This window comes from Agrobacterium sp. LAD9, from assembly GCF_003031125.1.
GTDB classification, from domain to species: domain Bacteria; phylum Pseudomonadota; class Alphaproteobacteria; order Rhizobiales; family Rhizobiaceae; genus Agrobacterium; species Agrobacterium radiobacter.
Map to the genome: position 1 here is coordinate 1 of NZ_PHGS01000034.1, position 47,371 is coordinate 47,371.

Genomic DNA, 47,371 nt, shown 5'->3' on the forward strand with positions numbered 1-47,371 from the left:
TTCCGGCACATTGCCGCCCCCGCCCTTGGGTGCTTTGCTGCCCCCCGGTTTTCCGCCGTCGCCGCCCAGCCCCGGAAACTCGCTCAAAGTCCCTATGGTCTTCAGGATCGAAAGAGCAGTGCTCGCGCCTGAAAGAAGCATCAGCGCCCCCGCAAGCTTGCGAATCGTGCCGGCAAGCATCGCAATGCCCGAGGCATACAAAAAGAGCTGGAAGCCGTAGCCGGACATTTCCGCAAGGAACTTGGCAATCGGGTTATCCTTGATCGCGTCGTTCAGCTCACGGATCGATGCGCCCCATTCCTTGGCCCTCATGAAAATGCTGCCGATGCGGTCGGCCGCATTTGGATCGACAGGGCCGATCAGCAGATCACCAAGATCGTTGACAAGTTCACGCACCCCGCCGTCATAGCCGAGGCCTTGAGCAAAGCCCCGTATCGATGCTTTTACCGTGTCCAGAATTGTCACACGGTTACCAAGCGTATCGATGATTTCGCCGATAGCGAGCGCACCTTCACGTATCGACGGCAACATGCCGTCGCCCATTTCCGAGAACACGTTCGAAATCTTGTTGCCCAAGAGATCGAGAACATTGCGCGTCGTGTTGGCGCGCTGGACATATTCGGCAAAGGCCGAACCGGAATATTTCGTCCGGTCGGCCACGGATGCGAGCGCCTGGTCGAGCAGCTTGATATTGCCGACCAGCGGCATGAAGGCGCTGGCTTCATCGCCGAAGAATTCAGACAGAAGCGCCGTCTGTTGGTGCTTCGGAGCCTTGGCAATGGCTGTGAGAACCTTGCGCAAGGTGCCCTTTGCGTCCTTCTGCATGTCCTTTGCGATGGACGGCAGATGCAGGCCGAGGGCTTTTGCCGCGTCCTTCTGTGACCTCTTGGCAAAGTCGCCTCTTGCCATAGCGCGGATAACGTTCTTCATTGCCGTGCCGGCCGTGCTGGCATCCGAGCCGGCCGCGATCATGGCGCTACCCATGGCCGCAACGTCTTCTTTCACAAAGCCGCTCATCTCACCGATGGCGCCAACGCGCAGCATGAATTCGGTAACATCCTTGGCCTTGGAGGCCATGTTGTTCGACAGGTGGTTGATGGCGTCGGCCATCTCACCAGTTTCGGCGACATTCAAGCCGAGCTGGGTTTTCAGCTTGGCGAGGCTTTCGCCGGCGTCGGCCGCCGTCATATCGAAGGCAACGCCAACACGGGCGGCCATCTCGGCGAAACTTTGTAGATCCTCAGTCGCCACGCCGGACTCGCCGGCCGCCGCAAACAGCGCTGCAATGTCGGTTGCGGCCAGAGGGATTTCGCCAGACATGCGCCGGATGCTGCGGCGCATGTTTTCAAACTGTTCGTCGCTCGCCTCGACAACCTTCTTCACATCAGCGAAAGCGCTTTCGAACTCGATGGCAGCGCCGGCCGTCGCCGAAATACCTTCGGTCGCTCCGAGGTAGCCGGCACCCAGCGCGACGGCCTGCCCGATCAGCCCGCGCATCGGCGCGAACGCCTTCATCTGCTGGCCTTGCAGCCGGTCGAGTGTGCGGAAGATTGGCGCGGATTTTGCGACCACATCTTCCAGAAGGGAGATGCGTAGGGTGCTTTGCACGACAGACATTTACTGCCTCATGATCTGGTTCAGCTCGCCGACCTTCGCGTAGTAGGCCAGCAACTTTTTCGGTGACCATCGCTCGATGGCGTCGAGCGATGTATGGGCGAAGCGCGCGACAAAAACGGCGATTAGCCGCCAGTCGTGTCCTTCTTCTTCTCGTTTCCCAAGAGGCCGCTCGTTGCGGTGACGATCTTGGAAAAGTCCTTTGCGCCGATCTTCTTGAACGCCGGCAGAGGCGTGTCAGAGATAGAGGCAAGAATGGCGGTCATCTTGGCAAGCTGGCCGGGGAACTGGTCGCCGACGATCAGATCGCCCACGGTAGGCTCGCGGAATGTCAGAACCGGATAACGGTCTTCACCGTGAGTGATAGGCTTGGAGAGAGTGACGACAACAGTTTCGTTATCGGCGGCGGTATTGGTATCGGTCATGGTGAAACCTCAAAGAAATGGCCCGCACGAAGCGGGCCTGCTGAAGAGAGAAATTTGGGGGAGGGGAGTGACGCGCCCTAGAGCAAGAGCGCGTTACGAATGTCGCCGTTCTGCGAGACGCCACCGACCTTGAATTCGAAATCATCAATCTCGTAGATTTCTTCGCCGTCGATTTCGAGCTTGTAGTAATTAACGTCCACGCCGATATCGTTTTCAGCGAGATCGCCGGGCTTCCAAGAGCCATGGTCCACTTTGTAAAGTTTGGCGCGAATAGAGATGACCGCGCTGTGTGTGGTGCCATCTTCATCAACCAGCGCACCGGTGATGAGAAACGGATTTTCCACGCCGATCTTGATGCCGTGAAGCTTCAGGATTTGCGGGTCGAGGCCAGGCATTTTGAAATTGAGTTCCTGAGCGTTGTACCCAAGATGGATTTGACGCTCTTTGATCATGCCGGCATTGCGCATGCCTTCACGCTTGGCCTCGATGACGGGTATCGTCATGTCGCCAATCTGGCCGAGCTTGCTTTCGCGATCTGCCCACAGCATGCAGTCCCGCAAAATGCCGCGAGGTAATATCTTTTCTGCCATGTCTGATTACTCCTTATGCGGCAACCGCGAGCGGGCCGGTTTCGATAAGCCCATTCACTTCATCCAGCAGAAGCCGGTAGTAGAGAATGTTGCGATGAGTGGTGATGTGGATTTGCTCCATAATGCCAACCGGCTCGAACTCGACATCGAGGAAGAGCTTGCCGTTTGCCATCAGGGTCGGATCATTCAGGACAGGGAACCAGCAGCGGCCACCAAGAATGTCCTCGTTGTTTTTGAAGACGCGAAGCGCGGCGTTACCGTCCTCAATCATCATCTTCATATTGGCCTTCGTGAATTTGCGATCCACGTAGAGGAAGTAGATATCTTCCAGCGCCTCGTTGATCATGTCGGCCGTGGCGCGGACGCTATCGAACTGCCAAAGCGGATCGTCCGTCGCCAGACGGCTACCCCAGGTGCGGAAGCCGCCACGTTCGTTGATGATGGTCGCCACCTGATTCTCGTTCAGGTAATTGGCGTCATCCGGATACGTGATCGTGCGGGCAACGCCGTCGATAGTGTTGATGATCTTGTTCGAAACCGAACCCGACACACCCTCATCACCTGCGACCACGCGCGACCGCACGCCGGCGAAAACCGGCGCGACCGGCTTTGTCACCGGAACGCCGTTCACGTTCCTGATGACCTTCGGATCAATCGGCAGGATGCGTCCATTCAGCGTGCGCCGGAAGCGCAGGGCTTCGGCATTGGTCGTGTTCGGACCATTGATATAGGCGCGGGCGCGAATTTTCGGGGTGATGACCTTCAGCGCAGAAACGAACGGATTTGCAACGTCGCCGACATTCGCAGTCGCCTGCGGCAGCACCTTTGCCGCGTCCGCACCGCCACCTTCAAAGGTGATGACAGGCGGTTCCGAAAGCTTCTTGCCGGGCAGAACAACACGGACGGCCACAACCTTATCCGCATTCACGCCCTCACCCATGACAGCTTCCAGCGTCGGCAGCTCCTTGCCCTGATCGTTACCGCCGCCCGTAGCTTTCACGATTGGCGGCTCGGTCAATTTGGAGCCTTCAGCGACAACCGAAACCGAAACGACGCCGGCTTCGACCCATGCGCCGGTATTGCCGGCCGTGATGATGACGCGCGGCTGATAGCCGGTCAGACCCTTGGCGCGAAGTGCCGAGTAAATGCCAGTTCGCGCGACCAGATCGCCGATCAGGTTCGCCTGCAGTACTGCCGGATCGGCGCTGTGCTCGACGCGGTTGAGGATGCACCACGATCCGCCTTCGCCAAAAACCGTTTTCACGTCTTCGAGCAACGTACCATCAGCGCCAAGCGCAGAAGATGCATTCAATGAGGTGACGAGCGTCGGATAATTCAACGGAAACGCAGCCGGATCTGCATCAGGTGCAGTACCGTTGATGAAGGTAATGCCTTGGCGCTGAACACGAAGAAGCGAGGGCGTTACCGCGCTTTCAACCAAGGTCACGCCATGCGCATAGGCCAAGTCAGCCATTTATAGACTCCTTTGAAAGTTTCAGATTGTGAGGAAAGGTTCCGGCTCATTCCCGGAAAAGAGGAAGCGCCCCGCCAGTGATGGCGAGACGGATTGTCAAAATGCGCGAGGTGTTACGGCCAGTAGGCTGGATTGGTCGCAAAATCCGCTGGGATCGGGACCATGTTTTTCAGCGCACTTGCCGCGAGGATATGGGCCTGCTTGTGGTTCAAGGCCGCGTAACCAAAACGCATCGCGGTTTGCGCATCCATCGCATGCGTCGAGTTGTCCGCAGCGATCCATCGAAACTCCGGCGGCGCGTTCGGATCAAGAAGGCGTTGCCAAGCAAGGTTGCCCGGCTGCGCGCCATAGATCGTGATTGCGTCGGTCGCCGCCGCTTTCGCGCCAGCAATGTTCTCGCGGTCTTCGGGGCGGGACTGATAATGCACGCCGTCGAAGATGAAGCCTGCATCGACACGGCGGTGGCGCTCGACATCGACCGCGTAAGGACTTGGCTGGCGGAACGTTGCTAGCGCGTCTGCATATACGGTCTCATAGGTGTCGATATCTTCGGGCGTCGGTTGAGCGGCGTCCAAGTTCCATTCCGCTATGAAAGCCTGTCCGGTTTGCTGGCCGCTGGATGCATCAACGGGCATGGCGACAAAGAAATCCACCATGTGTTTCGCGTTTGGATGCTGCTGCTTGATGCAGAGCGTCAGTTCATCGTGAGAAAGCATGTTTCACCTGTTTCGAAGGGCGACGCAGCGGAGATAGGAGGCATTGCCTTGCCCGACGTTTCCACGCCTGAGACCAATCACAACGTAGGGGTTTGACGCCTGTCCGATGCTGTCCGTGATGCCAGTATCGAAACCACTGAATTCAACGACGCCAGAATTGTGCTGGCACTCCGCACCCGCTTGAGCAAATCTGTCGTGAAGCCAGCCGTAGCCGAACGTCCATACAGCGCCGCCCTCAGAGAGATACATCCCCCAGCTGTTGTCCGGCTTCAGGAACCCGATATTCCCTGCGTTGTGGTGCAGTGCCCGCGTAATGTTTCCGTCCGTATCGATGAGGTTCAGTGTTGGTGCACCGCTTCGAATTGAGAGCGTCCCATCGATGATGCCGCCGATAAACTTCAGATACCGATTATCGAACAGAGCAGTGAGCGCGGACTTGATGTTGCCCCATGTCGTTCGAAACATGGTTGACGTGCCGGACCTTACACCCGCAAAGGTGTCGCCATCATCGGGTGTTGCGAGGCCATTGGCCCCAGCGACAGCCGCGCCAACCGTGGTGGTTGTCGTCATCGTCGGCAGGTTTTCAAGCGGCACCTTGCTATCCAGCCCAAGCGGCGCAACGCCTTCCGGCGCGTTTCGCTGGTCTTTGAGAAGATAGTTCCCAAGGCTGGTCTGGATATTTTGCAAGCCCTCCGCCGTCGCATAATAGGCTGGCAATTGCCCGCCGAATTTAAGCGTATCGGGTGCTTTGCCGCCGATGATGATCTGGTCAATCTGTTCCTGCGCCAGCGTAATCGATTGCTGCAGGGTTGCCAGTTTAGGGGCCACGTTGACCTGAATGTAATCGAGCGAAGCCTGAATGCCCTGCGCCATCAAGGTTTCGAACGAGGCTTCAAGTCCTTCGCGTGCAAGTAACCGCGAGTGAAGATCGGCCATCGTGCTATTCCACAATGGCCGATCAATCAGCGTTTTGGGGTACGATGGAAGCTGATAGCCGTCAGACCTCTCTGGCATAGTCCAGCACCTCGTCACCTTCCTGTTCAATGATATCGACAACGACCTTGCCGACCATTTCGATTTCATTGAGCGGCTTGTATGTGAACGCCCCGAGCTTGACGGGGCGAGCGAGCTTCACCTGATAGGATTTTTCAGCATTGATCTGGAAAGCCATGAGAACCCCTTAGAGTGCGGCAATGAAGGCGTCCTGCACGAACGGCACGGAGGCGACATTGTTTGTGGTGGCGGCTGGGCGCATGCGAGCGGCGTTTGCCGCCGCGCCGAGCGTGTAGGTGGAAAGATAGGTCCGACGCGAAGGCCGCTGCGGATCGACCGTGATTTCAGTCGTGTTCGGATTGACCACCGTATTTCCGACCATAATGGCGGGGGTGAATGTGTGGCGGTCAGGATCGAAGCTATCCAGCGTGTATTGCGTCTGGATGCTTGTCGTCGCGAAGCCAAAAGGAAAGCTCTTCGTGACGCCCCGCATGGTGTTGCGGTTGCGGGCAACGCGGGAGATCGCCTTTTGGTCAAGCTGGATCATCGGCTGCAAATCAGCCGTGCCCATCATGACCATGCGCAATTCCACCGAGGCAGGCAAGCCCACAAGCGGGTTTGTCGCCGGGTCGCCGTCATCCAGTTCGGTCCAGACATTCGAGCCGGAAGGCCGGATTTCCCAACCGAGTGTACAACCGCCCGGCACCCACCCCGCAAACAGCATATCGATCTGTGTCATGCCGTCCGCAAGGTTCAGAGCCTGCATCGGAATGACCGTACGGGGGCTTCGATAGCGGGCGGCATTGAGGCGGAAGCAGATATCCGTTTCCGTTGATCCTTGCGCAAATGCGCCGTCTGTCGTCAGGAACTGCGTTCCGCCCGTATACTTGTTCGAGCCTGAGATATGCAGCGCGTGCGCGCCGGTCGTCACCGTGACGAAGGCGTAACGCTTTCCACTTTCCAGCAGCGTGATAGGAAGCACGGCCTTGTTCCAGCCGACAACAAGATCGGCGTGGTTCAACTTGCCCTGCGCCAGCACCGCATCGAAACGGGGCATCCCGCCAGTCGTGGTTTCCACGATGAAGATATGCACATCGCCGTCAGCGCCGACACGGGCAAACGACAGGTCAAGACTTGTCACCTGCATGGGCTGAGCCACAAGGAAGGACTGGCCGTAGATGGAACCGTTAAGCCCCACCTGTTCGGTTACGTACTCCCAATAGGGTTCGCTGTAGGCTTCATTTCGAACCTGCCGAACGCCGTAAGTCTGGTGGCCGGGACCGTTGTTCACGCCGACATAGACGACTTCGAAAAGCTCGCCGTTGACGCTTAACATCTGCCCCACCCTGGCATCGCCGCCAAGGCCGGACCAACCAGCCGCATTCTCGCATGCGCCCATGGTCGGACCGTAGGTAACGCGAACCCGCGAAGCCTCTTTGCGGGTCGCCGTCACCTCGGTATGCACCAACTGCGAAATATTGAGGGTGCTATCGAGAGACGTGTTTGCAATGCGCGTCACCTCATCAAAGGCTGGCACCATGCGGCGACCGCGAAAAGCAATCTTCGGATCATCTTCCGCCTGCACTTCAAGGCGGGCCTGCGCTTCGGCAGCAAAGCCGAACCTGACGCCCTCTTCAATGCGGGCCAGCCAATCAACATGCGTCATGTCCCAACGATCAGGGATAAGACCGTCATCGAAGACATAGGCGCGCGCCTCGTCTGGAAGATCGACCTTCAGCCGGGCAGCGCCAATATCACGTTGCATCTGTCGGATGACTTCACGCCGTGGAATTTCGGTAAGCTTGCCCTGAATGTTGACGATCTGCGTTTCAATCGTCTCGGTCCGCATGAACAGGCCATCCAGATCGACCTCCAGCGCCGTGACGCGGCCCTCGACTTCAAAGAGGGTTTTCACGCGGTCACTGTTGCCCGGCTCGATGGCGTCGATGCCGGAAGAGGTCAACAGCACGAAGGCTATGCAAGCATCCGTGGAATCCACCACAGGCTTGACCGGAACGGGGTTTGCTTCGCCCGGCTGCACAATCAGGTCAACGACGCGGCGGATGGTCTTCGGCGTCGTGCGATTGACGATGACGCTGGTTTCCGGATCGTCGGATGTTTCGAACGGCCGGTTTGCCGTTTCGGTCACTTCCCTGCCGCGAAGCAGAATGGCAACCCAGCGCTGGTCAGAGGCAGCGACCGGAATGTGAAGCTGCAAGTTCATATTGGCCGGCGCTTCGTGCGCATAAACGATCTTGCCGGCAACATAGCGGCCGGCTGAGACCGTGATTTCCTGCGCCGATTTCCGGGCAACTGTGAATGCCGCCCAATGGGCTGGATAACCAATGGCATCAAGCCAAAGGCCATCCGTTGCGTCCTGTCCCTGCAAACCGATGGCTTCGAAATCCGAGTGATCGGCGATTTCGGCTTCAGAAAAAGCGGTTCTCTGCATTTTTGTTTCCCTCAATCCAGCCGCTTGCGATCCATGTAACCGCCGATGGCATGGCTTCCGTCGATGAAAATGTTGTCGTTAAAGGTGATGCCGCGCCGCCATGCGAAGGAAACCGAATAAAGCGTTTCCGGCGTCTTGGCGGTCGTCATGGCGAGCTTTGCGCGGCGGATCGGTTCAAGGTTGACCGAAGTCATTGCGGCCCGCCCGAAGGCGCTACGGCCGATCTGGAAACGGTTCTTCGGGGCGGTCAGCGTGACGCGCACCAGGTAGTGCGCAACGAATGGCTTATGCGCTACCGGCGTGCGCCCAATCACCGCCCGCCCGAATGTGAAGCGGTTCGGATGTGCGATGCGATCCACAATGACCGCATCGACAAAAGCAAGATAGCGCTTCAGTCCGGCAAGGGTGCCTTTCAGCGCCGCCAAAGGTGACGCCGGGTAGAGAGTGGACACGCCGGCGCATTGCGCGATCATTTCCCGCTTTCGCTCTTCGGTCCAATCGTCAAACCAGAGATCGACCGAATGATGCACTGCAAGCCAAGGCAGGAACCGCGCCGGCGTCCGGTACGGGTCCATCAGCACCGCGTAAGGGATCGGCAAGTCATCCGACATTGCGGCGGCAAGCGCCTTTTCGAATTCCTCTGACGATGTCGGAAGCAAAACGCCTACATCACTCATGCGCGCACCTCGACTTGAATATCAAGGCTGGTCATGACGGGCACCTTGTACGGGTCCGGCTCGATGATAACAGGGGCGAGATCGCGCACCCGGATCACACCATCGCCGAAGGCAGCGCCGGAAAGCAGGGCTTCCGGTATTTCACCGCCAATCAGGATGCGGGAGGTTGCCGCCGCGATGATGCGCTTTTCCGCTTCCGCCTTGATGATGCCAGCGCTGGCGCGTGCGGCCACAATTTCCAGCGAGAGCGAAACCGCATATTCGGTGCGGCCGGCCGCCATGACCGAAATAGCCACGGCTTCAGGCGCGCGGTCCGGATGCGTGACAGCAGCCCGGATAGTGGCCAGCTCGGCATCTGTCGGAAGCCTGCCCATCGGACCGGCTATGACAACATCCGTATCACCGCGCCGGCCGTGGACCGCTCGGCCATTCACCCGCGCACCCCAAAGCCCAAGCGACTTATCCGCAGATTGCGGCCACGCCGTCCAGGCATCGAAGAGATAGCGGCCGGCCGAACCAGCAGCCGGCAGATCGAAAGACAGGAGGTAGCGGCGAAGCAAAGCGTCGTCGCCTTCCATGATGGCGGCCGAGCTGGGCGTGGCAGGGGCGACAACCAAACGCACGATGTTGCGGCCGGCCGCGATGGCCTCAAGATTGCTGCCCTTGGCATAGGCCGCCAGCAGCGACCGGAAGGCATCATTGACACGCTGGCGATCCATAAGCCGCAGATAAGACCACGCTTCGCCGACAATGCCGGCAGGATCGGTTTCAAGGCTTTGCACGTCATAGACCGGCAGGGCCGGATTGATGGCGCGCATCTGGTTCCAGAATTCCAGAAACCGGACCTTGAACGCCGAATAGAGGGTTTCGAAATCCAGCGCCTCGATGGCGTCAGGAGCCGGCAGGCGCGAAACGTCGATGGCGGCCGGCGCGTAAACAGCAAGTGTCATGATGATCTGCCCGCTATGACGACCCGCACGCTTTCATCTTCCGCAATGGAATAATCGCCGCGATGGCCGAGAGGATAATAAACGCCGAAGATTTCCAGCGAGATCGCGCCGCCGGCGTCGGCACGGCTGACTTTTCCGAACCGCATCCGGAAACGCGGTTCCCATTTCTGGATGGCGGTTGCGGCCGAGGAATAGAGCGCCAGCACGTTGCGGCGCGTCATCTTGGCATCGACCAGGTCCGGCAGGTCCGAACCGAAATCGCGCCGCATGACGCGTGCGCCAATTGGCGTGTTGAGGATTTTGGAAATTGACTGCCGGGTATGATCCCAATCAGTCAGGGGCGCGCCGGTTACGGCGTTGACGCCGGTTGAGCTTGGCATCTTCTTTCCCCTTTTCATCGATTAGCGAGACGACATCGCCGAAGGGCGGCGCAAGCTCGCGGGCCTGATCGGCAGACAGTTGGATGGGTTCGCCGGCATCACGCCAGCGCCCGGCAATCTCGCAGCCGGTGCGAACCGTGTAGTTTTTCATGGGGGTTCCTCAGTCTATCGCGAAGACTTTTTCCGAGCCTTCGACAATCGGCCAAAAGCCGGCCGACGATCCGGTCGCGACGTGCACCTTGTCGCCGATCCGCGCGACCTGCTTACCGCCGTCGCCGCCGAGCTGCACGTTGTCGGATTGAATGACGACCTTGGCGGCGGTCACTTTCACAAGCCCGCCCGTCGCCTCGATGACGGTATCGCCGATCTTGATGTGAAACGGCGTGTCGCTGTTTTCGCGGGCGTTCTCGTCGCTATAGGTCGAGAAGTCGATCTGCGCGTCTGCGAGATCGCCGCTTTCAGAAACCACGTCCACTTGCTCGCCGACGCTGTAAAGCACATCAACCTTGACGCCACCGGCCGAAAGCGTGCGCGCCTTGATCCATGGCGTCACGTAGGGTTCCTCACCCTGCCGAGACAGCTCAACGCGGTACTTGCTCTTGTCGTCGCTGATTTCGGCAATCTTGCCCTTGCGGCGACGGTTGCGCTCGCGCCGCTCTATCTCGCCGATCCGATGACCCAACTCCTCAAGATGGTTGGCTAGCCAGTCAGCACCGTTCATGGCGCATCCCCATTCGGAAGCGTCAACAGCATGGCGTCGGCTTCACTGTAGGTCATGCCGTAACGCCGCATTGCCGCCGCCAGCTCATCATCATTGCCGGCGATCTGCGCCTTCATAAGCGCGATCTTTTTCGCCATGTCCGGCTCACGCTGCACCAGGTCGCTTTCGCATTTGGCAAAGAATTCGGCCATTGGCGAATCCGACTTGAGCGGGCGGCCGGCAACCGGCTCGGCGATGGCGGCGACCGTGATTTTCATCTGATGCGCCGCCAACCGAACGCCGTTCGTGTCGCCGCTGATGCGCGCGCGCTGGCATTTCTCAATCCGCAGGATCAGGCGACCGAAGATCGCGGCCCACTCATTATCGGGATCGACAAGGGCGTCGGCAATCTGTCGAAGCGTCATGTCGAGGTAGAATTCGAAGTTGGCATCCGCAGCCGGCAGACCAGCCATGATAACCTTTTCATCCGTCTCCGGATCGGAAATCACATGCGGCGTTGCCACGCCCGCCTCAAAGACAAGATCGATTTCGCCGCTTGCGGTCAGAGAGCGCACTTCGAGGCCGCTCACTTGTTTGCTGTCGTCGGTATAAACCGAAACGAATTGTTTTTCCTGCGGGGTTTTAAGCTCGCCGGCCGTGCTGGTTTCCAGTGCGCCAATCTCGCTATCGAGAACGTTGTCACCAACCAGCGTGCGCCCCTTCACAGCTTGAAGAGCGCAGATGCGAAGGGCAATACGGACAAGGGACATGGCACCTACCAGCGTCAGGCTTGGTTAAGCCCAACGATCAGCCGGGCGTGATTTCGGTCATCGACCGTCGAAACTTCAAAGAGAGGCGCGCCGGGGCGATCCAAGGCGCGCACATTGTCCTGTTTGCGAAGGACGATATCGGGGTGTTCGGTCCGGTCGATGTAGAGAAACGCTTTCCCGGCCGCGATCCGCGAATGCAGGGAGCGACCGGCATTGACATCGAGTGGGCCGGCCGTTTCGTCGCCGGTCCGCAAAACTGCCATGATGACGATTTGCGGCCGCTCCGGATCGGTTTTCGTGTTCTTCATGGGAGACAGCCGAATGCGCTCTGCAAACCTTTGATCCACGCCGGACACGACCGCGTCACGCGCGGCCCGAAAAGAAGAAGCAATCGGCATGACAATCCCCATGGAGAGCGCCCGGCCGCCGCGATGGCGACCGGGTTATCGTTGATGATCAGTTGGTCTTAAGCTGCACCAGGCAGTTGGGCTGCTTGCAGATGGCCAGCATGTTGGACTGCGACTTCATTTCGAGGCCGGCACCATGTTTCAGCGTCTCCGTAGAGATGAAGATCGAGCCGTCTTCTTCCTCGGAGGGCGCCTGGTTGACGGTATCGATATGGTACGCCGGCGCATCATAGGTGCGGAACATGGACTGCGTTCCGGAGGGATAGGCGGTACCGCTGTTGTCATCGACGTTCTTGACCGATGCCATCGAACCGTCGTTGGCCTTGACCGGCAGACTACCCTTGTACTCGCGGAAGAGAATGTCGCCGAATTCGAAGACGCGGCCCCAGTTGCCGCCGAGGCGCTGGCGTTCAAGCTGGGTGTGAAGGCCTGAATTCTGCGCCTGCACCCAAAACTTTTCGACCTTCGAGTGCGAAATCAATTTCGTGAAGAACTTCGTATCGACCACGGCTTCCACCGCACCGACCGTCTCACCCTTCGCATTCTCGATGATGTGGTCGCTGGCCTCTTCGCACTTGGCACGAACATCCGTCCCGGCCGTGCCGAGGGCAAAATCGATTTCCTTCTTTTCGACATCGAACGTGTCGTAAAGATTGTAGAGCGTGCGAAGCTTGCCGTCCTTGATTTCGCCGCGGAGCATGCCGAGCCGCAGAAATTCGCGGGTGATGGCGTGGTTCTTACGGATGATGACAAGCTTGCGCTCAAGTTCGGCATCGAGCGATCGCTCGGTAATCTCGCCGTTGACGACTTCGAGCATGCCGTCGATATCGCCGACAAGGATGTTCTCCAGGTGGACGAAATGGGGGATTGCGATGATGATGCCGCGTTGGTCTTCATCGCTTGAAACCTCACCAGGTGCACCGGGTTCCTGATGTGCAAGAACCACGATCTGACCTTCGCGGAAGTCGATGCGGACCATGCGCGAGCGCTTCGGTTCGCTCGGCGCGATGTCGAGCGCATTGAGCAAGCCGAAGGTATTCGGCAGTTTGTTGACCTCTTCGGAGAGTTCAACGTTTGTGTAAGGCAGCAAGATTTCAGGCATTGCCGATTGTTCCTTGTGAAGAAAAAAGCGCAGGACATCGCGTCCCGCGCGCGCAGGCTGAAAGGCCGGCTATTGTTGGAAAGGGTGGATCAGGCGCGCAGGATCAGGCCGAGGCGGTCCTCGATATCTGCGATGGCAGCGGCCTGCTGTTCGGCAGTGACGCCAGCGGGCCAGACGATGTTGGCACGGTTGAGAACCGAGAAGCGACGGGAATAAAGCAGCCCGTCAACGCGGTCCACGCCGTTTGGCGCTTCGCAATCCTTCAGGCAGACGCCGTGAACGATCTGGCTGCCGTCCGTGGCGGCCGGGTCCCATGCGATCAGCTTGCCTAGCTTGTCGCCGGCAGGCGCTTCCACAGTACCGGCGATGCGGCCGACGAGTTGGCCGAGCTTGACCAGGCGGGCGCTACCGCCAGTGCCGCCGAGCAGCGTGCCGACGCCGCGCGAGATTTCGGGATCTACTTCCTTCTTCAGCAGCGTGGACATGCCGGGGGTCTGCTGGAATTTCATGACAGGCAAAGTGCCCATGGTTCTTTCCTTTCGAAAGGAATTGGAGTTTCAGGGGTGGCGCGCGGAGCCGATCAACTCTTTTTCATCTTGGCGGCGCGGGCGTCCATGCGAGCGGACAGACCGCCCTTGGCCTGTGGCTTGCCGTTCGGATCGCGGTTCAAGTCCTGCGCATTCATCATGCGGCGCGGAGGCTGGTATTCGCCGTCGCCGGCGTCCGCTTTCGGCGCGACGGAAAGCGTTGCCTTGGCGGCCTCGACGGTGTTGCCGGCGTTGAACAGATGTTCCGCCAGCGGCTCACGGCCCTTGGCTTCATCCAGCGCCATGATGGCAGTGCGGCGTTCGAGAGCCTCTTTTACGGCGTCGTTCGCGGAGGCCGTCAGCTTTGCGACCTGTTCTTTCAGGCCATTGAGTTCCGTTTCAAGCTGCTCGGCGCGCTCTTTATCGGTCATGGTGGTTTCCTTTGGAGGGTTTGGCGTTTGGGTTTTCGGCGGATGGCTGGATGCCATCGACCATTTCTTCGTCTTCGCCAGCGCAACCAGTTTTTTGGGCGCGTGCGCAAACAGGCTGTAATCGAAGGCGGCAACAGGTTTGGACTTTTCAGTCGCGGTCGCATCGGCAAAGCCCTCAGAAACCGCTTCATCCGGTGTGAACCAGCGTTCCGCCTTCATGATTTCGCGGCAGTCTTCAGCGCTCTTTCCGGACTTTGCGGCGTAGACGCGCGCATAGGAGGTTGCCAAAGCTTCCAGCGCCTCGATTGTCTTGCTGTGTTCGCTGGAGTTACCGGATGTGAAACCGCTCGGATCGTGGATCATCATCACGGAGCCGGCCGTCATGGTGACGGTTACGCCCGCCATGGCGATCAGGGAGGCGGCCGACGCCGCAATGCCCTCTATGACAATGTTCGTGATACCGGGGCGAGCGGAAAGAAGGGCATGAATTGCAGCCCCCTCAGTCGCAACACCGCCAGGAGAATTCACATGAACATCAAGTTCGGAATCGTCCTCAATCTGCGAGAGTGCAACGATCACATCAGCGGCGGTGAAGCCATCATCATAATAATAGTCACCGACATAGCCGGTAAGCCGAAGCTTTCCGTCCTCAACAATTACTGCCATTTTGGTTTACCTCAGTAGGGCCGGAAACGACCGCTGATAGCGTGCCGCCGTATTTTGGGTTTCTCGCCGCGCGCGATCTGGCAATTGCGAAGGGCTTCGTTCAAAGCGCGCTGCACCTGGTCGAGCGAGGCGGTGGAATAGCGCATCATGTCTTCACCGAAGCGGCCTTCCGTCATCATCTCGCCGGTAAGCAACGCTTCCTCGACGCGGCGCAGTTTTACTGCGCGCGCGCACCAATCGATCTTTAGGGGATCGTCATTGTTGGCCATCAAGCGGCCTCCTGTGCTGGATCACGGTTGCCGACAGCAGCAGCCCCGAGCGGCCCGCCACCCCCGCCTTGCGAGCGGCCAAACGGATGCGGAACGCCTGCGGCTTCAAACATCTTCTTTTCGACGCCGAGCTGTTCGATCTGTTCCTCGCCATTCTTTCCGGCCTGTGCGCATTCGTCGTGGAAGGTGGATATTCCGGTTTCCAGACGAATCTTGACGGCAAGCGCCGCCTTATAATCATCGGCGGATGGTGCGGCCGGTCCGCTCCATTCAGTCTGATAGACGCTTTCGCGGTCCCGGCTGAAGGCTGCATATCCGCCCTTGAAAGGAATGATCTTGCGAAAGATCATTTCATCAAGCCAGCGCTCGAAAACACCCTGAAGGAACGGGGCAACGATCCGCGAACGCCGGCGCATGACGATTGGCCAGATGCTGGCTACGGCCATGCGGACCGACGAATAGGAGGCGTTGGAATGATCCATCGCCAGCGCCTCGTATGTTATGCCGAGGCAGCGGGCGATTTCTTTCAGGAGGCTCTGAAAGAAGGGCAGATATTGCGAACCCGGCGTTGCGGCCGTGTGCATCTCGAATTCTTCACCCGGTCCAAGATGATTTATGCGACCGGAGTCAGACATCGAAATGCCCTTGGTCTTCAGAGCATCGATACGATTGCCCCAAACATCCATCAGGTCTTGCTGCAGGCCACCAATGTATTCATCCCAATCACCATCGTAACCTTCAGGCGCTTCAATGTCGGCAAGCGTTTCAATTGCCTTGAAGGCTTCGTCACTCGGCTCCGGGCTTTTGATCGTCGCCGCGAAGATGGTTTGCATTAACGCCGTTGCCAGAGTCGCATCCGCAAGCTGGTCGGACTGCGCAATGACCTTCAGCGCCGGGGTAATAACCGAAATACCGCGCGGACTATTCAGGTTTGCGGCGCGGTCCATGACGTGGATAACGTCTGCGCCGTCAATAGTCCGATCGGACTCGATGCCGTTCTTGCGAACTCGGAACTTGTAGCCAATCGGCCGGTTGAGTTCGTCGTGGTAGACGCCCTGATCCAGCCCCTTGCTTTCGGCGGTTGTGCGCGGGCAACGATGCGACGCAAGAATGGACACCTTCAAGCCGGTCTTAAGCCCGAGGCGGCGCTGTTCATCCAAGGGCAGTTGATCGAGGATGGCAAAACCTTCACCTGACGCAAGGAAACTCAGTAACAGCGCTTCCGCCATATCGGCAATCGTCGCCTTGCCGGCGAGATCGCATTCCTTCGGGTTCCATGCATAACGCCGCCAAGCCCGCTCAACCTTGCGGCACCACGCCGAGGCCTCCTTTTTCGTATAGCCGAACGCTTCGAGCTGGGAGCGCAGGTTCAGTTTGAGTTCGTCACCGATGGTGTCGGTGATGATCTGTTGAACCGCGCCCGATATCCAGCCGCTGTTCTGCATGAAGTCGAAGGCGAGCGCCGAGGCGCGTTCTGCCGACTGGCGGACATCGAGCCGTGCATCGCGCGTAACGGCGCGGCGCATGGCAAGTGTCCCTGCCTTGTCGCCGCGCAGATACCGCGCTTCCCTCTGGCGCGCCTTCAACTGCGATGGAAGGGCCTTCAAAAGCCTATTCTTCGCTTTTGTCAGGATGCCCGGTGTCGAGATTTTCAAGAGTATGACCCCCAACGTTTGCGCTGACGCGGCTTTTTTCCGGTTGCTGGCGCTGGTTTCGTTTTTTGCTTGCTGAAGGGGCTTTCGTCGGCCAGGTCGAACAAGTCGTTGATCTGTTCCGGTTCGCCATGAAGATCACGGAGCAAATCGGCCCAGCGGTCCGTTGTCAGTCGCCGCTTGTTTTCGAGGTGCCAAGCGAGGGCGTAGGCGTAAACGGTCACGTCAAACCAGTCATTCTGGCGACCGTGAATCTTCTTCCATTTACGCCCTGCCTTTGGGCTGACCAGCTTTTTAGAGCTGCGCTTGAGACTGGTTCGCGCCTCTTCGGCCTCATCGACCAACCGTTCCGCCGTCAGCTCCTCGGCGAACTCGCTGTCGCAAAGGTTGGCAGCAAAATGGATGGTGCCGCGTGGCCACTGTTTATCCTCGCCGACGCCCTGCACCAGGTTGGCGAGAGCGGCGGTAACGGCAGTTTTCACATCGTAGAGGCCGACCGGATAAAGCAGGACTTTCGCAATCACGCGGTTGCGATGGTCCTTGATATCCTTCTTTTTCGGCGTTCCGAGCCATGGCAGGCCGATGGGTTCGCGACCATCGAGAGCAAGCACATTCGGCCGGCCGGCGCAGAACCGGTAAACGCGGTCCGTTGCCCAACCGGTATCGACACCGGAAATGTCCAAGCCCTTTTCTTTGCCGCTCGGCGTGACATAGGTCCGCGAGAGCGCGTCAGAAAGCTTGATCCAAGGTTCGTCCGACTTGTCGGGCGATCCCTCGAAAATCTCGCGGTCGATGAGGCAATACTGCCCGCGCGGGCCGATGGCATAGACGCCCCACTTGATGCCGTAGCCTTGAACGTCAGCGGCCGAGACCAGCAACGCCGCCCATTCGGGAATGACGTTGTTCGGTATGGCTTCTTCACGCGCCGCCTCAACGATCTTTTCGTGATCGATTTCCTCGCCGCCCGGATCGTATGGCAACGCCAAATCCTGCTGATAGAACGTCTTCAGCTTTGTCGTGTTGCCTTCGGCGTCTTTCCAACGCTTCCAGATTTCAGCCCATTTTTCGCGCGGTGCGTAAGCCGCCCAAAGGTGATAGCTCGGTTGCCAGTCGCGGCACCTTCCCTCTAGCGGAGGGCAGAGCCATTTCGGAAGATCGGCCGGCGCTATCGCGAGCGGTACCGGATTGTCACCTTCATGAACACGCCGCGCGATCCAGTGCGCCTGTTCTTCCATCTGGCGCTTGTGGCCATCAAGGATAGGCTCGTTACACTTGATGCAACGCATGTGGACCGGCAGGCCGCGTTCCAGATCGGGACCGCGCATCTGATCGAATTCCAGCGCCTGATAGGTGCCGCAATGCGGACAGGGCATGTAGCGGTAACGATGGTCGCCTGCCTCGAAATCTTCGGTAATGGCGCACTCGCCAGCGATGCCGGGTGTTGATCCCTGCCATTCCTTGGCAAGATCGCCGTACATCTTCTGACGTGCCCGCGCCTGATCGCGGGGACTGCCGCGACCGTCAACATCGGCCGGGTAGCCCGTGACTTCGTCCATCGCCAGATACTTGATGGACACCATCTGCAAGCCCTTGGAAGAACCTGCATTGACGATCTGGCAGAAGCCGCCGGCGTAGCGCTTGAATGCGGACGTGCTGCCTTGTTCGTCGCGGCTGTTGACCGGCATCACCTTGTGAGCGATCCGGGGCGATACCTCGATTGTCGGCTGCAACTTGATGCGGTTGAACTTCGTCGCCTCTTCCAGCGTCGGCAGCACGATCATCATCGAGCCGGGCGCTTGATCCACGATGAAGCAGAACCAGTTTTCAATTGCGGTCGATTTGCCGAGCTGGGCGGCCCAGCGGCATGTGACGCGCCGCGCCGGATGATCCGGATGCAGGCAATCTTGCGGCTCGCGAAGATATGGAACGCGATCCGTCAGGAAGTCCCCCGGCCACGGCGAACCCGATTCCGGCGACACCTTGCGATAGGCGTCGGAAAATTCGCTGATCGTCAGGTCTTCGGTTGGCCGGCTGGCGGCGGCCATCCCGCGAAACAGGACCAATGCGCCATGTATAAGCTCTGGAAACGGTGCGCGCGCATCGTGAATGGTCACTGTTAAGCCCGCCCTGATTACTCTTGCTGAACGAGTTCACCGCCTTCGGCTTGGCGCTTCAGCGCTTCAAGCTGCTTTGTCACCTGCTCATTGAAGGTCGCCAGACCGAGTTTGGCGAAGCCCTTCAGGGCGAGGCGAACGGTTCGTTCGTCCCAGCCGAACTTGAGCGAGAGCGTTGCGGCTTCCGGCTCGATGGCGCGCTCGAATGCACTTTGCATCAAGGCAACCGCATCGCGCCCGGCCTGATCGACCTCATCAACGGTGGTGAGTTCACCCCGCCGTTTGGCGAGGTCCATTTCCTTCAGCTCGGCGTCGGCGAGCGCTTTGCGTGCGTTGCCATCGGCCTGCGTTTTGTTGCGATTGTGGACATTGCCCGAGGAAGGTGCGGGGCTGGCCACGCTGCTAAACAGCGTGCCGGCCGGGGCAGAGCGGATGCGAATGTTGCCAGATCGATGTTCGACTAGGGCGATGTAATCAACCTTGTTCGACTTTCCGTCTTCGCGCAGCGGCAACGCTTCCGCGTGCTGCTTAAGGTAGCGTGAGAGCGTCGAGCGATCCACCTTGTCGCCGGATTGCGTCAATCGCGCCGCCGCTTCGGTGATGGAAATCCAGTCTTCGTCCATCAAATCCATCCGTGCAAGCGTGCGTGCATCGTGCGTGTATGCGTGTACCGCTTTTCGAAAGTGCAACTAGTGAAATCGCGCAGTACCCCTGTCCCGTATGGTCGATTTTCTTCGAATACGGTCCCTAAATGGGGGGGGGTGGGGGGGGGTGCCGCCCCTCAAAGGGGGCAGGGTCGAAGGGGGTCAGGGGACCAGCTTATCAAGCACTGCCGAAACGCGTTGATCAAGCAACGGAGCGGCGATCCGATGGAAGGCGGCGGCCGTTGCGCCCGATGACATCTCCACCGGAATGAAGACACCCGACCGGGCAAAGGTGATCTTGCTGCCCGACGAATTCAACCGGTAGAAGACATGGCCGTTGAACGCGGGAACCTCTTTGCGATCCGGGAACAGCCCGCCCCGCATGAAAGTGCCGGGGTAAAGCGTTGCCTTGCCGAATGGCCTTGCCACCACGCCAGCCGGCGTTTCCTTCGGCCGAAGATACTTGAGGCGGATGTTTCCGCCCCGCGTCGTCATATCGTAGATGTACCGACCGGGCCGAGCTGCCGCAGGATTGCCAATCGCCTTGACGATAACCTGCCGTGGCAAGCCGGTCTGTTTCGTCAGCTCACGGATGACAACCGTTTTCGAGCGGTTGCCCACCTGGTTGACGATGCGGGGCAAGACTTTCGGGAATTGCGCATTCAGCGTTTGAAGGCGCTTGCCGTACTTGGCAAGGTTTCTATCGGCCCATTTGATTGTCAAAACACCAGACATGGCCGCGCCTCCGGGAAATAACCCCTATACAAACGCAAAAGGCGACCGGTTAAGGTCGCCTTCTGAAAACATAGCTATCGCACTGACCTTGACTCGATGCCTCATGAGCGAGGCTGGCAAGGCTGGGTTTCGGACCACCTGTTCCCTGTAACCGTCTGGTTAGCTTTGGCAGCGTCTAGCGCTGGCATATGAGGGTGGCGAATCCGAATTATCCGTTGCCCAAATGACTCTCACACCTTTTTCAGAAATGCAAGAGCCAACGTAACGACGCCGACGCGATCCCCAAAACCGTCTATCCAGACCTTCGCTTTCGGTTCGCGGGAGGCCGTCACCTGCACCACAACGCAACGCTTGCCGGCGAACGGGCCATGAGTGATATCTGCCTTTGTTCCCTGCCCGATGGAGCGATCCACCGGCATGCGGCTGATATCGTTTGTTTCGTAAAGCGCCTTCAGTTTGGCCACATCGCCGTCATGGACAACATGATAACCAGCCTCGTTGCCGACAAAGTCGATCACGCCGCTTTGTTTTTTCAGGCCAGCGAAGGCGCGGGCCGATGGCAGAATGCGAACCAGCATGTAACCGGAAAGAACGGAGCGTTCGCCCTCGATTTTTACGCCTTTTTTGACCGCCTGAAAGCGTTCGCGAGGCACGTAAAGTTCAACATTCGCCCGCTTCAGGCTTTCTTCAAGAACCAGCTCCTTTGCGCTTTCAACCGCCAAACAATACCATCGTGCGTCCTTTGGCCGGTCAGCAAACAGGGACATGACAGCATCGGCAAGGCGCTGGGACGCTAGCCGCTGCCTTCGCGTTGTCTCGGTTTTCTGCCATTGTGACGGCTCATTATCCGCGCAAGCCATCGCCTGCGCCCCCGATTTTCTTCCCCGCATGCCCGTCAAACCTTGCTAATCTGTGTTTCAAATTCGGTGATAGCGGCCTCAACAGCCGTATCGAGATTGGTTTCGGCCGGATCGACAGGCGGAAAACGCATCCCCATGGGCGGCACCCATGAGAACCACGGCCAGCACCGGCGTTCGTGCAGACGTTTCCACGCGGCCAGCAGATCGCTATCAGGCGCGACCCATTGGAACCGTTCGGAAATTGGCTCCAAGAACGTCGAGCAACGCCAAGGTTCGCGCCGTCTAGCGGCAAAAAGCATGCCCTCGACAACACTTGCGCAGTAATCAACCAGCTTGTTGCGGCGGATTTCCTCGAATGACTTTTTTCCGGTATCGAACATGAGTTTTTCGACTGGCGCTAACCGGATTGGCTGGTTCGAGGCCGTCAAAAGCATTTCAAGCCAAGTCGCCATCCAGAGATTGGAAAACGATTTCGCGGGCACTTTCGCGACCGGTCCGCTGGCAGGCGGCAAATCCTTCCAAGCCTTCTTCCGCAAATAGATAGCTGGGCTATACGGCTTCACCCTGCCCTCGATCCATCTGAGATACGATGGCGTCAAGCGGATGCAGTCGCGGCGGTCCGCGTCAGTCAGTTTGTCCCATTCGGTTTTTGCCTCGTCACGGCTGTAGTCTTCGTGGCGGGGCCAAGTCGGTTTCCAGCGCTCAAACTCCCTGTTTATCCGCTTTCGCTCTGACGGCGTCAGTGCGCGCTCGCCCGCGCCTCTATCTGGAGAGTTAATTGGAGAGGTAAGTGGAGAGTTATTATAGAGGGGGCGCTCTGCCCCCACCTTATGGGGCGCTCCGCCCCCAGCTTCGGGGCGCAATTCCCCCACCTCGCCAGCACTGGCATCGTCATAAGGTGAGGGCATGATACCTCCACCTTGCTGCAATAATTCTGGATGGCTGTAGCCGTCTGGCCAGCGCGCCACATACTTCTTTTGACGCCATTTTTGACCTTTCATCCCGGCAGGCTCTACGCGGAGCCAGCCCTTTTCCTCGGCGGCTCGCAGGTGAATTCTGATTGTCTTGCGGTCGCGCCCGCTCTTTTCGACCAGATCGCCGATGGGAGGAAAGCAACGGTCGCCTTCGCGGTTCATGAATTCGGAAAGCACGCGCAGAACGTCTCGTGTGGTCGCGGGCAGATCGGAATTGCCGATTGCCCAACGCCAGCGCCACATCCGCGATTGCTCCTTTCGTGTCCTGTGTTCGTTCATTTTCAGTCCCTAAACCCCGTCATATGCTCGATTTCACCCTTTCCAGTTTTCATAATGGCGGCGCAGGTCGAGCCAACGGCCGGCCGCTTGCGCGTCGTCATTCAGTTGATTTTTGGATTTGATCGCTAGAACGCTTTTCAGCCGGGTATCGGCCGCAGTAGCGGTCTTCACCGGACCGCCCGCCGTGTTCGCCTCAAGGAAGCGCCAGAACGATGGTTCCTTGACGGTTATTGCGGCATTGGCGGCATAGTTCTTTTCCCGCGCCTTGCGCTCTTCTCGCCCCAACGCGCTGCGCAGGGCCGCAATGATCTTGCTTGCCCTTTTGCCAACATCGAGAAGCATGCGGGCGACATCGAGGCCGAGCGCGACCAGCTCGATTTCGTGTGACAAAGCATCCTTGCTGAAGGTTGCGATTATGGTCGCTTCGTCCAAGTGGCGAAACGCGACCAGGTGCACCCGGTCATTGTCGGTTTCTACTACCCACTGATCGCCGGCGAGCCGATCCGTGAGGTAGCGTACCCGCTCAACCTTCTTTTGCTCGGCCTGATGATCCCTCATGCGGCCACCGCTGCAACGGCTAGATGGTTGCAATTCGCAGCCGCGAGCGCCTTTGCAATCGGCGGGCAAACGCTATTTCCAACGCAGGAAATCTGCACTTCTTTGGAGAACGGAACCCATTCAGGACCGCCGTTGTGGCCGATCCGCGAGCGATCATAGTAGCCGTCGATCTTGTAGTCAGCAGGGAAACCTTGCGCCGTATAAAGCTCGCGAGGTGTCAGCATGCGCATGCCGATATCGACCACAACGAATGTCAGGCCGTCGATTTCCAGCGTGACGAATTCGCGTTCGTCCCAAAGTCCATGGGATCGCATGAAATCCGCCACCTGCCGCGCGCGAGCTGCTTGCGCTTCAGTGAATGGCGGAACATTGATTTCCGCCTCAAGATGAGCGTGACGCGCCTTACAGGTTGCCGTCCGCATCGGTTCATCGCCACGCGAACCTTCGCCAGTCTCGTAATAGGATTGCAGGAACGGCAATATCAGGCGGGTTTTCCCCTGCCCTTCCGGCATTACCGTGCCGCAGGGCTGCATCATGCTATGGCCGGTCGAAGTGCCGAAATCTCGCGCCACGTAGGCGGCTACGAGCTGCTGATGGCTTCCGGTTTGCGTGACCGTCGCCAACGGCGCATTCGCAGGCCGGCCGGGGTTAACCCCGCCAGCGCGCCGGCTATCGTTGTTGTGCTGGGCCATGAATGCGCAGATGACGGCATTCTGATCTTTGCCGCTGGCAGTGATGGTGTGCGCTGGCGTCTTCACAGAGCGATTAGCGCCGCCCTGCTGGGCATAGGTCAGGACAGGAGCGACAAGCGCTTTTTCCCCTCTCTTAGCGCCCGTGATAGTGCGCGCCGGCTGACCCAAATCCTCAACACGACCGCCATGTGTAAGGTTGACCAGGTACGGACGGCCGGCCCGCAACACGAAGCTGTCAAACCCACGCGCAACCCGTGCCATAGAATTGTCAGCTAGAGGGCGCTTTGCAATGACGCCGTGCTTTTCCTTGATTTCGCTGGAGGTGTCGAAAATCGAAGGGCAAGGAATGCTGTAATCAATGCAGTCACCGACGATAGGCCACGGCAGTTTGCGGCCGGCGATAACATCAGGATCATCCGGGCGGCCATGCGTCGGAACGGGCCAGACGATTGGTTGACCGTCAAAACGGATGATGATGAACAGCCGCTTCCGGATCGTCGGCGCACCATAATCGCACCCGCGCAGCTCGCGGCTTTCCATTTTGCCACCAAGCTTGCGGATAGCCTTGCACCATTTTCGATAGCTCTGCCCCTTCTTTTCGGGATCGGGCATCAGGCCGCGCGGCGTCATGATGAGCGGGCCGTAATCCTTGAATTCCTCGACATTCTCCATCATGACGACATCGACCCTGCCGCCGCTTTTCTGGATGCGCTCGATCCAGCCGGGAATGATCCAGCAGAGGTCACGAATGTTCCTCTCGACAGGCTTGCCGCCCTTCGCCTTGCTGAAATGCTTGCAGTCAGGCGAGAACCACGCCAACCCGATATGCTTGCCGCGCAAATGGTCTAGCGGGTCGATCTTGTAGACGTTTTCCGAAAGGTGGATTGTGTTCGGGTGGTTTTCTTCATGCAGCCTAAGCGCCAGAGCATTGTGATTGATGGCATAGTCTGGCGACCGGCCAAGGGCTTGCTCAATGCCGGTCGATGCGCCGCCACCACCTGCGAAACTATCGATGATGTATGGCCCGTTTGGACCGATGGCAGGAGCCGCCGCCAAAAGCGTGCTTGCGAAAAGTGCACCAACATGAGCGTTCACGCTGCACCGCCTTCCGGCGTGCCAGCCTGATTGCCCCAAAAGTCCCACATGCCATTCAGGCGAATGTCACCTTCCGCGAGACTGTCTTTGCGCTGGAAAAGCTCAAGCTTGCGCAGGTTCGGCCAGAGCCGGTCAATCTCTTGCGCGAAATAGACGGGCTTCCGGCTGTGCGGACCTTTCTTTTCCCGATAAAGGCTGCGGGGCTGTTCGCCCGGCGTCGGAGCGGGAAAATTGCCTCTCTTTCCGATAAGCAGGTGTTCGGTCTGGTCACGCAGCTCAAAGCCCATGCCCATGTCTTCCTTGTCCCAAGTCCAGACCGTGCACAGCTCGAAGCCCCACGCCTCAAGCACTTCAATTCCGATTTTCATCCGATTGCTGGTTGTCCAAAGGTAAAGGCGGGCATCGCGCGTGAAGGGCGATCTATCGCCAGCACACAGCGCCTTGATTTCATCGACCGACATGGACGGGTATTTCAAACCCTTGTCCTGCCCCGTTTCTTCGCTCCATGCGTCTTGCGGCCACGCCGGGTCCGCATAGCCCACAGCATATGCGGCGCGGGGCATCGCCATGCTGTTGCGCCGGCCGTGTTCGGCAATCGCGCCAATGAGGTTGAGGCGGCTTTCCCGGTTTTGTTTTTGCTGCGCAGTTCGAACAAGCTTGCTTTCAGCTTGGACGGCCTTGTCAGCAGCGAGGAGCGCGCGGACATAGCTTTCCTGCGCTTCGGGCGTCTCGATCTTTTTAAGATGATCGAGCGTCACCCCGTTGTTGTGTCGGGTGCCGATCAGCTGCTGAATTGCGGACTTGGAAATCTTTTCGCCACGCTCGACATCGCGCCGGATGGAACGTTCATCCCTACCAGTCGCCTCGGCAGTTGCGGCGGCAAACGACTTGGCGTCACGGACAACTTGTCCGCCACGTCCCTGCGCAGCGTTTGAGGCAAGAGCCTGCGCAACCCCTTTAGCCGTTTCCGGATACTTGATGAGATGCAGCTCTTTGCGCCGAGCCATGAACAAAGCGCGCTCGGCGACACTCAAATCGGAGCGGATAAGGTTCTCGTCAATTTCCCATAGCTCGCGATCCGTATCGTCGCCCTGCTCATGAAAGCAGAGAATGGTTGACATGCCCAACCTGGTACACGCTTCCAGACGATGACCGCCGGCGCTAAGGCGAACCGACGCATCCGCTTCATCGCCATACACCGTGATAGGGGTTTTAAGCCCAACCGCTTTGATCGAATCCATGAACGAAAGCACTTTGGCTTCATCCAGATTGCGCAGCCGGGTTCCGACGATGATCTTTTCAATGTGCCGGGCGACGGCAATCTTTTTCTTTGGTTCGAGGATCATCGGCTAGGCTCCGTCCGAACATAGTTCCCGTGATCCGACGCCTTCAGCTTTTCACCGACCCTTTTGCCTGACACACCGCGCGCAAGCATCTTTTCCGCTGCTTGCGGATGAAACTGGAAAGCCGCACCAGATATGGCGCGGCGAGCATCGACCGGGAGAGCATCGAAACGCCGCATCGTTGCGGCCTTTTCTGGATTGGGGGGAGGAAGCCGATCCGGACCGTCCATCAATGCACCCCCATGATCTTGTGCAGATAGGCTTGCCCTCGCCCTGTAAGCCGTACGATCTTGCACCGGCTTTCGTCGCTGATAAGCACATAGCCGGCCTCTTGGCAGACCTCGGCGCAATTGCGGTCGTGAAGGCGCACAAGCTGCATGCGCCCTCCCGCGTTTTTCAGCATGCGCAGAAAAGCACGGTCACGGTTGGAAATCGGCTTCTCGATAATGGGCTGGACAAGATGGGGAGACGGCGAACGGGCGGGCTTCATTCGTCACCGCCGATCAACATTTCGGCGACCTTCGCCAGGTGTTGCTTTGCCAGTCCAACAGCCTTAAGGCCCGCCTTTTTCTCAGCGGTAGTTAGATGGCCGTCAGAAAGGGCTGTTGCCAGCTCACGAACAACATCGTCGAGTACGCCGTCGAGGCGCAACAAACCCATGGGGCAAAGGCTGACTTCCGCCGAGCCGCCATCATCTTTCACCAGCGAATAACCAGCCTCGCGAGCTAGCGTAGTGAGGATGAATGGATGAGCCGAACGCCGATCAAGATCGAGAGCCAGATCGACGCGAATGAAGCTTGAAGCCCATTGCGGGTCCGGCGAGGCGTATTTTGTAAGAATAGGGCTACCAACGCCTATAATCTTCGCCGCCGAGGTGACGCCGCCAACAGCATCGTAAGCAGCCTGCGTGTTGGCCTTCAGGGCCGCTTCGGTAATCTTGGAAATTGAACGCACTGAGAAACCCCACAAAAGCAAGGAAATTAAATCTGGAAATGATTCCGTGAATGCCGCTCGCAGGCGGTGTAATCAGGTGACAGCTACAGAGTTACGGAGATCACCCGATGCGAAGCAAAGTCAGAAACCCGCGCCAGAGCAGCAGTGAGATAGCGCCCCGGCGCGGGCCGCAGCAGGCCGGGAGGAATGGCCGCGCGATTGGAATGGACGCCGCGAAGATGTGCGGACACCTTCGCGGCTGGCTGATGCACTTTAGGACTTATCGGCACCAGATCGGTGAATTCAGTAGTCATCTATCGCCACCAGCAGCCCGGTTGATTTTATTGAAGTAGCGAACGAGGTCACTTGCAGAAACCTCCCTCCCGGTAGCGTCCTCGATTAGCTCGATGTGCTGCGGACGCGGAAACGCGCGGCAAGATTCCCACTTTGAAACCATACCCTTTGACGCATTCACCAGCCGCCCAAAGGCATGCAGGGAGAGATTGCGCTCGCGGCGATATTTAGAAATAGGATGCTCCATGGATTCGAACATGTATCTAAATTCGACACAAAAGCAAGCGGGAAGCGTGTCCAACAAAGAAACATACATCGGTTTCTTTTTTAGATACAAAATGGGTATGCGTGAATGGATCAAAAAAGCGATCACTTATAAAACCGGCGATGGTTACGGATCGCAGACGGCCGTTGTGACGATGCTGGCTGAAAACTGCGGCTGGACGCCAACACGCGGCAAACTGAACAAATTGATTTCAGGCCGGCAAGAGCTAAGCGCGTCGGATATGTATGACATATCTTTAGTCACCGGATACCCCGTTCCTCCTTCGAGAACAGGCGACGAAAATCTAGACGCCTTTCTTGAACTCTATAATCGAACGCCTGAAAAGCACCGGAAAACGGCGCTGGATGCGGCTATGGTGTATATGAAGGCATCGGCTGAATAGCAGGGTTTCCGGTCCTTACGAGCATCACGAATTCCATGTCCTCGTGAATGTTTACGCTCCACGATCCACCGTAATTTTCCGCTAGCTCTTGCCTCAATTTGTCGGCGTAGACCAAGTGACCTTTTCGAGGGGCAGGCTCGGGCCGGGAGGCCGCGCTCACCATGCACATTGCCGCGACACCAACGGGTGCCTTCAACAAATTTCTTCGAGTATTCTCTTGCATTCCTATCCCCTAAAACTCGGGGTTAAGATGGAACAAAATAAGAACAGAGACAAGGAAAAAATTCCTTGTTCACAACCTAGTGTGGTTTCATCGCAAAAATTCCATGTGAAATATGATTACAATTCGAGCGTCCTAAGAAATCAAACACATAGCCGAATTGCACAATAAGTTTCGTAAAAGGATACATTTCACATTGACGAATGTATCAAATTAAGAGACATGATTGCTCCATCCCGAACCGTTAAACCTCGGACGGCAGGGCTTACCCGGATGGGCGGCGTTCCCTCGAAATGAACATTGCCGCCCATCCATCAACATCAGGATGGATCGGCAAGCATGGCATCGCACCGTATAGACCAGAAGAAGAAAGCCAGCGTCGTCAGCAAGATGGCGCAGTACATGATCGACAATCCGGACAACTGCACCCGCGAAACTCTCTTGCTGGAGTTCACCCAGGAAGAGGTTGACACCTGCCACGCGGACGCACGCGCCGAGGCCAACAGTCGCCAGAATCGCGAAGCGGCTTAACGCCCCTTCCGGTTTCCGCACCTTCGCCTGCGCAGGCAGGTGCGGTTTCCCGAAGAGACGGACAGGGCGACAAGCGATGACAGACACGAAAGAACCAAAGTTTGGCCTCGGCGGATTTCAGGCCAAGTACCTGCATCCGCTGCATTCCTTTGTAAAATATGCGCGCAAGGTCCACCCGCTCCATTTGCTGTTAGGCTCCATCCACATTGAGCCGGCCGAAAGCGGCGGCGTCTACATCATTGCTTTGACGGGGCATGCCACCGCGATAATCCACGATCCGGAGGGCTTCATCGAAGCCCCGGCAATTATCGACTTTCCGGATGCAGCCTTTGCAGCCGCGAAGGGTATCGAGATCGCGCCCATGACGTTTTGCGGTGACGACTATGACGTTACTGCACCGGAATGGCTTCAGCCGGGCATGGTCTATGTCTATTCGGCCGGCATGCACATCAGCCCGAAAATGCGCAATCCTGCATGGGCAGCATGCCATAACGAGTTTCAGCCCGCCTTGTTTTCGACGCCGAGCAGCGTTCGGGACCATACACGGGGGCTTGATTACCGACTGTCGGAAACAAAGAGCGCCGCGTTTGTGCGCGATTTCCTCGCGGCCGACCCGATCAGCGCGGATGAAATTTGCTTCAACCCGATTGTGCCGGCGCTTTTCAATCCTCTGATTGACGTTCTGCTGGGCGACCATCCGAGCGCTATACCCGTTCACAGCTTTCGTAAGGCAGTTAATTCGACAGCACCCATGCTGGTTACGCAGTTGACCGACTGCCCCGAGTTTGTCGGCATCTGGATGGCGATGAAATCCACCGAGGCCCCAGCCCCATTTCCTTTTGCGCTGAAGGCAAGTCAACCGGCCGAGGCCGCCGAAGGATGACCGCCAGCCCCAGCCGCAAGCCAAAATCGCTTTTCCGGATCACGTATCGCGATGGCGCGACGGTGACCACAACCGCCGCGACTTCGGTTCTAGCCGGCGCGCAGGCCGAGCGCCAACGCCCCGGCGCAATCAAGAGCATCAAGTTTTTGAAGAAGGTTTCCAATGGCTGATACGACGAACATTTCGTGGGCGGATATGACGTTCAATCCTTGGATTGGATGCACCCGCATCGCGCCGGCATGTGACGGCTGCTATGCGGCCCATTTGATGGAAACCCGCATGCACCGCGCCGAGTGGGGCGGGCCGGGCAAAGGCAACGGCACCCGTGACCGCACCAGCGCCGCCAACTGGCGCAAGCCGCTGGCATGGAACGCCAAGGCCGCAAAGGAAGGAACGCGCCCCTTCGTGTTCTGCGCTTCACTGGCTGACGTGTTCGACAATGCCGTGCCCGAGGAGTGGCGGCGGGATCTATTCGAGCTTATCCGCGCCACGCCGCACCTTGTCTGGCTGTTACTGACGAAGCGCCCGATGAACATTGCCAAGATGGCCGAAAAGGCCGGTGGCCTGCCGGAAAATGCAGCGATCGGAACCACGGTTGAGGATCAGCCACGGGCGAATATCAACGTGCCGGCATTGTTGCAGGCGAGCGTTGATCTATGGCACGCCAACACCCGCCCACTCTTCCTGTTCCTGTCGTGTGAGCCGCTTATCGGCCCAATCGACCTGATTTCGAGCCTCGGCGGCACGCAATGGATTGGAGGCCAGCGTGGTTGCGATGGCTTCCACCGCCACAACGGCCGCCCGGGCGAGATCATCCACGGCGTTCAGCATGACTGCAATCCAAATCATCTTCATCATCACCATGACGAACGTTGCCACACGGGAATCGATTGGATCATTGCCGGCGGCGAAACCGACCAAGGCGAACACAAGGCGCGGCCAGCACATCCGGATTGGGTTCGCAGCCTGCGCGACCAGTGCGCGGAAGCCGGCATTGCCTTCCATTTCAAGCAGTGGGGCGAATGGACGCCAGGCGAAAACGTGCCGCACAACGTGCGCGGCCAAAGGCCATCAGCACATTTGTGGGAACCTCAGCCCGCCGAATGGTTCTTTGGAAGCACCAACATGAGCGACCCGGAAGATGGCTGGGATGATGAGCCAGACGTTTACCGGATCGGCAAGGCCCACACCGGCCGGCTGCTCGATGGCGCTGAACACAGCGCCCGCCCCTCCGTCCCTGCCCTCACCCTGAAAACCACAGCAGCCTGAAAGGCGATCCGATGACAGAGCTTAAATTTGTGCCAGACCAATGGGACGAGGAAGTCTCGACCGAGCCGCAGCTTTCGCCCAATGATTTCATCGAGCGCGACGGCGAAGGCTGGAAGCTGCGCCCCGCCGACAAAGACGATGCGAAAGACATCGAGTCATTCCCGCATATCCCGTTGAAGAACGGCGATATCGTTATGTTCGATGAGTACCGCAATTTCGGCACCCACCGACTGACGGTGGACGAGGACAGCAACTGGACGGTCACACCCGAGCCGCCGAACTACGCGAACTGCTTTGCCCTGCCCTATGATTTCGAGAGCATGGCTCACAATATTCCGGACTTGATTGAGTACAATTCGAGCGAGATCACGCGCGGCACTGAGATCGATATTGAGATTTGGTGGTGGTCGGACACCGCAAAGCCTTGGCAATTCGTCGTGGAAGGCGAGACCGCCCGGCTTGTCGAGTTTGTGGGGCAAGCGTGATGGAAGCCACCACGACTACCAAGCTTCAATGGCACGCCCTCTACAGCGATGGCGGCGAGGGCGAGCCTTGGATGGCCTACGTTGAAGGCCATCATGACCTGTTTGCTTTGGCACTTACCGCAGAGAGGGAAATTTGCGAGGCGTTTCCCTGCCACGGCTGCACCATCACCGAATATCTGGACAGCGCTGGCGGCGCGGGCCTTGCCCATTTCTGGCTGAAACAGGCCGATGAAGCCGGCGTGGACGGCCAACCAGTTTACGAAACGACAAATGCCAACGAAGACGGCGCGTTCGCCGTAACCGGCGTGAGGTTCGAATGAAGAACTTCGCGCAGGAACTCGAAGCCGCCGCCCGCAAACTCGCCAATGCCGTCGAGCATGACATGAACGGCACCATGGGAAAGGGCGGGAATGGCGGCCTGCTTTCAGATACGACCTTGCGCGCAGCCCATGAGGTTCATGCCATCTTGAACCGGCCAGACGCGAGGCACGCCGACGATATCGCGGTCGACCAGGTGGCGGCCGCGATGAAAGCAAAGCTGGCGAAGAAGCGCGATTGCGGCCTCGACATATGGCGCGACAACGAAAAGTGCAGTCAAACATCGCTGTCACAGGCGCTCGCCCACCATGTTCAGAAGGGCGACCCTATCGACGTGGCGAACTTTGCGATGATGCTGCACCAGCGCGGCGAGACAATCGCGCTTGACTTCAAGCCCATTGGAGTGCGGTGCACGGGCTGCGGATCATCAATGACAGATGAGCAACTAGCGGCGGAGAAGGTGAAGCGGCCGACACTGATTTCGTGCTGCCCCGAACGCAAGGTGGTTTCCGTTTACGAAAGCCCGCTCGCAGGGGCGGAGCAAGGAGCCGCCGCATGACCACTCTCGCCTCTATCGTCCTATACGCCCTTTCGGTTCTCGCCGGCAGCATGATCGGCATTGCCGCCAACGAGATAAAAAACAAACCTGAAAACACCGATACGGAAACACTTTTCGTGGTCCTCATCGTTGCGCTCTTTCTGTTTTTTGGATTAGCGACCGCTTTGCAGGTGGCATCATGAGCCGCACCCTTTGCTGGATATCCATGGGAGCCGCCAGCGTTATCGCCGCGCGGCTCATGCTTCGCGAAGAACCGCACGCGCTTGTCGTGCGTTGCGAGACAAACAATGAGGACGAAGACAACTATCGTTTTGAGGCCGACGCCCTCCGGTGGCTGAATAGGTCTGTCACCATTTTGAAGTCAGAAGATTATGAGAGCGTTCCCGAAGTTTGGGATGAACGCAACTTTATGGCCGGCATGCATGGCGCTCCCTGCACCACGGAAATGAAGATAATCCCCCGGCTATCTTTCCAACGACCCGATGACCTTCACGTTTTTGGCTACACGGCCGACAAGCTCGATATCACCCGATACGATCGCCTTAAAGCCAACTTTCCGGAACTTAAGGTGAAAGCCCCGCTCATAGAGGCCGGGATAGACAAGTCGGCAGCGCTGGGAATGCTTATCCGCGCCGGGCTGGAGCCACCCCGCACCTACGCCATGGGCTTCCCCAATGCGAACTGCTTGAAAACCGGGTGCGTAAAAGCGACTTCGCCCGACTATTGGTCATTGCTTCGCCTACGTTTTCCAGACCGGTTTGCCGAGCAGGCCGAACGTTCGCGCCGCATTGGCGCACGCCTTGCCCGGATCAAAGATGAACGGGTCTTTATCGATGAAATCCCCGCAGATTGGCCGGTCACAAACCCGATTGCCCCGGCCTGCGATTTCCTTTGCCAATTGGCGGAAATGGACATGGAGAAGGTAGCATGAGCATCATCACCGCATGGAAGCCGGAAGAAGACGTTGTTTTGCATCAGGCCCTCGGCAAGCTGGCCGAGGAATGCAGCGAGTTGGCGAAGATCGCAACGCGCTGCATGATCCAAGGTTATGCGGAAGCCGATCCGGGTACGGAAAAGCTGAATCGCACCCAGCTCATGGAAGAAGTCGCGGACGTGCGCGCCACGATGCGCTGGCTGTTTGATGTTCTGGACATACCCTTCAAGGGCGAAAGCCCGCGTGAGGCCCGGAAATTCGACGGCTTCAAACGATGGGAAGCGATGCTGCGGGCTGACACACCACCGGCAACAGGGATCGAGGTTGCTGCACGGTTCATTGAAAAACGTCGCGATGACTATGTCCAAGAACACGGCTCTTACGACCCGTCAACCGGCATGACCGAGTTTCCGGGCAATGGTGAGGAGTATGTCTATGAACTTGAAGAAATCATAGACGGCATCCGCAAGCTCGCACCACCAACAAAGCAGGAGACCAGCCGATGACCGCCGTGACGAAGACGCAAAGAGACCTGTACGAAGCTGCCGTCATTGAGCGCCTGAAGGAAAGTGGCTTCCTCGAAATCGAGATACGTACCGAGAGCCTTTTGCGCTGCGGTGAAGGATATCAAGACGAGGTCATCAACGCCGGCTGGCACTATTGGAATGCCGCCCTGTCCGCTGCGGAGCAGGTGAAGCCCTACGGCTACGTCTACGAAAGCACCGTGCGCTATTTCGACGGCAGGGGTCCACAGCGAAAAGTGGACTTCTCATACACCAAGAAAAACATATCTGATGAAGATATCGAAGAATTCGAGATATCGGAAACAGCGGTCTACTCCGCCCTCTCCGCACAGGAGCAGGGCGTGGCGCAGACTGTCGAGGCGTTCGACAAGGATCACCCGGAACTGTACTGGCACATCGCCAAGGGGAAAATCACGGCGGGCGAGCCTTTGTACGGGGCGATCATCACCGACATGGCAGGGAACGAACTCGGGCACGGTGAAAGCGATGTCAACGCCGTCGATGCGTTCAAGATCGCCGGCGCGAAAGCCAGTTTTCCATCAGCATCCGAAAAGCAGGACATTGCCGCGCTGGAAACCCAGCTGAAACATCTCATAACGACACGCCCAAACAAGGCAGCACTTGCCGCGTTCGATGATGACACACGCATGTGGTTTGTCGCCCAGCTCACCGGCAACGCCAACGGCCGTGTGCCACTCACGGAGATTGAGGCCATGGTGGCGCGGCACCTGCCACCGGCATCAGACTGCCCACACCCGAACTAGGTGAGGCAGGGTTTTGCCAGCGGCGAAACGCCATCACCGAGGAAACTTTGTGACGCCGCTTGCAGAATCAACGGGAATCACTGCTACATGTAGAGATGAAGAATACTCGTCCCTCATCCCGTGAAAGCGTTGCAGCCACCCGCGCAAGACAAGCAGCCAGAGGGCTTGTGAATGTCAGCATTGTTATGCCGGGTGAAGTGGTAGCAGAGATTGACCGTTTGAAACAGGAACGTGGGGCATCGTCCCGCGCCCCGATATTGGAAGAGGCCGTCAGGTTTTATTTAGAACAAACAAGGGCATAAAGTAAAAAGCCCCACCTTTGGCGAGGCGGGGGCTTTTTGGATAAGCAGATAAAACGATCTTGAGAACCGTAAGACAGTCTCAAGATAGTTCAGAATTAACGAACTCGCAAGATGTTAGCGCTTGCGGGAACGCTGATTTTTTGCCTGCTGTCCATGCCCTCTTGAGAGAGGACAAAGGAACCATGTTCCAGCAGATTAGCGCGGTGCAGGCAAAATCCGGCACCAGACGAACCGGCGCACCCGTGCGCAGAAACTCACGCCTGAAGGGCAAGTGTGAGGCTGTATTCTGGAAGCCCCTGCCTCGGCACGAAGCCCGCGAAATCCTGCTTGCCGCGCGCAAGTACGAACTGGCGATGAAACAGCCAGGTAAGCGCACCGGCCCCCTCGGTCATGTCGCGCTTGAAGTGCTGGATTACCTCACCAATCTGGTTGATTTCGGAAACGGCCGGCTTGATCCATCCATCAGCACCATCATGGAAAAGATCGGCCGCGCCCGCGCTGCTGTATGCCGCGCCCTCGACGCGCTCCGCACCCATGGCTTTGTCGACTGGCTGCGGCGTTATATCCCGACCGGGAATGAAGGTGCAGGCCCGCAGGTGCAGCAGACAAGCAATGCCTATCGCTTGAGCCTGCCGGCGCGCGCCAAGGCGCTTCTTGGCAAGTATGCGAGGAAGGCCACCCCCCTGCCCGACGACGCCCTACAAGCCCATCAGGAACGCCAAGACGCCATCAAGGCGCACATGGATAGCCTTTCGCCGGCCGACCGTCTGCGGGAGACTGTAGAGGACAGAGCGCGTGCCGAGCAGCTTGCGGGTTATGTCGAGCGGGCAGCACAGAACCGCGTTCAGCGGGCCGAGGAAGGCCACCAGACGCCGGCCACGAGGCAGATGCAGTTTCACTACACCCAGCCGGCGACGGCGAACCCTGCCATCGAGCGGTTCCGCAAAAATTTGGAAGCAAGAAAGGCCGAAAAGCTTTTGAATGAGCGTGAGTTCACTGAAAGAACTGAATCCGGTCCTGATTTTTATAATCCTGCGGATTAATAAGCGGACGCCGCTTGTTCGGTCCGCTTACGCGGCCCTGCGGCGGTTCCGAACCGCGTTAAAGTGCGGTTCGGCGGCAACCTATACGCAGTTTCAGGACCGGTCACACGCCCGGATAGGTCTTTTGGCTTATGAGAGGTCGCAAGGGGAAATCTTGAAGAGAATATTATTCCACATCGCCCGGAGAGGCGTCTTGCGGTGCAGCTTTAAGGCGAGCGATTGTCTGTCGGCTAACGCCGTGCTTTCGGGCCAAGGCCGAGACGCTGACGCCTTCCGCCAGTTCTGCCTTTGCTGACTTCACTTGCCGATCCGTCAATACGGGCGGCCGGCCGAAGCGCTTGCCTTTTTCCCGCGCCCGCGCCACGCCGGCTTGCGTCCGCTCAATCAGCAGGTCGCGCTCAAATTGGGCCATCGCATTCAGAATGTGCATCGTCATCGTGCCGGCCGAGCTGGTTAGATCGAGGCCACCCAATTGGAGGCAATGCACCCTCACCCCGTTTTCAGCCAGCATCTTGACCGTGCTGCTGACGTCCATCGCGTCACGGCCGAGGCGATCCAGCTTTGTCACAATCAACACGTCTTCCGGTTCGAGGCGGTCGAGTAGTTTCAAGAACCCCGGCCGCTGAGCCACCGGCGTACTTCCGGAGATCGTTTCCGAGATTATCCGGCGCGGCATGATGCTAAAGCCGGCCCTTTCAATTTCCGCAATCTGGTTCTCGGCCGACTGCCCGACCGTCGAAACACGCACGTAAGCAAAAATTCGAGACATTCTCTCCCCTGCCCTGCCCATAAGTGACCGGGTTATTATTGGACATGTCGCATTTGCTTGAAAGGGGGTTTCGACCAGGTGCCAACGCTAGCACCACATCCGGACGTTTTTGAGCATCCACTTTCCGGTGCCAGCCCCATAGCTAACTCACCACGAATTATGAGGAATTTCAGCAAGGTGAAAGATAAGTGATTTTTAACTTTCAGCACTTCATACACGCATTAACGGCCACGCACTTGCATTATGCTGCATCAGCGTTAAATTGCGTCAATCATAACGCATCAACGTTAAACAACGTGCGTGTTAACGCGACATAAAGCATTATACCGCATCGTGACGCTACAACGTTAATCAAGGAAGGACGCGCTATGCCAGTTATCACTGTTGCGAACCCGAAGGGAGGGGCTGGCAAGACCACCACTCTGTTGGTTCTCGCCACGAGCCTCGCAGCCCAAGGTGCTAGCGTGATTATCATCGACTGTGACCGGCGCAAGTGGTCTGTGAAATGGAGGGCAGGGGACTCCAAGAACCCCGTTGTTGTCGATGGCGATGCGACAGAAACCAACATTATTTCGAAGATTGACGCCTACCGCAAAGAATATCAATTCGTGTTTGTCGATCTGGAGGGCGTAGCGAGCCTGTTGGTATCTCGCGCAATGTCCCGCGCTAACCTTGTCCTCATACCCTTGCAAGCCAGCCCTATGGATGCCGGCTCCGCTGCGGAAGCTATCGCACTCATTGAGGCTGAGGAGCAGACGCTTGATAAAAAAATACCTCATCGAGTGATATTCACTCGCACGTCAGAGGCTATTCCATCACGCCTTCAAAAAGAAATTATTTCACAGATAAATCTTGGCGAAGTGCAGCGCTTCAAGAACGACCTCAATGAGCGAGCCGCGTTCAAGTCGCTACTGCTCTACCGAGTTGATATCACAGAGATGGACCCGAAGCTGGTGAACGGCATTCCACAGGCAATCGCCAACGCCAACCGGCTAATGGAAGAGGTTGTTGAGTTTTTCGTGAATAAGGAGCAAGCAGCATGACCGATTTGGGCTTTGGAAAGAAATTGCTGGCTATTACGCCCGACACCTCACCATCTGAGCCGTCCGATACCACACAAATAGACCGCCTCGCGGAACAGCACGGCTTTACATCGCGGGAGCCAACGCAAAAGATTATTCGCCGGAAGGATGCGGAGCCATCGGCCAACCTCAACATACGCCCTCCGATATCCACCTATAACCGTTTCCTGACCTTCGCGATTGAGAATAATCTTAGCTATCCAGCCGCCCTAAAGGAGCTGATGGATCGCGCTAAAGTGTAGTTGACGCATCTGCGTTAACGCGCGTCATTCAATCAAGCCGCCCGGCGTCACCGAGCGGCTTTTTGTATGCACAAAAAACTTGCGCAATCCTTTTATTTATCGTACATACAATTTATGAAGATTATTTGGGACGAACCGAAGCGCCAAGCGAACCTGACCAAACACGGTCTAGACTTCGCTGACCTGTCGATTGATTTCTTCACAACAGCCAAAGTCCAGCCTTCCAAGGAAGGCCGCTATAAGGCGATAGGAAATTTCGAAGGCATTACCGTTATCGCCGTTGTGTTTCGTCCATATGGCTCAGAAGCCCTTTCCGTCATTTCCATGCGACGGGCAAACAAGGCAGAAAGGAATTTATCATGACCCGGAAATGGCCTCAGTATATCACCGCCGATCTCGGAGACACCGAAGCTGACGCCGTTGAAATGCGCCGTCGCTGGCACGAGTATGACCGTGCCATGAAAGACCTGATTGCCAAGGGCGGCGTACATCAAGACGATGATGGCTGGTGGGTTGAAACCGCAACTGGCGAAATGATCGGTCCCGATCCTGAGATCGAGCGGCCGCTAGAAGCGGACGAGCAAGCAAAGATGAAGCCGTTGCGCGAAGTGCTGCCGGGTCTGGCTAAAAGCATCGACCGGGAAATAGCCCGGCGCGGCCGGCCGAAAGCGCAGACGCACAAAAAGCCCGTCACGATCAGGCTCGACCCTGAAGTAGTCGAACATTACAAGGCGATGGGGAAAGGGTGGCAGTCGCGCATAAATAGCGATCTGAGAAAGATATCTGGCTTTCATTAAGCCAGACCACGGAAGCCGCCCCAACCGGGCGGCTTTTTTTGTTCCACCGGCGATTGCTTGACTCCTTTTGCATATGAGAACATTCATAGAACGAAAAGGAAGGATCAATTGCCCGCGCCGCTCCTGAAATCATCCGACATTCAAACCACAATCAGGAAGCCGCTTAGCTGGCCAATGCTGATTTGCCATCAGAACGAATGGCAGGTTTGTTACAAGGCAAAGGGAAAGCTGGACTGGCGCACTGTCACGGCATGGGTCTACGGCCGGGAAAGCATCTTCTTTTGCGAAGTCGGGCAGGAGCAACATGTCGTGGATTTGCCAGACCCAAAGAAGGTGCCGTTCTTTGATGCCGGATTTCCCTTCACAGTCGATGAAATCACCGAGGACGGCTTTCGCTTCAAGGAACTTGCCGGCGCTGACAATATCGTGGCCGCGAATGCCGCCTATCAGGTCTACAGGCACAATCGCACCGGCATAGTGCGTCTTCGGCATGGCGGCCGGATGCTGCGCCGATCCGATGAAGATAGCGGATAGGGCAGGGCGCAAAATCATTTCATTGATCGCCGGCGGCCGAGACGCCGGCATGAAACATTCCTTCGCAGGCGTGTAATTTTGTTGCGCGCTGCGCGCCACCTGGTCGCGCGATCGGAGCGAGGAATTAGAATGTCATTCCCGATGCCAGAAACGAAAAAAGCCGCCCGGCGTAACCGAACGGCTTTTCCATGTCACTGCTTTTGAGACTGAGGCAGGTCGCTTAGCAAAAGCAGCCATTTTTCAGCGTCGTCTTTTGGCATTTTATACAGCACGTAAAATGATCCGTTTATGCTGACCTCAACAGGTCCGCCCGTAGAGGTGTCGATAACGTTCCAGTTGCCATCTTCGTGCTGCGAGAGGCGGAATTTACGGTTCTTTTCCATGACAGGGAAATATCAGGCCGGAGACGAAAAAGAAACCCGCGACCGCACCGGCCGGCTTTCGTTTTCATAGCAATGGCAGGTTTGGAATGGCCGGCTCTTTCCCGTCGAGAATGACGACTTCGCCAACCTCTTTTCCTTCGCCGCCTCGAATGGTGTAGGTCAACGAGACAGGCGTCATGGGATAGCGACCAAAGATTTCGCGCACTTCCGGCCGGTCATTGAGCGAGATCATGAACCGGCCCTTGATCGTGCCAAGACGTTCGGCCATCTCCGCGAAATCATCCCGCTTGAAGACGTTCTTTCCATAGTCGTTTTCGCAGCCGTAGTAAGGCGGATCGAGATAGAACATTGCGCCCGGCCGATCATACCGTTCAATGAGTGTGCGCCAGTCGAGGCACTCGATGACGACGCCGGCGAGGCGTTCGTGAACTTCCTCCATGATGGGCGTCAGCCGCGTGATGTTGAACCGCGCGCCGCCCGTGGTATCGACTCCGAAGGACCGGCCGGCAATCTTGCCGCCGAATGCCAGCTTTTGCAGGTAGAGGAACCGGGCGGCCCTTTCGAGATCGGTCAGGGTAGCAGGATCGCACGCGGCCAGCCGCTCGAATTCCCGCCGTGACGAGACTTGGAATTTCATCACCTCCAGCAGCTGGGGCAAGTGACGCTGCAGGATGCGAAACAGCGTCGTCACGTCGCCGGAAATATCGTTGATGACTTCTGCCCGAGGTGCAAGGCGACGGCGGAAGAACACGCCGCCCATGCCGGTAAACGGCTCCACATAAAGGTCATGCGGAATTTGCTCGAGCAATGCAGCGATCCGGCCGGCGAGCTGTTTTTTACCGCCGAGATAGGCGGCAGGAGGGGAGACCGGCCGCACTTCGGAAAACTGGAAGAGATTTTGCATTGTATAAGACCATCTTTTCTGACAAACCGCCCCGGCCTGCGCAGGCGAAGGGTGCGGCAATGATCTTCGTTGTTGTCGGGCGGGGTACGACGCCAATCTGCACCCGCTGTTGCAGCCGCAAGGCTGCGGCCACCCGAGGGCGGCATACAAAAGGGCCGGCGAGGGGATACCTGCCGGCCCTTTGATTTTATGGGTTAAGACAACCTACGCCGCCAACCCGATGCGCGGCTTGTCGCCCTCTACCATCATGATTTTCTGAAGCCGTAACGGCAGGTTTGATGCAGGAGCCGTCACGCCGAAACCAGCGCGGATCGAGAAGTATGTCGTGAATGCGTTCGGGTCTATGTCGGCATCAATCAGCACGTTATGAAAGACCGCCATCATCCATCCGCCCGTGACCTGGTCGCCAGCTCCACCGAATTGCAGGGCAGCGCCGACAAGCGTGCGCGTTCCACCCCCGGACTTCACCACCCAATTGATAGTTGGACTACGTTGCCCAGCCACAGAATAATAAAGGATGGCAACAGTAACCCGTTTGCCAAGGAGGGGTGTCAACTCGGTTGTCCTGATGTAACGCACCATCCCAGCGGCAGCATTGCCGTTTGGCGTCATCGAAAACGAATGAGCAAAACCCGGCCACTTAACATTGGCGTCCTTGCTCGCCGTCGCCGGGGCTTGCGCGCTCCAATTGACGGGAACTGCACCCGTCCAGTTTGTGAAGTCAGGGTTAGCGTGCAGATTGGTCCCGGCAGTGAGCGGCCACGGTGCGGTGGTGTAACCAGCAACCGGTGTCGATCCGCGATAGCTGGTAATCAAATATTCCGCTATTTTCGCGTAACCAAGTTCGTTCGGATGCGTGTCATCCAGATACCAGGTGGGCGGCTTTCCCGCATCCATGAACGCCTGATGCGTGTCGATGACCATGATATCGGTCAGTGACGCGCCAATCTCAAGAATTGCTGCCCTCACCTTGTCATAGCCCGCGCTGCTGCGTTTCGGGTTTTGGGTGGTGATGATCTGCGGCACGCCGGGCCATTTCAGGCAGGTCATGGCAATGGGACCGAGGAAGGCTGATTTGCCAGATACGTATCTGACGTCGCCGCTCGAAAGCTCAAAGCTTTGCATGTTGTGGCCCTGATGCATGATGCAGAGATCGGGCGTCGGGATCGCCAGCGCGGCGGCGCGCTGGTCGGCGAACATATAGCCAGCCATGCCACCCGGCAAAGCCGCAAGATAAACCGTCAGGGTGCCGCGCCTGCCCGTGCGAAGCGTAACGGGAGCTGCATAAGCTTTCGGGCCAGTCGCGGCATTGATCTGCCATTCTGCCCAACGATATATGATGACGGTGGCATCGTGCATGTCGCCTATCGCTTCCGCCAGACGATAGAAAATACCGGGATCGGCATAGGCGGTGCTGTCACCGTTCACAAGCAGCGTGGCGTTTTGGCCAGCTTCAAGCTTTGCATGCATGGGCGACCACGCGTTGATGCCCCGCACATTGATCGTAAAGGTTTTTCGCCGCACCCGCTTTCCGTCTGTAGCCTCAATCGTCACAGCCGGCGCAGGCATTGCCTTATGGTCAAGCGGGGTGAGGCCGCGCACGATATTACGACCGGATATAGCAAAGCGGCCGCCAGCGTCATCGAGCAATTTGAATGTCCAGGGCATGCCTACCTCCAAAGCGGCGAGCGCGTCCCCGGCCGCTGCCACATCGTCAAAATTCAAAGATGAAAGGGTGACCATAGCGCGGGCCTCGTAGACGGACAGAACAGCCAGAGCTGCCCCTGCCAACGCAGTCTCCTCAAAGTCCAGTTTCGATATCTCGATGACAGGCCCGCCATCGTCACCGGGCATGGAAAGCCCCATGCCGGCCCGCAGTGAAAAGCCACTCATGTCCGGCCCTCGCTATAGCCGCGCAACGCAACGTCCACTGCGGTTGCGGACCGCACATAAACCTTGTCCGTTTCCGCGAGACTGGTGACCAGCTCGCGCGTACCATCCATGGACAAGAGGAGATAATTCGGCGTGTTCGGAGCCGGCAAGTTTTCCCCAATCACAACGTAGACGGGGTATTCCGTAGCGGTTTGCAGACCAAAGCGGCTGCATGTCTCGCCATCGAGAGCCAGCTTGTATTCGGTTGTTCCGGCGACAGAAAATGTATTGGTCATTTTATCCTCAGAGATTGCGTTTGATAGGTGTCGCAGGGCTGCAAGCGTCCGCGAGGGCAAAAAGAAACGAGCCGGAAGGAAACCCGCCCGGCCCGTCGATATCGAAAAAGTCAGGCGACCTTTTTGCTAAACCAGCGCTGGAAGAGAACTTCCGTTCCGCGCGGCCCCAAATAGGCGAGCGCGGCGATGAGGCCGGTTGATGCGGGCTGGCTCATGCCGACGTATGACGCAAGGCCTTCACCGATCAGCGCCATACCCACGGCCACCGGAAACTCCCAAAGCAACTCGCGCCCGAAGAACTTCCGGTTCCCCTTTCTGGCTTCATTGCCGTGCCACATGAAGCGGCCGGCAAGTGCGCCGATGATAGTTGTGAATGCCCCGCCGCCCCATGCGGTCAGCATTTCGTTGAAAGAATTAAACTTGTCCACCTTCAGCCCCTTAGGCTTCCCTGAAGCCTCACGATTTCTATTTCCGGCAGGCAGGGTCTTTGATGCACTGCTGGTTGTTTGAGTGGATGGCAGGCCCGGCCGTCGCGTCCTGCGAAGCCAGTCGGGCCGCCTGCGGATCGGAAAACCCGACAAAGTTATAACCGGAGCCTTCAGTCGCAGGCGCTGTCTGGCAGGCCGCTAAAACGCATGAAAGCGAGGCAACGGTGGCGAGGCGAAAGGCCACGAAACGATGCATTATTTTTCTCCATTTCGGCGATGCGTTGGAGCGCGTTCTTTGCGGCCTTCACCTCGCCCTCTGCGCGCTCGATGGAGCGCCCTTCGTGCTTTCCGAGGTGATAAGAGCCAGCGGCGAGGGCGAACGCGCAGATAAGCCCCCCAGCCGCCATTTTCAGCCATCCGGCATCCAGAGCGAACATTACGGCGCGGCGCTCCGGTTGATCGTGATCCGGCCGGAACCGACAAGCCACGTCAGAACCACAGCCCCGGTTGTGGCAAAGACCAAGCTACCGAAGGCCCACGGATTGGAGATCGCGCCGAACAGGGTTGCGCCGCTTTCAACAACCCCCTTCAGATCATCCACCGCGCCGAGGCCGATAGCGCCGAGGAAGCTGCCGATGATCGTCAAGAGCGATTTGCTTTTCATGGCCGGCACGTTGTCCGCCTGCGCATCGCGTTCGGCAACATCGTCCGGCTGGCCCTGATAGTAGGCGAGGGCGGCGGCTTCCAAGGCATCGAGAAAGGATTTGTAATAGCCGGCGATCAGCTTCGCCTTGTCCCTGCCGTTGACGACCGCGCGCGCGCCGACCGGATCATCATTCTTAAGGTTGAAATAATCCGTCAGCTTCTTGCCGGTAAACAGGCCTTCCAGCATGCCCACGATGGCAATCTCTGCGCTGATATCGAGATCAAGGGCGAGAGATGGATTGCCGACCAGGTCAACGCCGATCCGCTCACCAAGCTTGCTGTAGTTTTCTTTGTGCGTGATCTGGATATCGCCACGGCCGAACCAGCTCTTGCCGTCCTTGTCCTTTTGCCAGTACGGCAATGTTACCTGTCCGAGCCTTCCGGCCTTCCACGCCTTATCAAGCGCAGCGATTGCGCCAGCGTCGGTTGAGGCGAAGGTTTCTCGCACCGGCACCATCCTGCCGCCCGTTTCGTGAAACACCGAAGCAAGAATGTAGGCGAGTGGGCGTTTATCCGGAGCGGGAATTTTGTGAGAGTCCCAGCACCGGAAAAGTGCATTCATGCCGTCAATCTGGCCTTGCGAAAGACGGCCGCCAAAAGGCGCGCGCCTCGCATATGCGAAGAACGTTGTCGCATCCATAAGGATATCTCCGTTTTGATGAGGTTTGCCCGAAGGCGAGGGGAGGGAATGAACCTTGTGGTTCAAGCGCCCGGCAAGGCCGGGCATTGCCAAGTCGCGCGGAGCGACCAGACGGGAAAGGCCGACGCATTGCGCCGGCGATCAGATATTTAGTTTTCGTCTGTGCGCCCCAGCCGAGGCGTCAGGAAGTGTGCCGGCGTTGCGGGTGTACTAGGTGCACTGTTCGGCGCGACCTTGCCGCCGCCTTCCGTTCCGCCCTTCGAGCCGCCAGCGCCGCCAGAGGAACCGCCGCCATCGTCATCGTCGCCTTCCGTCGATGATTTGCCATCGTAGAGCTTGCCGGAAATGTCGGTGGTGAAGGTGCCCTTCGCGACATATTTGTGCGTGGCCGTGTCGATGATGTAGGGCACGCCGTCGAGGCCCGGCCGAATGCCGGCGTAGAGCAGGGGAGCGCCGGCGCAGATCGAGGTATCGCCAATCACCGTGACCGATGTGCTACCCTCGCCACGCTTCAGGCTTTTGGCTTTCGCCTGTGCCGCCTTGTCCGCTTCATCCGGCGACGAAAACGGCTCCGGAATGCGGTAGACGCTTTCGCCATCCGCATCCGCATCCGCTTCGATTTCGACCCGCTGCGCCTTGTCGCTGTCCTGATAGTAGGCAACCACCTTGCTGTATTTGGTGCGGTCGCCAATATCGAATTTCAGGCTACCGAGCTGTACCATTTCAGGGGTGACAATGACGCTACCGATATTGGTGCCGCTTGCCGATCTGCCCGAACCCAGCTTTGAGAACAGCAACCGGCCCTGCTTGATCGAGAACAGCCCGTTATGGCGCTGGGCGAGCCGGCGCAGGAAATGCAGGTTGCTTTCATCCTGCTGGCCGATCCAGTCATAAACAAACTTCGACAGGTCGGAATCAATCGCTGGCGTCAGGCCGCTTTCATCGGCGATCTGCGAGACGATATCGCCAAGGGACTTTTTATCCCATGCCCGCTCTTGCCGTTCCTTCAGCTTGCCGCTTCGAAAGTCCACGGCCTTTCCGGAGATCGACAGGCTATAAGGAAGACAAGCGCCATTGATCTTGTCGGCCGTGAAGGTGCCGAGCGAGCCGAGGTTCTGACCGTAGCCCATCCGGACGGCGATGATGGCACCCTTTCGGGGCAGGGCCAGAAAGTCGGGCGAGCCATCGTTAAGCTCGATATCGACCGTGTCGGATTTCAACCCTTCCTTATCGGTCACCGTGATGGACTTCAGGCGCTCATAGAACGTGCCGGCCACGGGCTGGCCGTCAATGGTGACTTCGACGCGTGGATGCATGGCTCAATCCCAAAGGCTGACAAGGCGCGGTTGCGTCGTGGTCGACGGCATGGCCGGCATGATGATCGAGGTGCCGAGCGGCAGCACCACGCCCAGCGCCGCAAGGCCCGGATTTGCTTCAAGCACGGCCTCGACGACTTTTTCCGTTCGGCCGTAATGCGCGAGGCAGGCGAGATCGACGGTTTCACCCTGCCGCGTAATGTAAGTGTTCGACATGGAAAATCACCGGAAGAGATTGGAAAGAAAGCTTGTGGCGCGATCCAGAATGGAGCCACCGGGCAGGGGCATGGTGTCCGGCTGGCGCTTGAGCTTGATTGTGTAGGCGTTGCGAGCAGCCTCGCCCCGCGCATTGTGATGGGACTTATCTTCCTCAATGCCCTGCACCGTGAAAATGCCTCGAATGACACCCTCGACCGCATCACCTGTCACCAGCATCATGGGCACGCCGGCGAGCGCTTCAGCGGCAATGCCGTCGAGCTGCGATTGCCCGCCGAATTCCTCCGTGAAGATAACGCCGGCGATGGTGATTTCGTCTGACGTTGGGCCGGTCCATTGCTGGGGGTTGAGGGTTTGCCCCACGGCCACTTCAGCCCATGGGGTATTCAGGGAGCGCTTGACGCCCTGATAGCCGAAGCCCAGCGCTTCGAAACCGAAGCCGCCAAGCATCATTGACGTGTAACCGGACATATTTTACCTCTGGCGACGCATGATGAATAAGAGGGGGAACAGCGGTGAAGCCAACGCTGATACTTGCACCGCTGCTGATTTTCGCGACCGTCGCGCTCGCTGCCCCGAAAAGAAATTCCACTCAAGTTGCGCTTGAGCTGGGAACAGTGCTGGCGGCCGAAGAGTTTTGCGGCCTAACCTACGATCATGAGATGATCGCGTCCTACATTGAGAAAAATGTCGCGGCCGACGACATGGGCTTTGCCTCAACACTTCAGCTTTTGACAGCGGGGAAGCAGTCGGAACACAAAGACATGACGGCGACCGCCAAAGCGGCCCATTGCACACAAATCCGCAGGGCCGCCAAGGCGAACGGGTTCATTCACTAGTCACTGAAGGCGCTTTCGACATCCTGCCGCACTTTTTCGCCGATCTGCGAGGCGGCTGCATTTCCGGCCGCCTGCGGATCGGAAACACCCGTGATACTGAACTGGTTGTTTACATTAACGACAACAGGCTGCTGGTTTGTGACCCTCACATCCTGTGTGCCGTTCGGCTTAACCATTTCAGCAATCGAGCCAGCATCGATGCGAGCCAAAACCGGCTGACCGGAGGCGCTTGCCGTCGCCGGCGCATCGCCCCCCGATCCACCCACGCCGGAAATACCGGCGTGTTCGCGAAAGCTGAATTCCGGTTTGGCTGCATCGCCGAACCAAAAGCTGTCCCAGCCAGAAACCCCCGAAGCATCCTTGTTGAGACCAAAGAGCTTCTGCAGACCTTCCTTGTATTTTTGCTGGTTCTTGACCTGGTCCTGAAACGTATCGCCGGGGGTGTCGCCCAAACTCTGGACAGACAGGCCAAAGCCGAGCTGCGAACCGAAACCCTTCAGCCACTGGCCAGCTTGGCTGTACCACGGTAGGA

62 protein-coding genes and 1 pseudogene are annotated in these 47,371 nt (G+C 58.0%); 19 read left to right on the top strand and 44 right to left on the bottom strand.

The window, feature by feature from the left end; translation table 11 throughout:
- The 32 genes from DA915_RS28200 to DA915_RS28765 all read right to left on the bottom strand — a co-directional run.
- On the bottom strand, nt 1–1,617 hold a 1,617-nt coding region (locus tag DA915_RS28200; protein ID WP_107678041.1), incomplete at its 3' end, for a phage tail tape measure protein.
- Between the two features lie 122 nt (nt 1,618–1,739).
- Nucleotides 1,740–2,039, bottom strand: a complete 300-nt coding sequence (locus DA915_RS28205) for a phage tail assembly protein (RefSeq protein WP_107678042.1) — start codon at nt 2,037–2,039, stop codon at nt 1,740–1,742.
- A 77-nt stretch (nt 2,040–2,116) separates the two neighbouring features.
- A complete protein-coding gene (locus DA915_RS28210) occupies nt 2,117–2,629 on the bottom strand; it encodes a phage major tail tube protein (protein ID WP_107678043.1) in 513 nt (170 codons plus the stop codon).
- A 13-nt stretch (nt 2,630–2,642) separates the two neighbouring features.
- Nucleotides 2,643–4,103, bottom strand: coding sequence for a phage tail sheath C-terminal domain-containing protein (locus DA915_RS28215; protein ID WP_107678044.1), 1,461 nt, complete (start codon nt 4,101–4,103; stop codon nt 2,643–2,645).
- Nucleotides 4,104–4,216: 113 nt separating this feature from the next.
- Complete coding sequence (locus DA915_RS28220; RefSeq protein WP_192886694.1) at nt 4,217–4,759, bottom strand: DUF4376 domain-containing protein; 543 nt, start codon at nt 4,757–4,759, stop codon at nt 4,217–4,219.
- Between the two features lie 63 nt (nt 4,760–4,822).
- Entirely contained in the window at nt 4,823–5,755 is a 933-nt protein-coding gene (locus DA915_RS28225) for a hypothetical protein (protein WP_107678046.1), read from the bottom strand.
- A gap of 61 nt (nt 5,756–5,816) precedes the next feature.
- Entirely contained in the window at nt 5,817–5,990 is a 174-nt protein-coding gene (locus DA915_RS29105; protein WP_192886695.1) for a hypothetical protein, read from the bottom strand.
- A gap of 9 nt (nt 5,991–5,999) precedes the next feature.
- The gene (locus DA915_RS28230; protein ID WP_107678047.1) at nt 6,000–8,264 is read right to left on the bottom strand and encodes a hypothetical protein; all 2,265 of its coding nucleotides are present in this window, start codon (nt 8,262–8,264) and stop codon (nt 6,000–6,002) included.
- An 11-nt stretch (nt 8,265–8,275) separates the two neighbouring features.
- Entirely contained in the window at nt 8,276–8,941 is a 666-nt protein-coding gene (locus tag DA915_RS28235) for a phage tail protein I (RefSeq protein WP_107678048.1), read from the bottom strand.
- Nucleotides 8,938–9,891: a baseplate J/gp47 family protein gene (locus tag DA915_RS28240; RefSeq protein WP_107678049.1), complete on the bottom strand. Its 954-nt coding sequence runs from the start codon at nt 9,889–9,891 to the stop codon at nt 8,938–8,940. The genes DA915_RS28235 and DA915_RS28240 overlap by 4 nt, the downstream gene beginning before the upstream one ends.
- A complete protein-coding gene (locus tag DA915_RS28245; protein ID WP_107678050.1) occupies nt 9,888–10,271 on the bottom strand; it encodes a GPW/gp25 family protein in 384 nt (127 codons plus the stop codon). The genes DA915_RS28240 and DA915_RS28245 overlap by 4 nt, the downstream gene beginning before the upstream one ends.
- The gene (locus DA915_RS28250) at nt 10,222–10,422 is read right to left on the bottom strand and encodes a hypothetical protein (RefSeq protein WP_107678051.1); all 201 of its coding nucleotides are present in this window, start codon (nt 10,420–10,422) and stop codon (nt 10,222–10,224) included. The genes DA915_RS28245 and DA915_RS28250 overlap by 50 nt, the downstream gene beginning before the upstream one ends.
- A 9-nt stretch (nt 10,423–10,431) precedes the next feature.
- Entirely contained in the window at nt 10,432–10,992 is a 561-nt protein-coding gene (locus tag DA915_RS28255; protein ID WP_107678052.1) for a phage baseplate assembly protein V, read from the bottom strand.
- Nucleotides 10,989–11,741: a hypothetical protein gene (locus DA915_RS28260; RefSeq protein ID WP_107678053.1), complete on the bottom strand. Its 753-nt coding sequence runs from the start codon at nt 11,739–11,741 to the stop codon at nt 10,989–10,991. Before DA915_RS28260 ends, DA915_RS28255 begins: the two co-directional genes overlap by 4 nt.
- 14 nt (nt 11,742–11,755) lie before the next feature.
- Complete coding sequence (locus DA915_RS28265) at nt 11,756–12,151, bottom strand: hypothetical protein (RefSeq protein WP_107678054.1); 396 nt, start codon at nt 12,149–12,151, stop codon at nt 11,756–11,758.
- A 46-nt stretch (nt 12,152–12,197) separates the two neighbouring features.
- Nucleotides 12,198–13,250, bottom strand: coding sequence for a major capsid protein (locus tag DA915_RS28270; RefSeq protein WP_107678055.1), 1,053 nt, complete (start codon nt 13,248–13,250; stop codon nt 12,198–12,200).
- Between the two features lie 89 nt (nt 13,251–13,339).
- Nucleotides 13,340–13,777, bottom strand: a complete 438-nt coding sequence (locus DA915_RS28275; protein ID WP_107678056.1) for a head decoration protein — start codon at nt 13,775–13,777, stop codon at nt 13,340–13,342.
- Nucleotides 13,778–13,830: 53 nt separating this feature from the next.
- Nucleotides 13,831–14,874 carry a head maturation protease, ClpP-related gene (locus tag DA915_RS28280; protein WP_107678057.1) on the bottom strand — a complete coding sequence of 348 codons (1,044 nt, stop codon included), beginning with the start codon at nt 14,872–14,874 and terminating at the stop codon, nt 13,831–13,833.
- An 11-nt stretch (nt 14,875–14,885) separates the two neighbouring features.
- On the bottom strand, nt 14,886–15,143 hold the full coding sequence (locus DA915_RS28285) for a hypothetical protein (protein WP_107678058.1): 258 nt from the start codon (nt 15,141–15,143) through the stop codon (nt 14,886–14,888).
- A complete protein-coding gene (locus DA915_RS28290) occupies nt 15,143–16,750 on the bottom strand; it encodes a phage portal protein (protein WP_244600817.1) in 1,608 nt (535 codons plus the stop codon). The genes DA915_RS28285 and DA915_RS28290 overlap by 1 nt, the downstream gene beginning before the upstream one ends.
- Nucleotides 16,751–16,794: 44 nt before the next feature.
- Nucleotides 16,795–18,909 carry a phage terminase large subunit family protein gene (locus DA915_RS28295; RefSeq protein ID WP_107678059.1) on the bottom strand — a complete coding sequence of 705 codons (2,115 nt, stop codon included), beginning with the start codon at nt 18,907–18,909 and terminating at the stop codon, nt 16,795–16,797.
- 17 nt (nt 18,910–18,926) lie between these two features.
- Complete coding sequence (locus DA915_RS28300) at nt 18,927–19,532, bottom strand: hypothetical protein (protein WP_244600818.1); 606 nt, start codon at nt 19,530–19,532, stop codon at nt 18,927–18,929.
- A gap of 183 nt (nt 19,533–19,715) precedes the next feature.
- On the bottom strand, nt 19,716–20,288 hold the full coding sequence (locus DA915_RS28305) for a hypothetical protein (RefSeq protein ID WP_107678061.1): 573 nt from the start codon (nt 20,286–20,288) through the stop codon (nt 19,716–19,718).
- A gap of 230 nt (nt 20,289–20,518) precedes the next feature.
- On the bottom strand, nt 20,519–21,010 hold the full coding sequence (locus tag DA915_RS28310; RefSeq protein WP_192886696.1) for a transcription termination/antitermination protein NusG: 492 nt from the start codon (nt 21,008–21,010) through the stop codon (nt 20,519–20,521).
- Nucleotides 21,011–21,183: 173 nt separating this feature from the next.
- Complete coding sequence (locus DA915_RS28315; protein WP_107678063.1) at nt 21,184–22,401, bottom strand: helix-turn-helix domain-containing protein; 1,218 nt, start codon at nt 22,399–22,401, stop codon at nt 21,184–21,186.
- Nucleotides 22,402–22,434: 33 nt separating this feature from the next.
- Nucleotides 22,435–22,959 carry a hypothetical protein gene (locus DA915_RS28320; RefSeq protein WP_107678064.1) on the bottom strand — a complete coding sequence of 175 codons (525 nt, stop codon included), beginning with the start codon at nt 22,957–22,959 and terminating at the stop codon, nt 22,435–22,437.
- Nucleotides 22,956–24,746: a DNA cytosine methyltransferase gene (locus tag DA915_RS28325; RefSeq protein WP_107678065.1), complete on the bottom strand. Its 1,791-nt coding sequence runs from the start codon at nt 24,744–24,746 to the stop codon at nt 22,956–22,958. The genes DA915_RS28320 and DA915_RS28325 overlap by 4 nt, the downstream gene beginning before the upstream one ends.
- Entirely contained in the window at nt 24,743–26,092 is a 1,350-nt protein-coding gene (locus DA915_RS28330) for an MT-A70 family methyltransferase (RefSeq protein ID WP_107678066.1), read from the bottom strand. The genes DA915_RS28325 and DA915_RS28330 overlap by 4 nt, the downstream gene beginning before the upstream one ends.
- 226 nt (nt 26,093–26,318) lie before the next feature.
- On the bottom strand, nt 26,319–26,579 hold the full coding sequence (locus DA915_RS28340; RefSeq protein ID WP_107678068.1) for a hypothetical protein: 261 nt from the start codon (nt 26,577–26,579) through the stop codon (nt 26,319–26,321).
- Complete coding sequence (locus DA915_RS28345; RefSeq protein ID WP_188110326.1) at nt 26,576–27,043, bottom strand: hypothetical protein; 468 nt, start codon at nt 27,041–27,043, stop codon at nt 26,576–26,578. The genes DA915_RS28340 and DA915_RS28345 overlap by 4 nt, the downstream gene beginning before the upstream one ends.
- 83 nt (nt 27,044–27,126) lie before the next feature.
- A complete protein-coding gene (locus DA915_RS28760; protein ID WP_153064613.1) occupies nt 27,127–27,336 on the bottom strand; it encodes a hypothetical protein in 210 nt (69 codons plus the stop codon).
- Nucleotides 27,333–27,575: a helix-turn-helix transcriptional regulator gene (locus tag DA915_RS28765; RefSeq protein WP_153064614.1), complete on the bottom strand. Its 243-nt coding sequence runs from the start codon at nt 27,573–27,575 to the stop codon at nt 27,333–27,335. Before DA915_RS28765 ends, DA915_RS28760 begins: the two co-directional genes overlap by 4 nt.
- Here DA915_RS28765 and DA915_RS28350 point away from each other — a divergent pair.
- The 14 genes from DA915_RS28350 (at nt 27,562) to DA915_RS28410 (ending at nt 35,816) form a co-directional block, all read left to right on the top strand.
- The gene (locus tag DA915_RS28350; protein WP_107678069.1) at nt 27,562–27,984 is read left to right on the top strand and encodes a hypothetical protein; all 423 of its coding nucleotides are present in this window, start codon (nt 27,562–27,564) and stop codon (nt 27,982–27,984) included. The two genes, DA915_RS28765 and DA915_RS28350, sit on opposite strands and share 14 nt — an antisense overlap.
- A gap of 559 nt (nt 27,985–28,543) precedes the next feature.
- Nucleotides 28,544–28,735, top strand: coding sequence for a hypothetical protein (locus tag DA915_RS28355; RefSeq protein ID WP_107678070.1), 192 nt, complete (start codon nt 28,544–28,546; stop codon nt 28,733–28,735).
- Between the two features lie 76 nt (nt 28,736–28,811).
- Nucleotides 28,812–29,618 (top strand): hypothetical protein, encoded by an 807-nt coding sequence (locus DA915_RS28360; protein WP_107678071.1) that lies wholly within the window; start codon nt 28,812–28,814, stop codon nt 29,616–29,618.
- On the top strand, nt 29,615–29,788 hold the full coding sequence (locus DA915_RS29110) for a hypothetical protein (RefSeq protein ID WP_192886697.1): 174 nt from the start codon (nt 29,615–29,617) through the stop codon (nt 29,786–29,788). Before DA915_RS28360 ends, DA915_RS29110 begins: the two co-directional genes overlap by 4 nt.
- Nucleotides 29,781–30,887, top strand: coding sequence for a DUF5131 family protein (locus DA915_RS28365; RefSeq protein ID WP_107678072.1), 1,107 nt, complete (start codon nt 29,781–29,783; stop codon nt 30,885–30,887). The genes DA915_RS29110 and DA915_RS28365 overlap by 8 nt, the downstream gene beginning before the upstream one ends.
- 11 nt (nt 30,888–30,898) lie before the next feature.
- Nucleotides 30,899–31,372 carry a hypothetical protein gene (locus tag DA915_RS28370; RefSeq protein WP_107678073.1) on the top strand — a complete coding sequence of 158 codons (474 nt, stop codon included), beginning with the start codon at nt 30,899–30,901 and terminating at the stop codon, nt 31,370–31,372.
- On the top strand, nt 31,372–31,692 hold the full coding sequence (locus tag DA915_RS28375) for a hypothetical protein (RefSeq protein ID WP_107678074.1): 321 nt from the start codon (nt 31,372–31,374) through the stop codon (nt 31,690–31,692). Before DA915_RS28370 ends, DA915_RS28375 begins: the two co-directional genes overlap by 1 nt.
- Nucleotides 31,689–32,249: a hypothetical protein gene (locus DA915_RS28380; RefSeq protein ID WP_107678075.1), complete on the top strand. Its 561-nt coding sequence runs from the start codon at nt 31,689–31,691 to the stop codon at nt 32,247–32,249. The genes DA915_RS28375 and DA915_RS28380 overlap by 4 nt, the downstream gene beginning before the upstream one ends.
- A complete protein-coding gene (locus DA915_RS28385) occupies nt 32,246–32,431 on the top strand; it encodes a hypothetical protein (RefSeq protein ID WP_107678076.1) in 186 nt (61 codons plus the stop codon). The genes DA915_RS28380 and DA915_RS28385 overlap by 4 nt, the downstream gene beginning before the upstream one ends.
- Entirely contained in the window at nt 32,428–33,180 is a 753-nt protein-coding gene (locus DA915_RS28390; RefSeq protein ID WP_107678077.1) for a hypothetical protein, read from the top strand. The genes DA915_RS28385 and DA915_RS28390 overlap by 4 nt, the downstream gene beginning before the upstream one ends.
- The gene (locus tag DA915_RS29115; protein ID WP_192886698.1) at nt 33,177–33,689 is read left to right on the top strand and encodes a hypothetical protein; all 513 of its coding nucleotides are present in this window, start codon (nt 33,177–33,179) and stop codon (nt 33,687–33,689) included. The genes DA915_RS28390 and DA915_RS29115 overlap by 4 nt, the downstream gene beginning before the upstream one ends.
- The gene (locus DA915_RS28400; RefSeq protein ID WP_107678078.1) at nt 33,686–34,471 is read left to right on the top strand and encodes a hypothetical protein; all 786 of its coding nucleotides are present in this window, start codon (nt 33,686–33,688) and stop codon (nt 34,469–34,471) included. The genes DA915_RS29115 and DA915_RS28400 overlap by 4 nt, the downstream gene beginning before the upstream one ends.
- Before the next feature lie 185 nt (nt 34,472–34,656).
- Nucleotides 34,657–34,773, top strand: coding sequence for a ribbon-helix-helix protein, CopG family (locus DA915_RS29365; protein ID WP_236764486.1), 117 nt, complete (start codon nt 34,657–34,659; stop codon nt 34,771–34,773).
- Nucleotides 34,774–34,955: 182 nt separating this feature from the next.
- Nucleotides 34,956–35,816 (top strand): replication protein A, encoded by an 861-nt coding sequence (locus DA915_RS28410; RefSeq protein ID WP_107678080.1) that lies wholly within the window; start codon nt 34,956–34,958, stop codon nt 35,814–35,816.
- Between the two features lie 166 nt (nt 35,817–35,982).
- On the opposite strand, the gene DA915_RS28415 is transcribed toward DA915_RS28410, so the two are convergent.
- Nucleotides 35,983–36,585, bottom strand: a complete 603-nt coding sequence (locus DA915_RS28415; protein ID WP_107678081.1) for a recombinase family protein — start codon at nt 36,583–36,585, stop codon at nt 35,983–35,985.
- A gap of 368 nt (nt 36,586–36,953) precedes the next feature.
- Here DA915_RS28415 and DA915_RS28420 point away from each other — a divergent pair, with 368 nt between their 5' ends.
- The 4 genes from DA915_RS28420 (at nt 36,954) to DA915_RS29370 (ending at nt 38,706) form a co-directional block, all read left to right on the top strand.
- Nucleotides 36,954–37,628 carry a ParA family protein gene (locus DA915_RS28420; RefSeq protein ID WP_107678082.1) on the top strand — a complete coding sequence of 225 codons (675 nt, stop codon included), beginning with the start codon at nt 36,954–36,956 and terminating at the stop codon, nt 37,626–37,628.
- Nucleotides 37,625–37,909, top strand: coding sequence for a hypothetical protein (locus DA915_RS28425; RefSeq protein ID WP_107678083.1), 285 nt, complete (start codon nt 37,625–37,627; stop codon nt 37,907–37,909). The genes DA915_RS28420 and DA915_RS28425 overlap by 4 nt, the downstream gene beginning before the upstream one ends.
- Nucleotides 37,910–38,023: 114 nt before the next feature.
- The gene (locus DA915_RS28430) at nt 38,024–38,272 is read left to right on the top strand and encodes a BrnT family toxin (protein ID WP_107678095.1); all 249 of its coding nucleotides are present in this window, start codon (nt 38,024–38,026) and stop codon (nt 38,270–38,272) included.
- Nucleotides 38,269–38,706 (top strand): BrnA antitoxin family protein, encoded by a 438-nt coding sequence (locus tag DA915_RS29370; RefSeq protein WP_244600819.1) that lies wholly within the window; start codon nt 38,269–38,271, stop codon nt 38,704–38,706. Before DA915_RS28430 ends, DA915_RS29370 begins: the two co-directional genes overlap by 4 nt.
- Before the next feature lie 129 nt (nt 38,707–38,835).
- Here DA915_RS29370 and DA915_RS28770 read toward each other — a convergent pair whose 3' ends face one another.
- From DA915_RS28770 to DA915_RS28490, 10 genes are all read right to left on the bottom strand, one after another.
- The gene (locus tag DA915_RS28770; protein ID WP_153064615.1) at nt 38,836–39,291 is read right to left on the bottom strand and encodes a hypothetical protein; all 456 of its coding nucleotides are present in this window, start codon (nt 39,289–39,291) and stop codon (nt 38,836–38,838) included.
- 140 nt (nt 39,292–39,431) lie between these two features.
- Nucleotides 39,432–39,623: a hypothetical protein gene (locus DA915_RS28445; RefSeq protein ID WP_107678085.1), complete on the bottom strand. Its 192-nt coding sequence runs from the start codon at nt 39,621–39,623 to the stop codon at nt 39,432–39,434.
- A 64-nt stretch (nt 39,624–39,687) separates the two neighbouring features.
- Nucleotides 39,688–40,527, bottom strand: coding sequence for a DNA adenine methylase (locus DA915_RS28450; protein ID WP_107678086.1), 840 nt, complete (start codon nt 40,525–40,527; stop codon nt 39,688–39,690).
- 204 nt (nt 40,528–40,731) lie between these two features.
- Nucleotides 40,732–42,420, bottom strand: coding sequence for an SGNH/GDSL hydrolase family protein (locus DA915_RS28455; protein WP_244600820.1), 1,689 nt, complete (start codon nt 42,418–42,420; stop codon nt 40,732–40,734).
- Nucleotides 42,417–42,695: a hypothetical protein gene (locus DA915_RS28460; protein WP_107678087.1), complete on the bottom strand. Its 279-nt coding sequence runs from the start codon at nt 42,693–42,695 to the stop codon at nt 42,417–42,419. Before DA915_RS28460 ends, DA915_RS28455 begins: the two co-directional genes overlap by 4 nt.
- 110 nt (nt 42,696–42,805) lie before the next feature.
- Nucleotides 42,806–43,096, bottom strand: a complete 291-nt coding sequence (locus DA915_RS28465; protein WP_107678098.1) for a phage holin family protein — start codon at nt 43,094–43,096, stop codon at nt 42,806–42,808.
- A gap of 463 nt (nt 43,097–43,559) precedes the next feature.
- A complete protein-coding gene (locus DA915_RS28475) occupies nt 43,560–44,468 on the bottom strand; it encodes a glycoside hydrolase family 19 protein (protein WP_107678089.1) in 909 nt (302 codons plus the stop codon).
- Nucleotides 44,469–44,617: 149 nt separating this feature from the next.
- Nucleotides 44,618–45,784 (bottom strand): phage late control D family protein, encoded by a 1,167-nt coding sequence (locus DA915_RS28480; RefSeq protein ID WP_107678090.1) that lies wholly within the window; start codon nt 45,782–45,784, stop codon nt 44,618–44,620.
- 3 nt (nt 45,785–45,787) lie between these two features.
- A complete protein-coding gene (locus DA915_RS28485; protein WP_107678091.1) occupies nt 45,788–46,000 on the bottom strand; it encodes a tail protein X in 213 nt (70 codons plus the stop codon).
- A 6-nt stretch (nt 46,001–46,006) separates the two neighbouring features.
- Nucleotides 46,007–46,471, bottom strand: coding sequence for a phage tail protein (locus DA915_RS28490; protein ID WP_107678092.1), 465 nt, complete (start codon nt 46,469–46,471; stop codon nt 46,007–46,009).
- A 44-nt stretch (nt 46,472–46,515) separates the two neighbouring features.
- Here DA915_RS28490 and DA915_RS28495 point away from each other — a divergent pair, with 44 nt between their 5' ends.
- Nucleotides 46,516–46,839, top strand: a complete 324-nt coding sequence (locus DA915_RS28495) for a signal recognition particle (protein WP_107678093.1) — start codon at nt 46,516–46,518, stop codon at nt 46,837–46,839.
- On the opposite strand, the pseudogene DA915_RS28500 reads toward DA915_RS28495, so the two are convergent.
- Nucleotides 46,836–47,371, bottom strand: a pseudogene (locus DA915_RS28500) (phage tail tape measure protein); the annotation flags it as partial. The gene DA915_RS28495 and the pseudogene DA915_RS28500 sit on opposite strands and share 4 nt — an antisense overlap.

Bases quoted from the DNA above. Each gene is read 5' to 3' on its own strand.
- DA915_RS28205 (WP_107678042.1), bottom strand. From the start codon at position 2,039: ATGACCGATACCAATACCGCCGCCGATAACGAAACTGTTGTCGTCACT.
- DA915_RS28210 (WP_107678043.1), bottom strand. From the start codon at position 2,629: ATGGCAGAAAAGATATTACCTCGCGGCATTTTGCGGGACTGCATGCTG.
- DA915_RS28215 (WP_107678044.1), bottom strand. From the start codon at position 4,103: ATGGCTGACTTGGCCTATGCGCATGGCGTGACCTTGGTTGAAAGCGCG.
- DA915_RS28220 (WP_192886694.1), bottom strand. From the start codon at position 4,759: ATGGTGGATTTCTTTGTCGCCATGCCCGTTGATGCATCCAGCGGCCAG.
- DA915_RS28225 (WP_107678046.1), bottom strand. From the start codon at position 5,755: ATGGCCGATCTTCACTCGCGGTTACTTGCACGCGAAGGACTTGAAGCC.
- DA915_RS29105 (WP_192886695.1), bottom strand. From the start codon at position 5,990: ATGGCTTTCCAGATCAATGCTGAAAAATCCTATCAGGTGAAGCTCGCT.
- DA915_RS28230 (WP_107678047.1), bottom strand. From the start codon at position 8,264: ATGCAGAGAACCGCTTTTTCTGAAGCCGAAATCGCCGATCACTCGGAT.
- DA915_RS28235 (WP_107678048.1), bottom strand. From the start codon at position 8,941: ATGAGTGATGTAGGCGTTTTGCTTCCGACATCGTCAGAGGAATTCGAA.
- DA915_RS28240 (WP_107678049.1), bottom strand. From the start codon at position 9,891: ATGACACTTGCTGTTTACGCGCCGGCCGCCATCGACGTTTCGCGCCTG.
- DA915_RS28245 (WP_107678050.1), bottom strand. From the start codon at position 10,271: ATGCCAAGCTCAACCGGCGTCAACGCCGTAACCGGCGCGCCCCTGACT.
- DA915_RS28250 (WP_107678051.1), bottom strand. From the start codon at position 10,422: ATGAAAAACTACACGGTTCGCACCGGCTGCGAGATTGCCGGGCGCTGG.
- DA915_RS28255 (WP_107678052.1), bottom strand. From the start codon at position 10,992: ATGAACGGTGCTGACTGGCTAGCCAACCATCTTGAGGAGTTGGGTCAT.
- DA915_RS28260 (WP_107678053.1), bottom strand. From the start codon at position 11,741: ATGTCCCTTGTCCGTATTGCCCTTCGCATCTGCGCTCTTCAAGCTGTG.
- DA915_RS28265 (WP_107678054.1), bottom strand. From the start codon at position 12,151: ATGGGGATTGTCATGCCGATTGCTTCTTCTTTTCGGGCCGCGCGTGAC.
- DA915_RS28270 (WP_107678055.1), bottom strand. From the start codon at position 13,250: ATGCCTGAAATCTTGCTGCCTTACACAAACGTTGAACTCTCCGAAGAG.
- DA915_RS28275 (WP_107678056.1), bottom strand. From the start codon at position 13,777: ATGGGCACTTTGCCTGTCATGAAATTCCAGCAGACCCCCGGCATGTCC.
- DA915_RS28280 (WP_107678057.1), bottom strand. From the start codon at position 14,874: ATGGCAGTAATTGTTGAGGACGGAAAGCTTCGGCTTACCGGCTATGTC.
- DA915_RS28285 (WP_107678058.1), bottom strand. From the start codon at position 15,143: ATGGCCAACAATGACGATCCCCTAAAGATCGATTGGTGCGCGCGCGCA.
- DA915_RS28300 (WP_244600818.1), bottom strand. From the start codon at position 19,532: ATGGACGAAGACTGGATTTCCATCACCGAAGCGGCGGCGCGATTGACG.
- DA915_RS28305 (WP_107678061.1), bottom strand. From the start codon at position 20,288: ATGTCTGGTGTTTTGACAATCAAATGGGCCGATAGAAACCTTGCCAAG.
- DA915_RS28315 (WP_107678063.1), bottom strand. From the start codon at position 22,401: ATGAACGAACACAGGACACGAAAGGAGCAATCGCGGATGTGGCGCTGG.
- DA915_RS28320 (WP_107678064.1), bottom strand. From the start codon at position 22,959: ATGAGGGATCATCAGGCCGAGCAAAAGAAGGTTGAGCGGGTACGCTAC.
- DA915_RS28330 (WP_107678066.1), bottom strand. From the start codon at position 26,092: ATGATCCTCGAACCAAAGAAAAAGATTGCCGTCGCCCGGCACATTGAA.
- DA915_RS28340 (WP_107678068.1), bottom strand. From the start codon at position 26,579: ATGAAGCCCGCCCGTTCGCCGTCTCCCCATCTTGTCCAGCCCATTATC.
- DA915_RS28760 (WP_153064613.1), bottom strand. From the start codon at position 27,336: ATGACTACTGAATTCACCGATCTGGTGCCGATAAGTCCTAAAGTGCAT.
- DA915_RS28350 (WP_107678069.1), top strand. From the start codon at position 27,562: ATGGATTCGAACATGTATCTAAATTCGACACAAAAGCAAGCGGGAAGC.
- DA915_RS28765 (WP_153064614.1), bottom strand. From the start codon at position 27,575: ATGTTCGAATCCATGGAGCATCCTATTTCTAAATATCGCCGCGAGCGC.
- DA915_RS28355 (WP_107678070.1), top strand. From the start codon at position 28,544: ATGGCATCGCACCGTATAGACCAGAAGAAGAAAGCCAGCGTCGTCAGC.
- DA915_RS28360 (WP_107678071.1), top strand. From the start codon at position 28,812: ATGACAGACACGAAAGAACCAAAGTTTGGCCTCGGCGGATTTCAGGCC.
- DA915_RS29110 (WP_192886697.1), top strand. From the start codon at position 29,615: ATGACCGCCAGCCCCAGCCGCAAGCCAAAATCGCTTTTCCGGATCACG.
- DA915_RS28365 (WP_107678072.1), top strand. From the start codon at position 29,781: ATGGCTGATACGACGAACATTTCGTGGGCGGATATGACGTTCAATCCT.
- DA915_RS28370 (WP_107678073.1), top strand. From the start codon at position 30,899: ATGACAGAGCTTAAATTTGTGCCAGACCAATGGGACGAGGAAGTCTCG.
- DA915_RS28375 (WP_107678074.1), top strand. From the start codon at position 31,372: ATGGAAGCCACCACGACTACCAAGCTTCAATGGCACGCCCTCTACAGC.
- DA915_RS28380 (WP_107678075.1), top strand. From the start codon at position 31,689: ATGAAGAACTTCGCGCAGGAACTCGAAGCCGCCGCCCGCAAACTCGCC.
- DA915_RS28385 (WP_107678076.1), top strand. From the start codon at position 32,246: ATGACCACTCTCGCCTCTATCGTCCTATACGCCCTTTCGGTTCTCGCC.
- DA915_RS28390 (WP_107678077.1), top strand. From the start codon at position 32,428: ATGAGCCGCACCCTTTGCTGGATATCCATGGGAGCCGCCAGCGTTATC.
- DA915_RS29115 (WP_192886698.1), top strand. From the start codon at position 33,177: ATGAGCATCATCACCGCATGGAAGCCGGAAGAAGACGTTGTTTTGCAT.
- DA915_RS28400 (WP_107678078.1), top strand. From the start codon at position 33,686: ATGACCGCCGTGACGAAGACGCAAAGAGACCTGTACGAAGCTGCCGTC.
- DA915_RS29365 (WP_236764486.1), top strand. From the start codon at position 34,657: ATGCCGGGTGAAGTGGTAGCAGAGATTGACCGTTTGAAACAGGAACGT.
- DA915_RS28410 (WP_107678080.1), top strand. From the start codon at position 34,956: ATGTTCCAGCAGATTAGCGCGGTGCAGGCAAAATCCGGCACCAGACGA.
- DA915_RS28415 (WP_107678081.1), bottom strand. From the start codon at position 36,585: ATGTCTCGAATTTTTGCTTACGTGCGTGTTTCGACGGTCGGGCAGTCG.
- DA915_RS28420 (WP_107678082.1), top strand. From the start codon at position 36,954: ATGCCAGTTATCACTGTTGCGAACCCGAAGGGAGGGGCTGGCAAGACC.
- DA915_RS28425 (WP_107678083.1), top strand. From the start codon at position 37,625: ATGACCGATTTGGGCTTTGGAAAGAAATTGCTGGCTATTACGCCCGAC.
- DA915_RS28430 (WP_107678095.1), top strand. From the start codon at position 38,024: ATGAAGATTATTTGGGACGAACCGAAGCGCCAAGCGAACCTGACCAAA.
- DA915_RS29370 (WP_244600819.1), top strand. From the start codon at position 38,269: ATGACCCGGAAATGGCCTCAGTATATCACCGCCGATCTCGGAGACACC.
- DA915_RS28770 (WP_153064615.1), bottom strand. From the start codon at position 39,291: ATGCCGGCGTCTCGGCCGCCGGCGATCAATGAAATGATTTTGCGCCCT.
- DA915_RS28445 (WP_107678085.1), bottom strand. From the start codon at position 39,623: ATGGAAAAGAACCGTAAATTCCGCCTCTCGCAGCACGAAGATGGCAAC.
- DA915_RS28450 (WP_107678086.1), bottom strand. From the start codon at position 40,527: ATGCAAAATCTCTTCCAGTTTTCCGAAGTGCGGCCGGTCTCCCCTCCT.
- DA915_RS28455 (WP_244600820.1), bottom strand. From the start codon at position 42,420: ATGAGTGGCTTTTCACTGCGGGCCGGCATGGGGCTTTCCATGCCCGGT.
- DA915_RS28460 (WP_107678087.1), bottom strand. From the start codon at position 42,695: ATGACCAATACATTTTCTGTCGCCGGAACAACCGAATACAAGCTGGCT.
- DA915_RS28465 (WP_107678098.1), bottom strand. From the start codon at position 43,096: ATGCTGACCGCATGGGGCGGCGGGGCATTCACAACTATCATCGGCGCA.
- DA915_RS28475 (WP_107678089.1), bottom strand. From the start codon at position 44,468: ATGGATGCGACAACGTTCTTCGCATATGCGAGGCGCGCGCCTTTTGGC.
- DA915_RS28480 (WP_107678090.1), bottom strand. From the start codon at position 45,784: ATGCATCCACGCGTCGAAGTCACCATTGACGGCCAGCCCGTGGCCGGC.
- DA915_RS28485 (WP_107678091.1), bottom strand. From the start codon at position 46,000: ATGTCGAACACTTACATTACGCGGCAGGGTGAAACCGTCGATCTCGCC.
- DA915_RS28490 (WP_107678092.1), bottom strand. From the start codon at position 46,471: ATGTCCGGTTACACGTCAATGATGCTTGGCGGCTTCGGTTTCGAAGCG.